General features: G+C 38.1%; 56 protein-coding genes, 1 pseudogene and 2 riboswitches (2 of these 59 running past the window's edge). Of the genes and pseudogenes, 15 read left to right on the forward strand and 42 right to left on the reverse strand.

Annotated elements, in window-relative coordinates; genetic code table 11:
* The 20 genes from QWY88_RS02795 to QWY88_RS02890 form a co-directional block, all read right to left on the reverse strand.
* Positions 1-454, reverse strand: the start of a protein-coding gene (locus QWY88_RS02795) for an AAA family ATPase (protein ID WP_304543827.1). The gene continues 1,466 nt to the left of window position 1, outside the view; the window shows 454 of its 1,920 coding nt (coding positions 1-454); it begins with the start codon at positions 452-454; its stop codon lies beyond the left edge, outside the window.
* A 100-nt stretch (positions 455-554) separates the two neighbouring features.
* The gene (gene hsdR, locus QWY88_RS02800) at positions 555-2,915 is read right to left on the reverse strand and encodes an EcoAI/FtnUII family type I restriction enzme subunit R (RefSeq protein ID WP_304543829.1); all 2,361 of its coding nucleotides are present in this window, start codon (positions 2,913-2,915) and stop codon (positions 555-557) included.
* Positions 2,912-4,060, reverse strand: coding sequence for a restriction endonuclease subunit S (locus QWY88_RS02805; RefSeq protein WP_304543831.1), 1,149 nt, complete (start codon positions 4,058-4,060; stop codon positions 2,912-2,914). The genes hsdR and QWY88_RS02805 overlap by 4 nt, the downstream gene beginning before the upstream one ends.
* Positions 4,057-5,511, reverse strand: coding sequence for a class I SAM-dependent DNA methyltransferase (locus QWY88_RS02810; RefSeq protein ID WP_304543833.1), 1,455 nt, complete (start codon positions 5,509-5,511; stop codon positions 4,057-4,059). Before QWY88_RS02810 ends, QWY88_RS02805 begins: the two co-directional genes overlap by 4 nt.
* A gap of 116 nt (positions 5,512-5,627) precedes the next feature.
* Positions 5,628-6,407, reverse strand: coding sequence for a TrmH family RNA methyltransferase (locus tag QWY88_RS02815; protein ID WP_304543835.1), 780 nt, complete (start codon positions 6,405-6,407; stop codon positions 5,628-5,630).
* 23 nt (positions 6,408-6,430) lie between these two features.
* Positions 6,431-8,527 carry a helix-hairpin-helix domain-containing protein gene (locus tag QWY88_RS02820; RefSeq protein ID WP_304543837.1) on the reverse strand — a complete coding sequence of 699 codons (2,097 nt, stop codon included), beginning with the start codon at positions 8,525-8,527 and terminating at the stop codon, positions 6,431-6,433.
* A 46-nt stretch (positions 8,528-8,573) separates the two neighbouring features.
* A complete protein-coding gene (locus QWY88_RS02825) occupies positions 8,574-8,963 on the reverse strand; it encodes an allophanate hydrolase-related protein (protein ID WP_304543839.1) in 390 nt (129 codons plus the stop codon).
* On the reverse strand, positions 8,956-10,290 hold the full coding sequence (gene atzF, locus QWY88_RS02830) for an allophanate hydrolase (RefSeq protein WP_304543841.1): 1,335 nt from the start codon (positions 10,288-10,290) through the stop codon (positions 8,956-8,958). The genes QWY88_RS02825 and atzF overlap by 8 nt, the downstream gene beginning before the upstream one ends.
* Before the next feature lie 10 nt (positions 10,291-10,300).
* Entirely contained in the window at positions 10,301-11,188 is an 888-nt protein-coding gene (locus QWY88_RS02835) for a DMT family transporter (RefSeq protein WP_304543842.1), read from the reverse strand.
* Entirely contained in the window at positions 11,185-12,039 is an 855-nt protein-coding gene (locus QWY88_RS02840; RefSeq protein WP_304543844.1) for a sugar phosphate isomerase/epimerase family protein, read from the reverse strand. The genes QWY88_RS02835 and QWY88_RS02840 overlap by 4 nt, the downstream gene beginning before the upstream one ends.
* Positions 12,040-12,049: 10 nt before the next feature.
* Positions 12,050-15,649: an urea carboxylase gene (gene uca / locus QWY88_RS02845; protein WP_304543847.1), complete on the reverse strand. Its 3,600-nt coding sequence runs from the start codon at positions 15,647-15,649 to the stop codon at positions 12,050-12,052.
* 93 nt (positions 15,650-15,742) lie between these two features.
* Positions 15,743-16,525, reverse strand: a complete 783-nt coding sequence (locus tag QWY88_RS02850) for an N-acyl homoserine lactonase family protein (RefSeq protein ID WP_304543849.1) — start codon at positions 16,523-16,525, stop codon at positions 15,743-15,745.
* A 17-nt stretch (positions 16,526-16,542) separates the two neighbouring features.
* Positions 16,543-17,163: an urea amidolyase associated protein UAAP2 gene (locus QWY88_RS02855; protein ID WP_304543851.1), complete on the reverse strand. Its 621-nt coding sequence runs from the start codon at positions 17,161-17,163 to the stop codon at positions 16,543-16,545.
* Between the two features lie 10 nt (positions 17,164-17,173).
* On the reverse strand, positions 17,174-17,911 hold the full coding sequence (locus QWY88_RS02860) for an urea amidolyase associated protein UAAP1 (protein ID WP_304543853.1): 738 nt from the start codon (positions 17,909-17,911) through the stop codon (positions 17,174-17,176).
* A gap of 18 nt (positions 17,912-17,929) precedes the next feature.
* Complete coding sequence (locus tag QWY88_RS02865) at positions 17,930-18,682, reverse strand: ABC transporter ATP-binding protein (protein WP_304543855.1); 753 nt, start codon at positions 18,680-18,682, stop codon at positions 17,930-17,932.
* Positions 18,679-19,503 (reverse strand): ABC transporter permease, encoded by an 825-nt coding sequence (locus QWY88_RS02870; RefSeq protein ID WP_304543857.1) that lies wholly within the window; start codon positions 19,501-19,503, stop codon positions 18,679-18,681. The genes QWY88_RS02865 and QWY88_RS02870 overlap by 4 nt, the downstream gene beginning before the upstream one ends.
* A 9-nt stretch (positions 19,504-19,512) precedes the next feature.
* On the reverse strand, positions 19,513-20,580 hold the full coding sequence (locus QWY88_RS02875; protein WP_304543859.1) for a putative urea ABC transporter substrate-binding protein: 1,068 nt from the start codon (positions 20,578-20,580) through the stop codon (positions 19,513-19,515).
* 48 nt (positions 20,581-20,628) lie between these two features.
* Positions 20,629-20,732: riboswitch (guanidine-I (ykkC/yxkD leader) on the reverse strand.
* A 244-nt stretch (positions 20,733-20,976) separates the two neighbouring features.
* A complete protein-coding gene (locus QWY88_RS02880) occupies positions 20,977-22,215 on the reverse strand; it encodes an OprD family outer membrane porin (protein WP_304543861.1) in 1,239 nt (412 codons plus the stop codon).
* 49 nt (positions 22,216-22,264) lie between these two features.
* A riboswitch (guanidine-I (ykkC/yxkD leader) is annotated at positions 22,265-22,362 on the reverse strand.
* A 156-nt stretch (positions 22,363-22,518) separates the two neighbouring features.
* Positions 22,519-23,565: a fructosamine kinase family protein gene (locus tag QWY88_RS02885; protein ID WP_425474711.1), complete on the reverse strand. Its 1,047-nt coding sequence runs from the start codon at positions 23,563-23,565 to the stop codon at positions 22,519-22,521.
* Positions 23,566-23,568: 3 nt separating this feature from the next.
* A complete protein-coding gene (locus QWY88_RS02890) occupies positions 23,569-25,971 on the reverse strand; it encodes an AAA family ATPase (protein ID WP_304543864.1) in 2,403 nt (800 codons plus the stop codon).
* A gap of 33 nt (positions 25,972-26,004) precedes the next feature.
* Between QWY88_RS02890 and QWY88_RS02895 the strand changes: the two genes are divergently transcribed.
* From QWY88_RS02895 to lpdA, 3 genes are read left to right on the forward strand one after another with little or no spacing between them, the layout of a single operon-like run.
* A complete protein-coding gene (locus QWY88_RS02895; protein WP_304543866.1) occupies positions 26,005-26,796 on the forward strand; it encodes a lipoate--protein ligase family protein in 792 nt (263 codons plus the stop codon).
* A complete protein-coding gene (gene lipA / locus QWY88_RS02900; RefSeq protein WP_304543868.1) occupies positions 26,780-27,643 on the forward strand; it encodes a lipoyl synthase in 864 nt (287 codons plus the stop codon). Before QWY88_RS02895 ends, lipA begins: the two co-directional genes overlap by 17 nt.
* Positions 27,636-28,985, forward strand: a complete 1,350-nt coding sequence (gene lpdA / locus QWY88_RS02905; protein WP_304543870.1) for a dihydrolipoyl dehydrogenase — start codon at positions 27,636-27,638, stop codon at positions 28,983-28,985. The genes lipA and lpdA overlap by 8 nt, the downstream gene beginning before the upstream one ends.
* Here the strand turns inward: lpdA and QWY88_RS02910 are convergent.
* The 7 genes and pseudogenes from QWY88_RS02910 to QWY88_RS11650 all read right to left on the reverse strand — a co-directional run.
* Entirely contained in the window at positions 28,969-29,211 is a 243-nt protein-coding gene (locus QWY88_RS02910; protein ID WP_304543873.1) for an acyl carrier protein, read from the reverse strand. The two genes, lpdA and QWY88_RS02910, sit on opposite strands and share 17 nt — an antisense overlap.
* The gene (locus QWY88_RS02915) at positions 29,208-30,437 is read right to left on the reverse strand and encodes a dihydrolipoamide acetyltransferase family protein (protein ID WP_304543875.1); all 1,230 of its coding nucleotides are present in this window, start codon (positions 30,435-30,437) and stop codon (positions 29,208-29,210) included. Before QWY88_RS02915 ends, QWY88_RS02910 begins: the two co-directional genes overlap by 4 nt.
* Positions 30,434-31,414: an alpha-ketoacid dehydrogenase subunit beta gene (locus QWY88_RS02920; protein ID WP_304543877.1), complete on the reverse strand. Its 981-nt coding sequence runs from the start codon at positions 31,412-31,414 to the stop codon at positions 30,434-30,436. The genes QWY88_RS02915 and QWY88_RS02920 overlap by 4 nt, the downstream gene beginning before the upstream one ends.
* Entirely contained in the window at positions 31,407-32,381 is a 975-nt protein-coding gene (gene pdhA, locus QWY88_RS02925) for a pyruvate dehydrogenase (acetyl-transferring) E1 component subunit alpha (protein WP_304543879.1), read from the reverse strand. The genes QWY88_RS02920 and pdhA overlap by 8 nt, the downstream gene beginning before the upstream one ends.
* 90 nt (positions 32,382-32,471) lie before the next feature.
* Entirely contained in the window at positions 32,472-34,226 is a 1,755-nt protein-coding gene (gene acsA, locus QWY88_RS02930) for an acetate--CoA ligase (protein WP_304543881.1), read from the reverse strand.
* 126 nt (positions 34,227-34,352) lie between these two features.
* Positions 34,353-34,739: a CZB domain-containing protein gene (locus tag QWY88_RS11645; RefSeq protein ID WP_369811210.1), complete on the reverse strand. Its 387-nt coding sequence runs from the start codon at positions 34,737-34,739 to the stop codon at positions 34,353-34,355.
* 15 nt (positions 34,740-34,754) lie between these two features.
* Positions 34,755-35,015 (reverse strand): annotated as a pseudogene (locus QWY88_RS11650) (methyl-accepting chemotaxis protein); the annotation flags it as partial.
* A 545-nt stretch (positions 35,016-35,560) separates the two neighbouring features.
* On the opposite strand from QWY88_RS11650, the gene QWY88_RS02940 reads away from it, so the two are divergent.
* Positions 35,561-36,271, forward strand: a complete 711-nt coding sequence (locus QWY88_RS02940) for a DNA alkylation repair protein (protein WP_304543885.1) — start codon at positions 35,561-35,563, stop codon at positions 36,269-36,271.
* Between the two features lie 23 nt (positions 36,272-36,294).
* Here QWY88_RS02940 and QWY88_RS02945 read toward each other — a convergent pair whose 3' ends face one another.
* Positions 36,295-36,480 carry a hypothetical protein gene (locus tag QWY88_RS02945; protein ID WP_304543887.1) on the reverse strand — a complete coding sequence of 62 codons (186 nt, stop codon included), beginning with the start codon at positions 36,478-36,480 and terminating at the stop codon, positions 36,295-36,297.
* 82 nt (positions 36,481-36,562) lie between these two features.
* Here QWY88_RS02945 and flgA point away from each other — a divergent pair, with 82 nt between their 5' ends.
* The 7 genes from flgA to cysE all read left to right on the forward strand — a co-directional run bounded on the left by flgA (position 36,563) and on the right by cysE (position 42,854).
* On the forward strand, positions 36,563-37,456 hold the full coding sequence (flgA, locus tag QWY88_RS02950) for a flagellar basal body P-ring formation chaperone FlgA (RefSeq protein WP_304543889.1): 894 nt from the start codon (positions 36,563-36,565) through the stop codon (positions 37,454-37,456).
* Entirely contained in the window at positions 37,453-37,971 is a 519-nt protein-coding gene (locus tag QWY88_RS02955) for a UbiX family flavin prenyltransferase (protein ID WP_304543891.1), read from the forward strand. Before flgA ends, QWY88_RS02955 begins: the two co-directional genes overlap by 4 nt.
* Before the next feature lie 3 nt (positions 37,972-37,974).
* The gene (gene coaD, locus QWY88_RS02960) at positions 37,975-38,466 is read left to right on the forward strand and encodes a pantetheine-phosphate adenylyltransferase (RefSeq protein ID WP_304543893.1); all 492 of its coding nucleotides are present in this window, start codon (positions 37,975-37,977) and stop codon (positions 38,464-38,466) included.
* The gene (tmk, locus tag QWY88_RS02965) at positions 38,451-39,026 is read left to right on the forward strand and encodes a dTMP kinase (protein WP_304543896.1); all 576 of its coding nucleotides are present in this window, start codon (positions 38,451-38,453) and stop codon (positions 39,024-39,026) included. Before coaD ends, tmk begins: the two co-directional genes overlap by 16 nt.
* 73 nt (positions 39,027-39,099) lie before the next feature.
* Positions 39,100-40,314, forward strand: a complete 1,215-nt coding sequence (gene hisS / locus QWY88_RS02970; protein ID WP_304543898.1) for a histidine--tRNA ligase — start codon at positions 39,100-39,102, stop codon at positions 40,312-40,314.
* Positions 40,315-42,144 carry a biosynthetic arginine decarboxylase gene (speA, locus tag QWY88_RS02975; protein ID WP_304543900.1) on the forward strand — a complete coding sequence of 610 codons (1,830 nt, stop codon included), beginning with the start codon at positions 40,315-40,317 and terminating at the stop codon, positions 42,142-42,144.
* Between the two features lie 8 nt (positions 42,145-42,152).
* Positions 42,153-42,854: a serine O-acetyltransferase gene (gene cysE / locus QWY88_RS02980; RefSeq protein WP_304543901.1), complete on the forward strand. Its 702-nt coding sequence runs from the start codon at positions 42,153-42,155 to the stop codon at positions 42,852-42,854.
* A gap of 17 nt (positions 42,855-42,871) precedes the next feature.
* Here the strand turns inward: cysE and QWY88_RS02985 are convergent, their stop codons facing one another.
* The gene (locus QWY88_RS02985; protein ID WP_304543903.1) at positions 42,872-43,387 is read right to left on the reverse strand and encodes a ferritin-like domain-containing protein; all 516 of its coding nucleotides are present in this window, start codon (positions 43,385-43,387) and stop codon (positions 42,872-42,874) included.
* Positions 43,388-43,558: 171 nt separating this feature from the next.
* On the opposite strand from QWY88_RS02985, the gene QWY88_RS02990 reads away from it, so the two are divergent.
* Positions 43,559-44,722 carry a pyridoxal phosphate-dependent aminotransferase gene (locus tag QWY88_RS02990; protein ID WP_304543905.1) on the forward strand — a complete coding sequence of 388 codons (1,164 nt, stop codon included), beginning with the start codon at positions 43,559-43,561 and terminating at the stop codon, positions 44,720-44,722.
* 148 nt (positions 44,723-44,870) lie between these two features.
* Entirely contained in the window at positions 44,871-45,098 is a 228-nt protein-coding gene (locus QWY88_RS02995) for a hypothetical protein (RefSeq protein ID WP_304543907.1), read from the forward strand.
* Positions 45,099-45,145: 47 nt separating this feature from the next.
* Here the strand turns inward: QWY88_RS02995 and QWY88_RS03000 are convergent, their stop codons facing one another.
* The 13 genes from QWY88_RS03000 to QWY88_RS03060 all read right to left on the reverse strand — a co-directional run bounded on the left by QWY88_RS03000 (position 45,146) and on the right by QWY88_RS03060 (position 56,743).
* Complete coding sequence (locus tag QWY88_RS03000) at positions 45,146-45,349, reverse strand: hypothetical protein (protein WP_304543909.1); 204 nt, start codon at positions 45,347-45,349, stop codon at positions 45,146-45,148.
* Positions 45,350-45,397: 48 nt separating this feature from the next.
* A complete protein-coding gene (gene lpxD, locus QWY88_RS03005; protein WP_304543910.1) occupies positions 45,398-46,351 on the reverse strand; it encodes a UDP-3-O-(3-hydroxymyristoyl)glucosamine N-acyltransferase in 954 nt (317 codons plus the stop codon).
* A gap of 1 nt (position 46,352) precedes the next feature.
* The gene (gene ilvN / locus QWY88_RS03010) at positions 46,353-46,829 is read right to left on the reverse strand and encodes an acetolactate synthase small subunit (protein WP_304543912.1); all 477 of its coding nucleotides are present in this window, start codon (positions 46,827-46,829) and stop codon (positions 46,353-46,355) included.
* Positions 46,829-48,526: an acetolactate synthase large subunit gene (locus QWY88_RS03015; protein WP_304543914.1), complete on the reverse strand. Its 1,698-nt coding sequence runs from the start codon at positions 48,524-48,526 to the stop codon at positions 46,829-46,831. The genes ilvN and QWY88_RS03015 overlap by 1 nt, the downstream gene beginning before the upstream one ends.
* Before the next feature lie 137 nt (positions 48,527-48,663).
* On the reverse strand, positions 48,664-50,793 hold the full coding sequence (locus QWY88_RS03020) for a WD40 repeat domain-containing protein (RefSeq protein WP_304543916.1): 2,130 nt from the start codon (positions 50,791-50,793) through the stop codon (positions 48,664-48,666).
* A gap of 3 nt (positions 50,794-50,796) precedes the next feature.
* The gene (ilvA, locus tag QWY88_RS03025; RefSeq protein WP_304543918.1) at positions 50,797-51,996 is read right to left on the reverse strand and encodes a threonine ammonia-lyase; all 1,200 of its coding nucleotides are present in this window, start codon (positions 51,994-51,996) and stop codon (positions 50,797-50,799) included.
* Between the two features lie 8 nt (positions 51,997-52,004).
* Positions 52,005-52,436 carry a CoA-binding protein gene (locus QWY88_RS03030; protein ID WP_304543920.1) on the reverse strand — a complete coding sequence of 144 codons (432 nt, stop codon included), beginning with the start codon at positions 52,434-52,436 and terminating at the stop codon, positions 52,005-52,007.
* Positions 52,437-52,506: 70 nt separating this feature from the next.
* Positions 52,507-52,848 carry a hydrogenase maturation nickel metallochaperone HypA gene (hypA, locus tag QWY88_RS03035; RefSeq protein ID WP_304543922.1) on the reverse strand — a complete coding sequence of 114 codons (342 nt, stop codon included), beginning with the start codon at positions 52,846-52,848 and terminating at the stop codon, positions 52,507-52,509.
* 19 nt (positions 52,849-52,867) lie between these two features.
* Positions 52,868-53,866: a hydrogenase expression/formation protein HypE gene (hypE, locus tag QWY88_RS03040; protein ID WP_304543924.1), complete on the reverse strand. Its 999-nt coding sequence runs from the start codon at positions 53,864-53,866 to the stop codon at positions 52,868-52,870.
* Positions 53,863-54,987: a hydrogenase formation protein HypD gene (hypD, locus tag QWY88_RS03045; protein WP_304543926.1), complete on the reverse strand. Its 1,125-nt coding sequence runs from the start codon at positions 54,985-54,987 to the stop codon at positions 53,863-53,865. Before hypD ends, hypE begins: the two co-directional genes overlap by 4 nt.
* Complete coding sequence (locus QWY88_RS03050) at positions 54,987-55,277, reverse strand: HypC/HybG/HupF family hydrogenase formation chaperone (protein WP_304543929.1); 291 nt, start codon at positions 55,275-55,277, stop codon at positions 54,987-54,989. Before QWY88_RS03050 ends, hypD begins: the two co-directional genes overlap by 1 nt.
* A gap of 1 nt (position 55,278) precedes the next feature.
* Positions 55,279-56,079 carry a hydrogenase nickel incorporation protein HypB gene (hypB, locus tag QWY88_RS03055; protein ID WP_304543931.1) on the reverse strand — a complete coding sequence of 267 codons (801 nt, stop codon included), beginning with the start codon at positions 56,077-56,079 and terminating at the stop codon, positions 55,279-55,281.
* A 22-nt stretch (positions 56,080-56,101) separates the two neighbouring features.
* Complete coding sequence (locus QWY88_RS03060; protein ID WP_304543932.1) at positions 56,102-56,743, reverse strand: hypothetical protein; 642 nt, start codon at positions 56,741-56,743, stop codon at positions 56,102-56,104.
* 140 nt (positions 56,744-56,883) lie between these two features.
* Between QWY88_RS03060 and QWY88_RS03065 the strand changes: the two genes are divergently transcribed.
* Together QWY88_RS03065 and QWY88_RS03070 are read left to right on the forward strand one after the other, a co-directional pair.
* Positions 56,884-57,423, forward strand: coding sequence for a HyaD/HybD family hydrogenase maturation endopeptidase (locus QWY88_RS03065; protein WP_304543934.1), 540 nt, complete (start codon positions 56,884-56,886; stop codon positions 57,421-57,423).
* 101 nt (positions 57,424-57,524) lie between these two features.
* Positions 57,525-57,671 carry the 5' end (the start) of a hypothetical protein gene (locus QWY88_RS03070; protein WP_304543936.1) on the forward strand. It continues 816 nt past the right edge of the window, so 147 of the gene's 963 nt are visible here — the first part of the coding sequence; it begins with the start codon at positions 57,525-57,527; its stop codon lies beyond the right edge, outside the window.

The raw sequence follows: 57,671 nt of genomic DNA on the forward strand, positions 1-57,671 counted from the left end.
TATTAATTGCACGTTTTGTAATACCTTCCAAGTATCCATTACTTTTATAATTGAAATGTAAAAAGGCAGGTTCGAGTGTGGGTAGTAATATATCTGGTTCAAAATCTAATACTTTTTTTGGATGTTTTCTGGCTATTCCTTGCATTTCTGTTATTTTCTTACGAAAATTAATTTGTACCTTACCTGCGTAGTTACAACAAGTATCACAAATTATATAGCTACACCTCCAATCTGAATACATCCATAAGTTTATACCACTCTTATCATGTAAAAAAGCGGGTATAACCTTATCTGTTTTACTACCACAGTAAAAACAAAATGTTTCATGTATATCATATCTATGCAGCATTTTATGAGTATAAACAACCATATCATGATATAGTAAGTCAAAAGAAAATTCTTTTGTAACTTCAAATTGATAAGGGTCATATCCCATAGGAACAGATATTGGCATAACTTTCAAGTGCCCTTTATTATATTTAAATATATTAATAGGAAACAATAATCATCCTTTATTTAATTGTCTTATAATTCATTATGATTTTTCTTTTCATTTATGCAATTTCCATTTCGTATAAATACTTTTGAAACCCTATAAATGTTTCTCTTATTTCAGGTATTTCCCCTAATACTTGTTTTGCATCATCTATTGCGTGATATTTGGTAACTAATAAAGTTGCAAGTCTTTTATCGTCTAACTCTTTTACCCCATTATCCACATACTGTTCAAGTACAAAATCTAAAAAATCTTGTTTAGCTTTATCGTAATGTGTAATTTTCAATTTTGCTTTAGTAGCACGATCTAATCTTGGTATTAAATCTTTATGATAAGCTATATAGGAGAGCACATCGTAAAGATCACTATCTTCACCATGGACAATAGCTTTTAAGTCTTCAAGTTGCTCTACAGAATATCCAGCATCACTAAGCTCTTCTAAAAGCCTTTTTCTTGTATCCGGTATACTCCATATACGTCTTAATTCATCTTCATCTTCAAAAAAATTTGGCATATCATCAAAAAGTCTTTTAACAAATTCTCCAGCAGATATTGGTTTGCCTTCAGGTGAATAAAACATAGTTTTAACCATTGAGTCAAGATTTCTATAGTTTCCGTCTGATAGTTTTATTTTTATTATCTGTTTTGGAGGCTTTTCACACACACATGGAATATTACCGCACACTTTACAAGGTTGTTCTTCCGGAGGAGGACATATACAAGGTCTTTCTCCACACACTTTACAAGGCTCTTTTGGCGGTTTTGGTTTAGGTGTTTCAGGATCTATCGGTTCACCATCCCATTTAGGATCGTGAAAGTGCTTATAAGCATCATAAAAATCATAAATTGTAAAATAATCTTTACCATCAAAAAGACGTGTACCACGCCCTATTATTTGTTTAAACTCAACCATAGATTTTACACTGCGTAAGAGCACTATATTTTTTATTTCCGGAGCATCTACACCGGTACTTAGTTTTCTTGAAGTCGTAAGAATAGTCGGGTATCTTTTTTCATTATCTTGAAAATCACGTAAGTGTTTTTCCCCACGTGCTCCATCATCTGCACCTACCCTATGACAATAATCTATATGTTTTTCTTTTACACTCTGATTTATAAGGTTTCTTATAGCCGCTGCATGAGCCTGAGTCTCACAGAACACAAGAGTTTTTTGAGTTTGGTCTATCATATCCATAAAAAGTTTTACACGATATTTTTCTATATCCATTATCTCAATAATTCTATTTTGTTCCTCTTTAGTGTATTCTCTGCCCTCTTCTATTTCACCTTCCAAAATCTCATCTTCATCTGTATAAATATAAGTATCACCTGTAGTTGAGATATCTTTTACTTTAAAAGGGGTAAGGAATCCATCGTTTATCCCCTCTTTTAGTGAGTACTCATAGACAGGTTTTCCAAAGTAAGCATAAGTATCACCGTTTACATCCCTTTTTGGTGTCGCAGTAAGTCCTAGTTGATATGCAGGACTAAAATACTCTAAAATAGCTCTCCATTCACTCTCATCATTCGCACCGCCTCTGTGACACTCATCTATAATAATAAAATCAAAGTAGTCCTTAGGGTACTCGCCAAAGTTTGGAGTGTCATTGATTCCTGTCATAAAAGTTTGAAATATAGTAAAAAATATAGAACCGTTTTTTGGTACTTTGTTTTTCTTTCTTATCTCACTTGGGTTTATTCTTACAAGTGCATCCTCTTCAAATGCACCAAATGAGTTAAAAGCCTGATCGGCTAATATATTTCTATCTGCTAAAAAAAGGATACGCGGTGTTCTTTTAAAATCTTTTTGTAAATTCCAGCGTGAGTGAAATAGTTTCCAAGCTATTTGAAAAGCGATGGCAGTCTTACCTGTACCAGTTGCAAGAGTTAAAAGAATGTGTTTTTGCTCATTTGCAACGGCTTCAAGCACTCTATTGATGGCATTTGTCTGATAGTATCTTAGTTGCCACTTCCCACCGCTACTTTCTAAAGGTATTGCAAATAATCTATCTAAAACACTATCCTCTTTTGGATAGGTCATTTGCCATAACTCATTTGGCGTTGGAAAGTTTTTTACATCACCCTCTGTTGCTTCATCCATATCTATACCATAGATAGCCAGTCCATTTGTGGAATAGGCATAGCGAATCTGTAAACGATCTGCATACTCTTTTGCCTGAGCTACACCCTCGCTGTAGTGAAGATCTCTTTTTTTAGCTTCTATAACTGCTAAGCGTCTGTTTTTATAGACAAGCACATAATCAGCACGTATAGGGTTTGTTCTTTCTCCGTTATATCCTTTTAATCTTCCTTGACTTATTGGGTACTCTACTTGAATCCTTGAATCTTCCACAACTCCCCATCCAGCTTCACGCAGTTTAGGGTCTATAAGTTCTAGTCTTGTTTGTGCTTCATTCATACAAGTTCTCCGCTAAAAGCTTTTTGAAGTACGGACTTTTTAAGCTCTTCTAGGTTTTGAAGTTTTTGTTGGTAATACTTTTCTAATTGTTTTGTTTGTTCTTTTAAAGAATCTAATTCATGTACAATTTGTTTTTGTATTGTTGCATTCGTAGGATACACCAGAACTACATCTTTAATTGATGAATTTGAAACAACTGGCTGAGCAGCTTGCCTAGCGTACTGTCTTAAATTTTTATAATTTAAAAGATAAACTAAAAATGGCTTATAAAAATCAACATACATTTCCGAAACTTGAAAAGCATTATCTGTTAACCATATCTTTTCCTTTATCAATCTAACATTCCCACAATTAGCACCTACTCTACCAATTATAATATGTTCACCTTCTAAATTAAAGTTATTATGGTTTCCTGTGACACCATTTCCACCATAGACATGATAACTACCACTTTGAATCATATTCTTTGATGTTAGTCCATCACCACTTTTAAGCTTAAGACAATTTTTAAATTTCTTTTCTTCCCAGTCTTCACCTTTTTGTGAAAATATCTCATTTAATCTGCTTTGAAAAAGCTCTTTAGAGTTTTCTATATTTTTTTCAATATTCTCTTTAGCTTTATCTATAGATTCAAAAACCTTATCTAGAATCTCTACAATTTGTTTTTGTTGTTCTTCTTTTGGAGCATAAATTGGCAGTTCTCTAACATTTGCAATTTTAACCCTTGGTCTTGTTGCCCCCTTTTGTTGGGAATTAATTAAATCTTGTGTAATTGGAGAATTTAAGTGGTAACACAAATATTTTGTATTAATTTTTTCTGCTCTTATTCTAACAGTATCCGCAACAATAAGTCCATCATTAATGTTTTCTACAATTGCTGATGCACCAAGTGGATTACCAAGTTTTGTCATAACTATATCACCTTGTTTATATGAATGCCTTTTTAATTCTTCATATTTTTCAGATGTTACATAACTTAAATTTTTTGGTATTATCAAAAATGGTTTGATGTTTTGTATTTTTATAACAGGAATACCTTCTTCGACAAAGTGTTCTCTCTTAAGATTAGAACCAAAAGGACCATCCACAATATCCTTTTTAAAATCATCACATAAATCTTTTAATAGTGCTATGTCTTTACTCATACCAATTCTTTAATAGAAGCTAATAGTTTATTTGTTTCACTGTCCAAATTTTTAATCTCTTCAAGTATCTGTTTTGGTGTTCTTAGTTCTACTTCATCAACTACATTTGGATTCTTTACACTCAAATCATAAGTCGTTTCATCTATATCGTGAATATTTACACTCCAAGAGTTATCACTCTCAGCCTTTGTTTTTTGAAGCTCTATAAACTCTTTCATATCAGAATCATTCAAAGGGTTAGTTTTACCCATATTACGACCAGGGTTTAGTTGGTAGTACCATATATTTTTAGTGGCTTCGCCTTTAGTAAAAAACAACACTACTGTTTTAACGCCCGCTCCCGTAAACGTACCGCTTGGCATATCGAGTATGGTGTGAAGATTACAAGATTCAAGTATATGCTTGCGAAGTGCTACTGAAGCGTTATCAGAGTTGCTTAAAATGGTATTTTTTATAACCACAGCACCACGACCACCTGCTTTTAGTGACTTGATAAAGTGTTGCATAAATAAAAAAGCAGTCTCGCCGGTTTTTATGTCAAAGTTTTGTTGAACCTCTTTGCGCTCTTTTCCGCCAAAAGGTGGGTTTGCAAGTATTACGTGGTATCTGTCTTTTTCCTGTATGTCTCTTATAGATTCAGCCAAAGTGTTTGTATGCTTGATGTTTGGTGCTTCTATGCCGTGAAGGATCATGTTCATAATACCTATGACATATGCAAGGTTTTTCTTCTCTTTACCGTAAAATGTTTTTTCTTGTAAAATCTTTAGATTGTCTACGTTTTTATTCATACGATCATACATATAGTCATACGCTTCACACAAGAACCCTGCACTACCTACCGCACCATCATAGACCTTCTCGCCTATTTGAGGGTCTATCACGTTTATCATGGCACGAATCAAAGGTCTTGGAGTGTAGTACTGTCCGCCATTTCTTCCTGCATTTCCCATGTTTTTGATCTTGGTCTCATACAGATGGCTTAACTCATGTTTATCTTTGCTTGATTTAAAAGGAAGTTCATCCGCGTATTCAAGTATCTCTCTTAGGTTGTATCCGCTTTGAATCTTATTTTTAAGTTCTGAAAATATCTCACCTATTTTATACTCTATAGTTAAAGGATTATCTGTTTTTTGTTTAAACTTTGAGAGGTATGGGAAAAGCTTCAAATCAACAAATTCAACCAAGTCTTTACCTGTTAGAGCTTTATTGTGATCTAGCTCACCATTTTTATCTTTTGGCATAGCCCAAACATTCCAACGATACTCTTCATCTAGTATGTATGTGTACTCTTCGCCTGAGAGCTCTTTAATATCTTTTTTTTCTCTTTCTAAATCATCAAGATAGCGTAAAAACATTATCCAAGAAGTTTGTCCTATGTAGTCTAGCTCACTATCGGCACCTGAATCTTTCCATAAAAGATCATCTATATTTTTAAAAGTTTGTTCGAACATATTTTTCCTATTTTTATTGTTCTTATTCTATCATTTCTAATACAATAAATACTTGAATTTTTTATCAAATGACTCATCACCTAGTAATATTATTTCGCTACATAAATAAAAAACATTTAAGAGTGTATAAGTTTATACATCATAATAGATGCTGCGACACTCACATTAAAACTTTTAATCCCCTCGACCATTTCTATCTTTACGGTTTTATCGCAAAGATCAAGTATCTCTTTAGAGATCCCTTTTCCCTCGTGTCCCATAATTAAGACCCATTTTTCGGGTACTTCGAGTTTTGCCAACTCTATAGACTCATTGGTAACTTCAGCTGCTAAAATAGTATAACCAGCTTGTTTGAGAACTTCAATGGTTTCAATGATATTTTCATAGATATGTATCTGCAACTTAGAAACATACCCCATAGACACACGGAGAGATCGTCGTGAATAAGGGTGAGGTCCTTGTTTGGGAAGGAGATAAGAGTTTACCCCTAAAGCAGCAGCAGATCGGGCGATGGAACCGACATTTTGTGTAGATGAGATTTCATCTAGCATTATTATTTTATCGCCTAATGCCTCTAAGGGTGTAGGCTCGGGACGAATGCCGTGCATCATCGCATTATGGTGTACAGTATGACCTACAATACTTTCAAGTTCTTTTTTAGTAGCGACATATAACTTTTCTATATCTTTTTTTCGTATTAGATCCTCAAACTCTTCATAGTACTCTTTTGTCGATAAAATACTTTTAATCTTTAGATCGGATTCGAGCAGTAGATTTATCACTTTTGGTGAATCGGCAATAAAGCTATTATCTTGGGTAAATGCATTGTCTCGTAACTGTTTATAGAGCTGTAATTCAGGAATATTTACATCCTCAATCTCAATTAAATTCAACATCTTTTTTCCACCTATCATTTTTTCTAGACTAGACTCAGTCCAATCTTCCCTTTTTCGTTATCGACACTTACTACTTCAATTTTTGGCAGATATTGATTGAGTGAGAGCACTTCAAGCGGATGTTTGATCCTTTTTTCACTCATCTTTGAGATATGTATCATCCCGTCGTTTTTAAGTCCTATATCTACAAATGCTCCAAAATCGGCAATGTTTCGCACTACACCTGAGACAAAACTGCCTACTTTTAACATTTTAATGTCACGCAGCCCCTCTTTAAACGGGATAGCCGGTAACTCTTCCCTTGGATCAAATCCAGGTTTTAACAACTCTTTGATGATATCTTTTAGAGTATCTTCCCCAACACCAAGTTCTTTAGATAGCATTGTTACATCTGCAGTTTTAAGATCAATCCCCTCTAATCTTTTGGCAACACCGTAACTCTCAGGGTGGATCCCACTGTTGTCAAAAACAGTTTTTCCATCTTTTATGCGGATAAACCCTGCGGCTTGCTCATAAGCTTTTTTCCCTAAGCCTTTTACATTTAAAAGCTGTTCTTTAGAGGTAAAGTTGCCATTCTCATCTCTGTAACTAATGATGTTCTGAGCTAATTTTGGAGTTATGCCCGCTATATGTGAGAGTAAAGAGAGTGAAGCAGAGTTAATGTCAACACCCACGCGGTTAACCAGATCCTCTGTAACATCACCCAGTTTTTTCTCTAGAAGCTTTTGATTTACGTCGTGTTGATACTGCCCTATTCCCAAAGATTTCGGATCAATCTTTACAAGTGCCGCCATAGGATCACGCAGACGTTGTGCAATGGAGATCGCGCCGCGAATCGTTACATCAAGATCAGGATACTCCTGCGCTGCGATCTTTGAAGCAGAGTAAACCGAAGCACCAGCTTCTGAAACAACTGTATAGATAAGCTTTACACCCTCTTGTGCGTTGAGTTTTGCGAAGAACTCCTGAGTCTCTCTTGAAGCTGTACCGTTACCGATAGCTACACCGTCTATAGTGTACTTTTTATGAAGTTCCAGTACTTTATGTTTTGAGGCTTCATAGTCGTTTTGCGGTTCGGTTGGGTATATAACAGCTGACTCAAGATAGTTTCCGTTTTCATCAATGACTGCTAGTTTACACCCTGTACGATATGCAGGATCAACCCCTAAAAGAACTTTTTTACTTACAGGAGGTGTCATAAGAAGCTGACCGAGATTTTTGCCAAACACCCCGATTGCTGCGAGATCGGCTTTCTCTTTTAGTTCGCTGTGTACCTCTCGCTCAATAGATGGTAATAAAAGTCTTTTGAGTCCATCTGTATAGGCCTTTTCTAAGTACTCTTTAGAGCTTGAGGCATATTTTGGAATTTTGTAGTGTCTAATGTTCTCTTCTATTCTTTCTATATCTATACCGATTTTTGCTGAGAGCTCTTTTTCGTTAACTCCTCTCATTATCGCCAAATATCTGTGTGATGGGATATATGCAATTTTTTCGCTGCTGCCTACAAAGTTTTTATATACACCGTTTTCATCAAGAGTTTTTGTTTTTTTAACCTCTAAAACTCCGTGACGAAGCATTGTATTTCTTATGTATTCCCTCTCTTTAGGGTTTTCAGCGTAGCGTTCTGCCAAAATATCTTGCGCACCTTGCAAAGCTTCATCAACATTTTTTACTTTTGCATTTATGAATTTTTTGGCTTCAACTTTTAAGGCTTCTGTTGTGAGTTTAGCTTTTTGAAGTGTATTTGCCAGAGGTGTGAGTCCGTTTGCGATCGCGGTTGCCGCACGGGAATTTTTCTTCTCTTTGTAAGGGCGGTAGATATCTTCTAGTTCCCGTAAACTTTGTGCATCTTCTATACTTTTTTGTAACTCATCGCTCAGCACTGCTCTCTCAGATATAAGACGTGAGATCTCAGCTTTTCTCTCCAGAAGATTTTTAACTCCGTTGTATATTGTTTCAAACTCACGAAGCACTTCATCATCAGCTCCCCCAGTCATCTCTTTACGATAACGTGCGATAAAAGGGATAGTAGAGCCTTCCTCAAGAAGTTTTAAAATATTTGATACATATTCTTTTTGTAGATTTGTTTTTTTACTAAGTAGATTAATAAGATTTTGCATAAAGGGTACTTTTTTTCGCAATTATACTTAGTTACAATTAAATTTCCTACTTAGAGATGTATTTTATCCATCCACCAAATTGTGTTATCTCTTCAGCTTCTAAAATAGCATTATTTTCACACAAGAAACCGTAAACACTGCTTCCATCTTCCAAAAATACCGTCCCTATACAAAGCGGTGATGCGATCTGGATCATAAATGCCCCGAAGTTCTCCAGTGGCATCTCCCATACTTCAAGCTCTAAAGATGCATCGCTTGTCTCATCACGAACCATTCCCGGACGTGGCGGTACTTTCTCAGGTACGTTAAAAAGTCTGTACCCTTTAGCTGTAGTTGTCTTTTTCTCAAGTTTAGCATCTAGTTCAGTTAGTTGATGATTAAGCGGTAGCCCGCTCATATGTGCGCCGCAAACTGCTATTTTAATTGTTTTAGACATCACTCTCCCTTTGCATATAGTTTTCTCCCATTTGTAACAGTTTTCTGTCTTCAAAAGCTTCTGCGAACATCGTAATACCAAACGGCATTCCATTATCTCTAAAACCTGCAGGGACTGCATACGCTGAGAAGTCAAGCAGATTCATAAAGTTAGTGTAGTACCCGAGGTTTGTATTGAGCTGAATCGGATCGGCATTTACTTCCTCGATCGTATAGATAGTACCCGTCGTCGGAGTAAGTGCAAAATCAACATCATTCATCACCATATCCGCCTGGCGTCTAAAAGCTTTGAGTTTATATTCGGCATTAAAATAATCCTCTGCCGTTTTCGTTTTTCCCGATTCTATGATCGTCCTAGTTACTTCTATAAAGCTCTCAGGCTTGTTTTCGATCATATCCTTTACCGCTACGTAGCGCTCTGCCACCCATGGACCGTAGTAAAGCAGATTTGCCGCTTCAAGCATAGGTGAAAAATCACTCTCAACCGCAGTTCCACCCATCTCTTCAAATTTTTTAACTGCTGCATAAAACAGCTCCTCAGCTTGAGTGTCACCGAAGAACTTTAACTGCTCTGCTTTTGGAATAGCAAAACAAAAACTAGATGGGATGCTTTTTTGGATCTCTGGCATTTTACGGCTATAAGGATCGCTCTCGTCAAAAGATGCCGCCACGTCAAAAACCTTTTGTGCATCTTCGGTAGTGTTAGCAAAGATCGAGATACAGTCAAGGCTTCTACAAGCAGGTACTAAACCTGATGTACTGAGAACTCCTTTAGAAGGTTTGAGTCCAACAAGATTATTAAAAGCTGCAGGAACGCGACCCGAACCTGCAGTATCTGTTCCGAGTGAAAATGCTGCCATTTCTAAAGCGACACTCACTGCACTTCCCGAACTTGAACCGCCCGAGATATACTTAGGGTCTATACTGTTTTGACAAGCCCCGATGGGTGAGCGTGTCCCCACAAGTCCCGTAGCAAACTGATCTAGTGCTGTTTTTCCCACAGGGATAGCACCCGCTTCAATAAGCGCTTCCACGACAAAAGCAGACTTCTCAGGTACATAACTATAATCTAAACAACCCGCCGTTGTTGGCACACCTTCTAAGTCGATGTTGTCTTTGATAGAAAAAGGGATGCCGTAAAGAGGCAAAGATGACGGCTCACATGATTCAAGTCTTTTCAAATAAGGTTCAAGCTCATCCTCGCTCAAGATATGCATCCAGATTGGATTGGTGCTGTGCTTTTCTATACGTTCTTTTATTTGTACCATCAAATCTCTAGGCGTAAGTGTTTTATCTATATATGATTTTTTTAAATTTGTAATATTCATCTTTTTTCCTTTAATCGATCGTTGTTAACGGTTTATCGTCATCTTTAGTACGAAATGCTTCTATAAAGGCCGCTGTCATAATAAGTGCACCGCCCATCCATTCAACAGCCGACATAGTCTCACCTGCAATCAACGTTGCAGAGATAACGGCAGTTATAAGTTCTAAAATAATTATAATTGACGAGCGCCCCGCTTCCATATGGGTAACTCCCCACTGTGAGCCGATATTTGCCACAAGAAGCCAAAACAGAGCGTATCCAACAAGCAGCAGCCAAGCATTCTCACTTACTCCGCTTGGTAATTGTTCAACTCCTGCGAGTAAAAAAATTCCCGCCATGGCAAAACAACCAAAAAACATACTCCCTATCTTTGAACTGACAGGGACAGCTTGGGCTGCACGGAACATTAAATTGTTTAGTGCAAAGAATAAGCCCGATATTAATGCTATTAGATCAATCCATGAAGGTGAAGTGTTAAATACTTCAAAACCTCCAAGAATTAAAAAAGCACCACTGATTGCCAAAAATGCACCTAAATAACGCCAACGGTCTATTTCCTCTTTTAAAAAGAGACGACCCCCTGCAACTCCCCATACAGGAAGTAAATAAAAAAGCACCATAACACGGATCACTTCACCGTTTATAAGCGCATAGGTAAAGGCAAGATTTGCCCCACCGCCGAAAAAGGCGATAAGCAACATCATCTTTTTATGCTCTCTCCACACTTTAAACTGTTTCACCAACAGCGGAGTCAAAACAAAAGCCAACATACCGTAAGCTAAAAATATCAGCCCGATCCCGTCAATCCCCATCTCATTGATACTCTTTAGAGGAAGCCAAGTGAGTCCCCAGAGTACGGAAGCTCCAAGCAAAACTAAAACAGGTAAATGTGCTTTCATAATGCACCTTCTCTTTTAAAATAATCGTAAAAATGACTTTTCTCTGTTTCTGCCATCCAACAGTTTATCTCCCATAGGTCAGCAACAGGGACGTTGGTAAAAGGGAGTGTATGCAGATATCCATCAGGTCCAAACTCAGGTGTCATGGTTGAGTTTTGCATCCCTTTTTCTTTTTGTACACTCCAGATAAGTTCCCAAATCCTTTGATGAGAAAGTAAAGCTGCCTCATACTCAGGTGCCCTTGGATGAGGTACTTGCGGTCCCTGATCGTAACCGACACGTGCATGAATATGATACACATTAGAAGCAATTGCTTTTATAGTATCTAATTCCGTATCCATTAAACGCTCACATACGACACACCAGTGACTCATATCGAGTGTTAGTTTTATATATGGAAGTTCTTGTACTATACGTCTTGTAGTCCAAGGGGTAAATAAGCAACGGCTTCGATGTGTTTCAAAACATATCTTTACACCGTAACTTTGTGCAACTTCCATTGCTCTTTGAAAAAACTCTATACTTTCCTCTTCACTCCATGCATCACACCCGCCGATACATGTTACAAAACTTGCAGAGAGTTTCAAAGAGTTCTTGATTCCGACTTCAACATCATTTATATGCTCTTGCACTGTATGATGGCGTGCGGGGACATAATCTCCTCCTGTTACAATTTCGCCGATAAAATCAAGTTCATACTTATCTAGGCACTCCCTCCAATAAAGCTGCTCTTCCAACTCTTTGGGAGCCTGCCCTTCAATCCCTTCAAAACCTGCTTCTTTGGCCTGAATACAAGCAATCTCAAAATCGCCTTCAAAGCCCCACAGAGTTTTAAAATTTTTTAGTTGCATAATCTCTTTCCTAAAGCGGTTCAATCACAAAAAGCATTTTTCCTGCTTTGATATTTTCACCTTCATGGCAAAGAACCTGTGTAATTTTTCCGTGTTCAGGCGCTTCAATATCGACTTCCATCTTCATCGATTCTGCAATAGCGAGCACTTCACCCTCCTCTACCACATCACCGAGTTTACACATCACTTTCCACAAACTTCCCTGAATAGGAGATTCAACCGCTTCAGCATTTTCTGCGATCTCAATATGCTCCATAGTCTGCTTCTCAACATCTGCACTCTCAGTTGTAAAATTAGCCAGACCTGTACGTTCCCACATCTGACGCTCCTCTTCAAAAGCATCCTGCTGTGTCGTTTTAAATGTTTGGATCGAGTCATCGTTTTCTTCTAAGAACTCTTTGTACTTTTTAAGGCTGAACGTTGTCTCTTCAATTTTGAGGTTAAAACGTCCTCTTGGGAAATCTTCACGCATCTGATGCAACTCATCTGCACTTACTTCATAGAACTTGATCTGATCAAAGAAACGTAACAGCCAAGGTTTACCCCCTGTAAAATCTTGTGTCTGACGGTATCTATTCCACATCTGTACAGTACGCCCTACAAACTGATAACCGCCGGGACCTTCCATACCGTACACACACATATACGCTCCACCGATACCAACGGCATTTTCAGGTGTCCATGTACGGGCTGGATTGTATTTTGTCGTTACAAGACGGTGTCTTGGATCAAGCGGTGTTGCAACAGGTGCACCAAGATAAACATCCCCTAATCCCATAACTAAATAGTTCGCATCAAATACGATCTTTTTAACTTCATCTATGCTCTCTAAACCGTTAATACGTCTGATAAACTCAATGTTACTTGGACACCATGGTGCATCCGGACGTACAGTTCTCATATATTTATCAATCGCTATACGAGTAGACTCATCATCCCAAGATAACGGAAGATGGACAATACGAGCAGGCACTTCGATATCATCAATAGAAGGAAGTGTCAACTCGATCTCTTTTAGTCTCTCAATAAGTTCACTGCGATCACACACTCTCGGTTCAAAATGGATCTGTAAAGAGCGGATACCCGGTGTAATATCTGTAACGCCTTCGATATTTGCCTCTTTTAATGCCTCCATAAGTACATGTACGCGGAAACGTAAACTAATGTCTAGCTCCATCTCCCCATACTCAACTAATAGGTTACTGTCACCTGATTGACGTACAACGATAGCCGGAAGCTCTTTCTCCCCATCATCACTGTACAGGATTGGTGAACCAATCGGTTTTGGTGTAAGAAAACCTGTTTCATCATAAGTTTTCAGCTCTGCAATTGCATCATCCTGAGCTTTGATCATCTCAGCAGCAGTCTCATGTTCTACAGGAACAAATTTTACTCTGTCACCCGCACGAAGCTGACCCATTTTCCATAACTCTGCATTAATGATAGTTACAGGACATACAAAACCACCTAAACTAGGTCCGTCAGGTCCAAGAATTACAGGCATATCTCCCGTAAAATCTACAGCACCTATCGCATAAGCATTGTCATGAATGTTTGATGGGTGAAGTCCTGCTTCACCCCCTGAAGTTCTCGCCCACTCAGGTTTTGGTCCGATTAAACGGATACCCGTTCTGTTTGAGTTGTAATGGATCTCCCATTCCGTCTCAAAGAAAGTTTTGATGTCGTTGTCTGTAAAAAAGTCAGGAGCTCCGTGAGGTCCGTAAAGTACACCTATCTCCCAACTGTTTGTAAAGTTTTGATGTGGGATTACAGCCTTCTCTACTGCTTCCCCTTTTGTAAGACTACCGATATGAAGAACATCACCAGAAATCAGCGTACGTCCTGCATGACCGCCAAATTGTCCAAGTGTAAACGTTGAGCGGCTTCCAAGATACTCAGGTACGTCAAAACCACCGCGTACAGCCAAGTATGTTCTAAAACCTTGTACTTCTACTTTTTTCAGTTTTAATGTACTGCCTGCTTTAATGTTTACAGCTTCATTCATCTCGATTGCTTCACCATCTAGGTAAGCATCGATCTGCGCACCACATAAGGCAATAACGCTATCTGCATTAAAACGAAGAGTAGGACCTGCAATAGCGATCTCAAGTCCAGCTGCTGCTTCATCATTTCCGACAATTCTGTTTGCATAACGGAAACTAAAGTTATCAAACGGACCTGAAGGCGGTACACCGATATCCCAAAAACCTGTACGTCCAGGGAAATCCTGTACAGTTGTCTGCGTACCCGGACGAAGAACATCTATACTAGTTGTGCTAAACTCGAAACTGTTTAGATATTTTGTTGTCTGTTTTGCATTTTTAAACACTTCCGATTTTACGATTGCCCCTAGATAACGAAGGTTTGTTTCAATCCCGTCTACTTCAGTATTATCGATTGCATTAGCTATTTTTACAAGTGCTTCCGCGCGGTCTTGTGCTTTGATAATTAGTTTTGCGATCATAGGATCGTAAAACGCAGATACATTTAAACCTGTTTCGATAAATGTATCACATCTAATCCCCTCTGCAAACTTTACGTTTGTCAGTACTCCAGAACTCGGCTGGAAGTTTTTAAACGGATCTTCTGCATATACACGTACCTGAATAGAGTGTCCCTTAGGTGCATGTTTATACTCATATAATGCAGGATTCTCACCATATGCCTGAATAATCATCCACTCTACAAGGTCAACTCCCGTTACCTCTTCTGTAATACCGTGCTCAACCTGCAGACGTGTATTTACCTCAAGAAAATAAAACTCATCCGTTGTCGTATCGTAAACAAATTCAACCGTTCCCGCAGAAAGGTAATTAACAGATGATGTTAAATCTACGGCTGCTTTATAAAGTGATTCTCTTGTCTCATCAGATAAGCCTGGTGCAGGAGTCTCTTCGATCACTTTTTGATTACGACGCTGTACAGAACAGTCCCTGTCACCAAGAGCTGCTACAAAACCTTTTCCGTCTCCAAATACCTGAACTTCGATATGACGAGCTGAAGCTACATATTTTTCTAAGAACATCCCACCGTCAGAGAAATTGTTTTCACTCAGACGTTTCACCGATTCGTATGCACCGCATAACTCCTCTTCATCATAACATAGCTGCATACCGATACCGCCGCCGCCTGCAGTACTTTTTAACATTACAGGATACACGATACGCTTTGCTTCTTTTTTCGCTTCTTCAAGGTCTGCAAGGATAGAAGAACCTGGAAGAAGAGGAACGTTATTTTCTTCAGCAAGTGCACGGGCAGTATGCTTTAGACCGAACTTTTCCATATGCTCTGTACGCGGTCCGATAAAACTAATTCCTGCTGCTTCACACTCCTGTGCAAACGCTGCATTTTCACTTAAAAATCCATATCCGGGATGAATTGCTTCTGCACCGCTTGACTTAGCAATTTCAAGAATTTTATTAGTATCTAAATAGCTCTCGCTTGCAATACCCTGACCGATAAAATACGCCTCGTCAGCTAAACTTACATGGAGTGAATCTGCATCTGCCGCCGTATAAACAACAACCGACTTGATCCCCATTTTTGAAAGAGTGCGTATAACACGACAAGCTATCTCTCCACGATTTGCAATTAATACTTTTGTAAACATTATATGTCCTTAGAATTATATTTGCGGGCCGTCCCGATTATGTACATCTTACAAGCCGTCTTGTAAGAAGGAGAAAGTTGGTTTTCTCAGACCTTATGATAAAAACTTTGGAAAACAGTTTTTAGACTCAAAATATTTCATATCATGATTGGGCCAAATCTCTGCACCCGTTCGATATGAAAGATCTTTAAGTTTTCGGATGCTCTCTATCGCCATCGCCTCATTATCCTGCCAGCAGAGTCCTGGAGCTATCTCATATTCTAGATTCTCACTTAAATCTGCCGCATCGCCTGCAAGCAAAATAGGTTTTCCTTTTGGCAACTCTATAAGCATCGACATATGCCCTGCCGTATGTCCCGGTGTCTCTATCGCACGGACACCTTCAATAAGGTCATACTCTTTATCGTAAACTCTCCAGTTAATCGGACAGTCCAAATCTTCTGCAAAATATGCTTCATCAGCTAAAGCTCTCGCAGCTTCTAGTTCTTTTTTATGCACATGCACCTCTGCATGACACATCTCACAAACTCCACCTGCATGGTCAAAATGTAAATGTCCGCAAAATACTACATCTACATCCTCTTTAGCAAGACCAAGCTCAGAGAGTCTGTTTGGCAGACGCTGTTCTTCAGTCATCTGTGGCGGTCCAAACGGAAACCCTTCATGTTCATAAAACTTTTTGCGTTTTTGCTCGTCTACGATCTTATTGTAATCGCATCCTATGTCGTAAAGAATACGCCCATTTGATGTCTCTATCAGATATGCCAATATCGGTGCATCAATGATTACACCTTGACCGTGTCCGCGAGTAGAGAGTGTTTTCTCGTAACGATGAGTACCTGTGAGTATCGGCCAAAACTTTTTTACTTGTGTCATAGCTTATTCTTTAAAACCTAGTCGTCCCAAACAATCATCTGAATAGGTGTCGGATTATAGGCATTACATGGATTGTTTAACTGAGGACAGTTTGAAACCAGTACCAATGTATCCATCTCCGCTTTCATCTCTACATAATCACCCGGTTTTGAAATACCGTCAACAATTGCCAAGTGACCGTTTTCTTCAACAGGCACGTTCATAAAGAAGTTGATGTTGTTTGTAAGATCACGCGGATCCATCTCCAACTCACCTATCTCGTAAAGATAGTTGTCTCTACAACTGTGCATATACTTTTTGTCATGACCGAAACGTACCGTATTACTCTCAGCACTACAATGACCGCCTAAAGTATCGTGATTTCCACACGTGTCTTCAGTGATCTCCATCATAACGTTATCGTCACTTGAGATAAGTTTAGTCCCTGTTGTAACAAAGATACTCCCTTGTTCTCTTACCGTATCGGTAGCAGAGTAACGCTCTTCATGATCGTTTGCATTATAAAAAAGCGTATCTACAGCCTGACACCCTTCAAGATCGACAATACGAAGCGTCTGACCTTTTTTCACAACATAAGACCAAGGCACACCTGCCGCTATTTTTTCATTATAAATTGCTTTTGAAATATCTTTTGCCATCTTCTTCTCCTTATGCAAAATATCTTGCGTTATTTTCAAAACCGCGTTTAGCTTGCGGTGTATAATGCATACAAAAATCATCTGCCGTCATAGGTTCTGCATTATAGATTGTAAGCTGCACAGGACTTGGATTGTACTCGCCTGATTCCATTACGTGCGGAGTGTTTGAAAGTACTAAAAGAACGTTCATCTCTGCACGAAGCTCTATGTAGCTTCCCGGTTTTGGATGCTTTTGTGAAAGAACAAGCTTGCTTCCCTCTTTTACATCCACTTTTCTAAAAAAATTCATACAAGGGATAACGTCACGTTTACCCATACCGTATTTTCCGAGCTCTACAAGAAAGTTTTCTCTGTCACTTTTATAGTAACGGTTACGGATCTCTCCAAATGTTCCATTTCCAAAGTTCTTTTCAACGATACGAGGATTACTCATCCCTGCGATCGCATCCATAAGTCCCCCTGTAGTATCTTCGGTAATTGAAAACAGAATATGTCCCAGTTCCGAATAAAGCACTTTCCCTTTTTCGAAAAAAGCGTTGTACTGAATCTTTACAGTATCGGCAGAGTTAAAACGCTCAGCCGTATTGTCTGCATTGTAAAAAAGTGCAGAAAGAGAGCCTAACCCATCTTCCGTACTTATACGTATTTTTTGACCACGTTTAATGATCTTTGACCATTTTCCTCCGCCTGGAAGAACTTCATCCAAAACAATAGTTTCCGATTTTAAATTTTTATGTTCAGTTATCATAGTTGTTAATTTCCTTTTCTATATTGATTTATCTTCTTTTAGAGTCTCTTGCTCACTACCTAAAGGTATATCGTAGGTGATGCAGGCACCATATGCGTTAGGTGCTTGTTCATCGTAACGAACCTTGTCAAAAACCAACAAACGGCTTCCAAGATAAAAACTTTCATGTAAGTCATGCGTTACCATAACTACAGTCAAGTTATTTTTTCTCCAAAGATCGAGAATAAGTGTGTGCATATCTGCACGAATTCCCGGGTCAAGTGCTCCAAAAGGCTCATCCAGCAGCAGTATCTTCGGCTTTACGACCAAAGACTGTGCAATTGAAAGACGTTGCTGCATACCCCCTGAGAGTTCACTCGGATATTTATAAGCTGCATCTCCAAGACCTACAGCTTCGAGCATCTCCATTGCTATTTTTTTTGCTTCTTTACGTTTTTTTCCAAAAAGTCTTCCAAACAGTTTGGATTCTTTTAACTCTAATGAAAGCAGTACGTTTCCAAGCACACTTAAATGCTCAAAAACAGAATAGCGTTGAAACACGATTCCTCTTTCTATACTCGGCTCATCCGGAAAAGGCTTGCCGTCAAGTAAAAAAGTTCCTTTGGTCGGTGTCTCCTCTCCTAAAAGCATCTTTAAAAAAGTTGTCTTACCACAACCAGAAGGTCCTACAAGGGTACAAAACTCACCCTCTTTTATATTTAAATTAATCTTCTCAAGAACAACGTTGTCACCATACTCTTTCCAAAGATTTTTGATGGTAATTAAACTCATGAGTTATCCTTTCCAGCTTTGTACCAAGGGAAAAGCTTATAAGTAAACTTCTTTAAAAGATAATCAAATAAAAATGCTAGAAAAGTTATCCATGCAACATACGGCAAAATAACATCCATTGACATATAACGGCGTACCAAAAAGATACGATATCCAAGCCCCTCAGTTGCAGAAATCGCTTCTGCAGAGATAAGGAAAATCCATGCCGTACCCAGTGTTAAACGTACAGAGTCAAGCAGTCTTGGAAAGATCTGCGGTAATATCACACGGATAACAATGCTCCAAGATGAACCGCCTAAAGTCTGAGCTTTAATAAGCTGTTCAGCCGGTATTTCAGATACGCGCTGTTGTAAATCACGTACAATAAGCGGTGTCACACCGATTACGATTAAAGCAACTTTCGATATCTCATCCATACCAAAGATAATGAACAAAATCGGTAGTATCGCCATTGGCGGCACCATCGAAAAAGCTGCTACAAACGGTGAGAACCCTGCTCTTATAAAAGGAATAAATCCTAAAGGAATACCGATAAGAATTGCCAAGACAGCACTTATGAGGATTCCGAGTCCAAGACGTTGCAGCGAAGCAGAAGTATCTTCTAAAAATAGAATCTCACCTGTACGCTTGCTCGGTGTAAAAGCCATTCTATCAATAGCTTCTGAAAAGCTTGCCATTGAAGGCAAAAGCTTATCATTTGGGTTCTCTGCTAAACGCAGATCCGATGCCACGATGTAGAACAGTCCCGCAATTAAAAACGGCAATAATCCTAAAAGTAGTGCCGTTGCTTTTGACGGCTTAAGGTTCATAAATCGTTTCATAAGAATTCCTTACAGTTTCCCTTCAGCAGCCATTTTTACATATGTATCTATAAAACGTAATTTAATGTTGCTTGGATCACCGAACGTTTTACCGTTTGGAAATTCAACACCTATAAACTCTGCATTTGGTGCACCTTCTCCAAGAAGACCATGATCATATGAGAATTCACTCACTTTTTTCATTGTTTTTGGTAATGCATCACTATCTGCAAACTCTACAGCTTCACTCGCATCGTAGAACATTTTTGTAGAGTTTAATTGACTTTTATATCCTGCTAAATCTGTACCTGATGCTTCAGCCATGAAAGTTAAAGCTTTAGTATCGCCTTTTTTCATTAATGCCATCACTTCAAACCATGCACCTGTTAAAGCTTTAGCAAGTTTTGGATTATCATTTAGTGTCTCAGTGTTTACTACTAACATATCAATAATTTCACCCGGAATTTTGCTTGAATCAAATACAAGGTTTGCATCTTTCATTGACATAATTTCACTTAATTGAGGATTCCATGTAACTAATGATGTTACATCTGAAGATGAATAAGCTGCAACCATATCTGCATCAGACGTATTTACAACTTTAACATCACGCTCACTCATACCAACACTCTCTAAACCACGTGCTAAAAGATAATGAGAAACAGAAAGTTCAACAAGGTTTACATTTTGACCTTTGATCTCAGCTAAACTCTTTTTACCTTTTAAGATGATTCCGTCATTTCCGTTTGAGAAGTCACCCATAATTACTGCTGTAGAATCAACTCCACCTGCAGCAGGAATAGTTAAAGCATCCATATTTGTCATAAGACAACCGTCAAATTTTCCGTTAGTGTATTGATTGATCGATTCAATATAATCGTTTACTTGAACAAGATCAATTTCTATACCGTATTTTTTAGCCCATTTGTCAACTATGCCTTTTTGCTGAGCATAATCCCATGGCATCCAACCAACATAAATAGTCCAAGAAACTGTAAACTTGTTTTTTACTTCTGCCATAAGCGATGATGTACCTAAACCCATTACAAGTGTTGCGGCAACTAATAGTTTTGATGTAGATTTAAAGAAAGGCTTCATTAGAGACTCCTGAATAAATTTTAAATTAAACACGGCAAGAGGTGTTAAACCTCCCGGGCTTTTATCCCTCCGTGTAACTTCTATTATTCGAGAAGCCGATAACTCTCGGACCAGTCACAAAATAATTTGCCGGAACCCTAGTCATCTGTTATTTACATTAAGGTTTTACAACCTCATGTCATGTTTTCTAGAGATAATTGTACCAGAAACAAATCATCTGCATAACAACATTATGATTAATTTTTAATCAGTCTGTAAAAACTATTAAAATTTTGTTTTTGATGATTTTTGAAATAAGGAAAGCCCTCTCTTAATATAGAGGGCTTATAAATTGAAATTTGTTTAAAAAAGGAGTAGCTTTCTCATATCAAAGAAAGCATATAAATTGAAATTTGATTAGAAATTGTAAGTTAAATAAACTTGGAATGTCGTATAGTCTTCCATGTCGCCAGTAGAAGTTCCACCTTTATATCCGAATCTATCATGCACAAGAGCTACAGTCGAATCTACAGGACCAAAAGATTTACTAGCAGTAAATGCTATCTCGTCTACACTGTTATTATCTCCGGCTACACTACCTGTAGGTTTGATATCACAACTATAATATCCTAAGAAAAGATCGATATCTGAAACAGTTGTTTCTGCTGAAAGTGCTATAGTGTCTGCACCCGCTTGACTAACAGTTCCAAACCACCACCACATCTCAGTATAAAGTGACGAACCTGCACCTGCACCTTGATCACGTGTTGCATAGTTAGCTACACCAAAAGTTCCCTCATCATCTACAGATGAATATGCAACTTTTACAGTACCTACATCTTTCATTGAATAACCTAACATTAAACCGTATGCAGAATCAGTTGCATCACCGTCTGTATCAGAATTAACATTTACATACTGTGCACCCGCAAGTACACCGTCCATATCTAGGTCAGCTTGTAACCAATAAGCCTTAGCTACTTTTCTTATATCATAGTACCATGCCTGTGCAGTTAATGGAGCATAAGAGTTATTTGTAACACCAACTACATAAGCATTATCTTCACCGAAAGTATTGAACTTTCCATTTACTGAAGTAACGTTACCAATGTTATCAGCCTGATTAACATCATCACCATAACCGTTTGATGTACCTATCCAAGCACCCATTAAAGTAGTATTAGGGATATCTTCATTCGTTACTACTGCTGCTTCAAAAGTATTTGTAGTGATATTCCATGTTGAAGTAAATACAAGTGGAGTATTCAGTTCTTGACGTCCAACTTTTGCTGTAGTTTTTCCATATGTAGCAGCGATCCATGCTTCAGAAAAGAATCCTACTGGGTCTACTTGCGAACCTGTTGTCGGGTGAGCACCAGACCATACATTGTTTAATCCACCAAGTGTAGTAACACCTTGAAATGCTGCACCTGCAGTCACTCCTTTTGTTAGATCTACAGTTGCACCAACGTTTATACCTAAATCAGCATAACTAGATTCGTTGTTAAACATCTTTTGATTAGCAGAATCTTTATAAGTTATTGCATCGGAACCGTAAAAAAGACTTGCGCTTCCACTTACATCTAGATTGTCAATTGCGTATAGATTTGCACTTAAGAGTGCTGCTGCAGCTAAACTTATTTTACCTAATTTCATACTGTATCCTCGACTTATTAAAATTTTAAAACACGGCAAGAGATTTGAAGTCTCCCGGGCTTTTATCCCTCCGTGTAACCTTTTAATAAGGTCGATAACTCTCGGTCCAGTCGCAAAAAATTTGCCGGAACCCTAGTAATCTATTAGTTTATAAGGATATAAGGCATTATATCCTTATATCTCAAGTCATGTTCTATGCCAAGTATTATATATGATATTGGAAACCTATAAGGCAATAATATGATTAATATTTAATCAATTTTACTTTTTCGATACTATTCAAGCTATATATAAGTAGTAGTTTTAAATTTTTCCAATCACCTCCCCACCATCCTCACATCCTCTTAGGTATCCAGAGCCAAAGAGATTGTAGTGATTTAGATAGTGGTATAGGTTATAGATAATTTTCTTTGTATTATATGCTTTGCTCTTTGGATAGGCTTTCTCATAGCTTTCATAAAAAGCTGAAGAAAATCCTCCAAACATCTCACTCATAGCGATGTCCACTTCCCTGTCACCGAAATAAGTAGCAGGATCAATCAGCCATACAGTATCTTTACCATAAAGTACGTTTCCACTCCATAGATCTCCGTGAACAAGGCTTGGATGTTTTGTATGAAAATTTAGAANAAAACCATCCTCACATCCTCTTAGGTATCCAGAGCCAAAGAGATTGTAGTGATTTAGATAGTGGTATAGGTTATAGATAATTTTCTTTGTATTATATGCTTTGCTCTTTGGATAGGCTTTCTCATAGCTTTCATAAAAAGCTGAAGAAAATCCTCCAAACATCTCACTCATAGCGATGTCCACTTCCCTGTCACCGAAATAAGTAGCAGGATCAATCAGCCATACAGTATCTTTACCATAAAGTACGTTTCCACTCCATAGATCTCCGTGAACAAGGCTTGGATGTTTTGTATGAAAATTTAGAAAATCTTGCAGTTCGTTTTTATTGCTTTGTAGCAGTTCTGAAAAACTCTTTTGAAGCTCGTAGTTTTTAATAAGTGAGATTTGGTACTCAAGCCTGTACTCCACAAAAAAACTTCCCCAATCTTTTGAAACTGTATTTTTTTGGGGGTTAAGGCCAATGTAATTATCTTTCTCATAACCGTAATATTCATAACTCTTCTGATGCAGCAGTGCAAGACCTTTGCCAAGAGCTGTAAAGTGTTCTTTAGTTGGCTGCACCTCCTTTATATACTCTATGTGGAGTTCATTCTCATTCACCAAGTTAAAATCAGGTACTGAGATATAGGAGTTCTCTTGCAGTGCATTTTGCAGAAGTGTTAACCCCTCTGCCTCTTCTTTTGACGACTGATTATGTTTGATAAACATTTTTTGCATCATGCTCTATTTTGTTTTCATAGCTCTGTTAATGATTTTTTTGAGTTCCTCACCGTCGATCACCTCTTTTTTAATGAGTTTTTTTGCAACCGCTTCAATGGCAGGCCATAAGCGTTTTACCTCTCTTTGGGTTTTATGTTTCGCTTCTTCGATCCAGGCTATCATACGCTCTTCTATCCGTCTTGAGAAAAGTTTTCTATCATAGACTGATTCAACACCGCTTACATTGAGGTAGCCGATCTCATCATCCATCCCAAAAAGAGCAACGGCAGCATACACCTGCATGCTGGCAACTTCTAGATCATTAATAGCTCCGGTTTCCATCCCCTCTTCACCAAACTTTTCCATTTTCGCTATACGCCCAGCTAAAAGCACACATACATCATTAAAAAGTTCTTCTTTTGAGGTTGCATCGACATAGTCGTCATTATGGTAAGAGACAAATCCCAAGGTCTCGCTTCTTGGTGCAACCGTCACCTGCTCTATTTTTATATCCGGCAGTAAGAAGTAAGAGAGCACTGCGTGCCCCGCTTCATGGTACGCTGTTTTTGCCATAGACTTCTCAATATCTCGTATCTGTTTGTTCTCTAATTTAGTTCCATATTTTATAATATTAATTTGCTCTAAAAGGATCTCTTCCGTGAGTTCTTTAAGCCCTTTTCGCGCAGCCTGCAAGGCAGCTTCTTGCCCTATACGCTGGAGTTCGTTTCCGCTAAGACCGGATATGTAGCGAACAACTTTCTCTACATCTATCTTTTTGTCATGCGGTTTTTTGAGCACCTCTTCAATGAAAAAGCGTCTTGCTTCCATATCGAGTTTCGGTACCTCTATGCGTATGTCTAAACGTCCCGCTTTGCTAAGCTCTTCAGGGATATTTTCAACATTGCTAAGCGTTGCTATCGTAAAAACTGGTGATTCAAAACTACCGTTTAAAATATCCAGTTCCTCTGCAACAGGAGTGGTACTCATCAGCGAAATCACTCCGCCCATTACTCCCGGTGTATCTATATCTTCTAAAAGCACGATCGCAGGAGCTGCGGCAAAAGCCTGTGCATATGCTTTATGTATCTTAGCTGCATCAAAAAGTTCCGCACCGCTTACAACAATGTACGGCATATCACTCTCATTAGCAAAAGCACGGGCTAAAAGCTTTTTCCCCATACCGTGAGGGCCGTATAAGAACATCCCCTTTGGAGGTGTCATATCGAACTGCTTTAAGCGCTGAGGCTCTTTTAAAAGAGCAAGCACTTCTAGCAGCTCATCTTTCACCCTTTGTTGTCCTGCAACATCAGTAAACTTGATGTCCGAAACATGTAAAGCATCGGGAGTTAAGATAGAGAGCTTCTCTTTTGCATAAAAAGCGTTTTTGATCTTACACGTTACACTTTTACCCTCTTTTGTGATCTCCCAATCCAAAGTGATACGCATATGCTGCTGAGAGATCTTCTTAATGAAAAGGTGCTGCTCTTTCAGCACATTGTTTACAAACTCCATAGCCTCATCTAAGACATCGAAATGGATCTGTTCTAGATCAGGGGTAATTTTGAGTGCTTCATATACCTGTGTAAAGATAAGCTCCGGCACTTTTTGTATGATATGTCTTGCATTTATATAGGGTGAGAGTGAGAGTGTCAACAAAGATGCAAACTTGTCAAAGTTTGAATACTCGATCTCAAGCTTGGAATCTTTTGCAAAATGTTGCGACATCTCATGTATTGTCCTTGCAGCAATTTTGATTAACGCTGAAAGAGAAAGACGGTTAAAGGGGATCACTGTATGTTCATTTAAAAGTGAAAGCAGTTTTTTATCAAATGCCTCCTCTTTTACACCACCGACCATTACAAACTCTTGGGCAAGCTTTTCCATAAGATAGGTATGTGCTTGAAGCGGATCTGATTGTAAAAGCTCTTTAAAATCCTGTCTCTGTACAATAGACCCAAGTTTTGTCGTACTCATAATTACAATCACTTTGGAAAAGTCCACTTCATTCTTTTCGTTGCCGCCAAAGAGCGAGTATAAAGCCAGCTGTGTTTGAAAATCCCCTTTTTCAATATCTTCAAAAAAGAGTATAGATTTTGGATTTTCTCTGACGAACTCTGTCACTTCAGCAGAGATAGAGGGCAGAGAAAACTGTTCCATCCCCATAGAGACATTGCCGCTGTATTGTTCCATATTGAATGTTTTTATCTGTTGGAGTTCTTTGTCTGAATGTAAGAGGGTTTGTGCAAGATAGTGCTTCCCGCTGTTTGCAAGTCCTATAAAGGTAAAAAGTGCCCTTACCTTTTGTTTCGATTTTAGCAAACTGGATTGCAGCAGACTTTTTGTAAGTGCTTGTACAGCTTCTTGTTGATCAAAAATTTTTTCGTTTAATTGCTCTTCGATTGAATTATCATAACTTGAATTTTCCATTTTTCACCTTAATGCATTATAATACTCGGTAATATGAAAACCATTATACAAAAAATTCGTTTATTAGATACCACTGCAGCAAATGCTTCATACAATATGGCCGTAGATGAGGCACTACTACAAAGCTCCATAGAGAGTAATACTCCTGTTTTAAGAATATACGAGTGGAAAAATGCATTGAGTTTTGGACGTTTTAACAATATAAACGATACTCTGAATCTTAAAATGGTGGAGGCTAAAAATATCTCTTATGCACGGCGCCTAACGGGTGGCGGGGTGCTAGTTCACGGAGGGGATATATCTTATTCGTTAATAATACCGCAAAGCGTAGTAAGCGCTCTTGGTGTCAAGGAGAGTTACAGATACCTTTGCAGTTTTTTGCTTAACTTTTATAAAAAATTAGGCTTGGATGCCAAGTTTGCCCAAGATGCAAATCTAAGTATCTCAAAGTCCAACATTTGCACCGCTTCCAATGAGCCTTACGATATCACTATAGATGGAAAAAAGATTGGCGGTAACGCGCAAAGATACAGTAAAAACACTCTTTTTCAACACGGCTCAATTCCACTCACTATAGATACGAAACTTTTTGAAAAGCTCTTTTTAGAAGATCCGAAACTAGGAGATATAAATACATTGGAAAAGCTTGATATATTTTCAAGTAAAGATGAATTAAAAAAACTAATGATACACTCGTTTATAGAAAGTTTTAATTCGGAACTTATACCGGATCGATTTAGTGAGCAAGAACTACACCTAATAAATGAGTTGCAAAAGAGAAAATATGACACTTATAGTTGGAATATAGATGCAGTACACGTTTAAAAGAAAGCCGGAGTGGCTGAGAAAAAAGATCAATTTTAGTATCAATAAAGAGTTGGAATCGCTTCTAGAGGAACATAACATAAGTACAGTATGTCAAGAAGCGATGTGCCCCAATATTAGTGAGTGTTTCTCAAAAAAGCAGGCCACTTTTTTCATTATGGGTACGGAGTGCACGCGACGATGCAGTTTTTGTGCAGTCGATAAGGGGCATCCAAAACCTCTAGATAGCAACGAGCCTCAAAACATTGCTCAAGCAGTAAAGATTATGGGCTTAAAACACGTAGTGATTACAAGCCCCACCCGTGATGATCTCTCCGACGGGGGAGCACTGCACTTTTGTAAAACCGTACAGGCAATTAAAGAACTGGACAACTCCATCGTCGTTGAGATACTGATCCCCGATCTACAAGGTGACAGTGAAGCTCTTAAAAAAGTTGCAAACTGCGGTGCAGACATAATTGCTCATAACATTGAAACGATCTCCAGACTCTACCACATTCGAAAAGGTGCTTCATATAACCGCTCACTGGATGTACTAAAAATGTTAAAAGAGTACAATCCAAAAATAGCTACAAAAAGCGGGATCATGGTTGGCCTCGGTGAAAAACGCGAGGAGATTTTAGAGTTGATGCAACACCTCTTAGATGTAGGATGTCAATACTTCAGCATCGGACAGTATCTCCAACCAAGCCAAAAACATGAAAATATAGTAGAATATGTAGAACCAAACGAGTTTGAAGCACTTAAGATCATTGGGCTTGATATGGGGTTTAGATATATACAAAGCTCTCCGTATACAAGAAGTAGTTATATGGCACATCAATATCTGGAGCAGCAAAATGGATAGATATGAAGTAGTAATAATCGGAGCAGGCCCGGGAGGCTATCAGGCAGCATTAGAGCTTGGAAAAGCAGGTAAAAAAGTATTACTGATCGACAAAGAAAAAAAGAAGATCGGCGGAACCTGCTTAAATGTCGGATGTATCCCTACGAAAAACTATCTTCATAATGCCGAATTTATATCTAAAATAGAGCATTTTATAGACTCCGGTGTAGATCTTCAATACGGAGGACTCGATCTAGGACGCTTGCAAACAAAGACCACTGCACTTATAGATGAGATTAGAGGCGGTGTGGTATGGATGCTTGACCAAGCAAGTGTTGCACTGCTTTACGGGGAAGCAACATTTGTCGATCATCAAACCATCCAAGTTGATGACAAAACAATAGAGTTTGAAAAATGTATTATAGCTACTGGTTCAAAACCAAGAGAGTTAAAACTTTTACCGTTTGACTCCAAACAGATCATCTCAAGCAACGATATCTTTACCCTCGAAGCACTTCCAAAGTCTATTACGATAGTTGGAAGCGGTGCCATAGGGTGTGAAGCGGCATCTTTTTTCAATGCATTTGGTGTAAAAGTAACACTTCTAAGCAGAGGTGAGATGATACTCTCTAAAGAGGATATAGATGTTGCCAAGGCTCTTAAACGTGTATTTAAAAGAGAAGGGATTAATCTAATAGACTCTGCTGTAATAGAGAGTGTAATAAAAAAAGATGATGGCGTTGAACTTATTGTTCGAGCGCAAGAGAATGAACAGGTACTAAAGAGTGATCTTGTTTTAAGCGTGAGCGGGCGAATACCCAATACTGCCGAGTTAAATTTAGAAGATGCAGAGGTTCAACTTGATTCCAAAGGTTTTATAGAGATAAATGAAGCATTTCAAACGACAAATAGTAATATCTACGCCGTGGGTGATTGCATAAACACACCCGGACTTGCACATACAGCTTACAAAGAGGGGAAAATCACCGCTTACAACATTATAAATTCTGATTCAAAACCAAATATACACATATCACCATCTACTGTCTATACAAATCCGCAAGTGGCAAGCTGCGGTTTAAAAGAGAGCGATGCATACAATGAAGCGGTTGATATAGAGGTAAAAAAAGTATATTTCAAAGCAAATGCAAAAGCAAAAATCTTAGGCGACGATTCCGGCTTTGCAAAAGTTATACTCTCCAAAACAGACGGTACCATTTTAGGTGCGGCTATTATTGGTGTAGAAGCTACGGAGATCATCCATGAGCTTGTATTTGCCGTAGAGAAAAAACTCACCATAGATGAGCTAAGAGATGTAATTCATGCCCATCCAAGCGTGTCGGAGATTATAAGTTATCTATAAAATAGTTCGCCATATCTTCAACTGAACCCACTTTTGCATAATCAGCTTCAGGAACTTCAACACCTGTCTTTTCATGCATAGCAGTTAAGATCTTTAAAAAATCAAAAGAATCTATCTCTAGCGAGCGTTGTATATTTTCATTAAACTCTATCTCATCCTCTTCAACATCGGGTGCAATCTCAAGTATCTCTTTTACGATCATATTTTGTAACTCTTCTTTATTCATAATAACTCCTTTGGATTTTGTAAAACATTATTTAATTTATCTAAAAACTTTGCACCGACTCTGCCGTCTGTTGCGCGGTGATCCCCAGCTAGTGTCGCCTGCATCACTTTTCTTACACAAAGTGCATCCCCTTCGGCCCAAGGAGCATCTTTTATGATACCAAATCCAATCACTGCAACTTGCGGCGGGTATATTACGCCAAATACGCTGTCAACTCCCAAATCTCCTAAGTTTGTAATCGTAATTGTCTGAGCCATCAATTCACTCGAACGCAGTTTACCTGCACGAGTCCTTGTTATTAAATTACTCAGCGAATCCATAGTATCATTCAAGTTCATAATATCTGCATTTAAAAGTGCCGGTGTTATCAAACCGCCTTTTCTTAGAGCTATAGCAATTCCGGGATGGATCGCTTTACTTATGTGCAGTTCCTCTTCATGCCAAAAACCGTTTAACTCGGGCACCTCTTGTAAAGCCAATGCCACTGCACGTATCAACATAGCAATAGGGAGTATTCTCTCTTTGATACTTCTTTGCTTATTCAACTCTTCCAAATACTCTAAAGCAGGAGTCATATTTATAGAAGTTGAAAGATAGTAGTGTGGTATCTCGGCATTTGATTTGCTCATAGCTGCTGCTATAGCTTGACGCATACCCTCTTTAGTATCTTTGGTTTCACTCTTTTTCTTCTCTTGAGGTTTTTCCTCTTTAACAACCACTTTTACCTCTTGTGGATTTAAAGCCTCTAACTGAGCAAGCTGAATAACACCATCTATTGGCGTTATCGTTGAAATGTCTATACCTAACTCCTCAGCTCTTTTTCTAGCTGCGGGTGAGATTTTCAGTTCTCTGCTTTGAACCTTTACAACAGGTTCCTCTTGAGGTTCTAACTTCACTTCCTTTTTAGGCTCTAGCTCCTCTTGTTGTATCACCTCTTTTGGCGGTTCAACCTCTACTTTTTCTTCTACTTTTACCTCTACACTCTCATTTGCATCTGAAGCTATTATCGCTAATGGGGTGCCAACCTTACATTCGGTCTCCTCCTCCACCAAAAGCTTTTCAACTATGCCGTCTTCAAAAACCTCTATCTCTATAACACCTTTAGAGGTTTCAACTTCGGCTATCACATCTCCTTTGCTAACTTTGTCACCCTCTTTTACATGCCACTCCATTAAAATGGCGGACTCCATATCGGCACCGAGACTCGGCATTACAAATTCACTCATGATACACCTACCATTTTTTTAACAGTTTCAACTATTTTGTCCGCCTGTGGCAACGCCGCATCCTCTAAATGTTTGGCATAAGGAAGCGGTACCTCTGCCGTACATACTCTAGCCATAGGAGCATCAAGTTCATAAAAAGCCTGCTCGTTAATGCGAGCCATAATCTCGGCAGATAAACTTCCGCTCTTCCAACCCTCATCTACTATAACGACTCTGTGTGTCTTAGCGATTGAAGCCATAATAGTCTCATCATCCAATGGACGAAGTGAACGCAAATCTATCACCTCTGCATTAATTCCCTCTTCTGCCAAAGTTTGGGCAGCTTCAAGTGACTTAAAGAGGCTTATTCCATATGTAAGGATAGTTACATCTTTGCCTTCTTTTTCTATTTTTGCTTTACCTATAGGAAGCGGTTTTGCACTTGTATCAAGCTCACCCTTATCATTATAAAGGAGTGCATTTTCAAATACAAGTACAGGGTTGGGGTCTTTGAGTGCTAAACCGACCATATCGTATGCATCTTGAACGGTAGCCGGAGTTAAGATCTTTAAACCGGGAATATGTGCGAACCAGCCTTCAAGCGAGTGTGAATGCTGAGCTCCAAGCTGTTTGCCCCCACCTGTTGCCATACGTATAACTAAAGGAACATTGAACTGTCCACCCGACATATGTAAAAGTGTTGCAGCATTATTCATTATCTGATCAAGTGCTAAAAGGCTGAAGTTCACTGTCATAATCTCTACAATCGGGCGCATGCCGTTTAATGCTGCACCGATTCCCGCACCCGTAAATGTAGATTCACTAAGCGGAGTATCTATAATCCTTTGCTCACCAAACTTCTCTAGAAGCCCCATGCTTACAGCATAACATCCACCGTAATGTCCGACATCTTCACCCATTAAAAATACTCGCTCATCACTACTCATAGCATCATCTATAGCAGCTCTTACAGCCTCGCGATACGTTGTCTCAGCCATTACTCACCTCCGAGTATACAAACTTCTCTAAATCCTCTATCGGTTCCAATTCTGAGTTTTCTGCAAACTCTACAGCTTCATCTATAACGTTTTGTATATCTGCCTCTATCGCTTTAAGATCAAGGTCAGACCATAATCCTGCATCTTTTAATCTTTCTTCAAAAACAACCAAAGGACCTTTTTCTTTCCACTCTTTTACTTCCGCTTTCTCACGGTAAAGTTCTGCATCAAACATAGAATGGGCACGAAAACGGTAGGTTAAACACTCCAAAAAAACAGGTTTGGAAGTCTCTTTTATATCTTCTACCGCACGCGTAGCAGCTTTAGCGACCTTTACAACATCCATCCCGTCAATCTGTTTTGCATGGATGTTGTAAGACTCGGCTTTTTTATAGATATCTGTTTGAGATTCCGTATATCGCAAAGCAGTCCCCATAGCATATTGGTTATTCTCACATACAAAGAGTATAGGCAACTCCCATAAAGCGGCAAGGTTAAGCGATTCATGGAACTCACCCTCTGCAACTGCACCGTCACCAAAGATAGCTACGGTAACTCTTTTTCTATTTTGCATCTTATCAGCCAGTGCCATTCCGACAGCTAAAGGAAGACCGCCACCAACTATGGCACTCCCACCGTAAAATCTGCTTTTAGCATCAAAAAGGTGCATAGAACCACCGCGTCCACGTGAACATCCATCCACTTTTCCATAAAGTTCAGCCATCACACTCTTAGCGCTTATTCCACGCACCAATGCATGACCGTGTTCTCTGTATGTTGCCAGAATTGCATCATCTTCACTAAGGGCATCTGCAAGGCCGACAGCGACCGCTTCTTCTCCAATATAAAGATGTAAAAAACCTCGTATCTTTTGTGCTGAGTAAAGCTCTACACACTTCTCTTCAAAACGGCGGATCAGCAACATTTTTGAGTAAAACTCTTTTGCTTTTTCTATAGTTAGGTTCATATAAATTCCTTTTAGTAACACAGTGCAAACTTGTCTCTTCTCCGGCTATATTTTAGCAGCGCTAAAATATGCTCGTCAAAGAAGTTTCTACTACTCTACTTCCAAAGTGGAAGTGTCGCCCTCCGGTAATCCCATCTCTCTGGCTTTAAGCAAGCGTCTCATAATTTTACCGCTTCTTGTTTTTGGCAGATTCTCTTGAAACTCTATCTCTTTAGGGGCTACTGCAGCTCCCAGCTTTTTACGTCCGAAACCTATAAGTTCCCGTTTAAGGTCCTCACTAGGCTCATAACCCGATTTTAGAGATACAAACGCTTTTACAAGCTGACCTATCATCTCATCGGGCTTACCTATAACTCCCGCTTCGGCAACGGCTTCATGCTCCATTAAAGCACTCTCAACCTCAAAAGGTCCCACCATATGCCCCGATGTTTTTATGATATCATCAGCACGTCCGACAAACCAGAAGTAGCCGTCTTCATCTTTGTAGGCTAAATCACCGGAGATATACCAACCGTCTTTAAAACATTTATCGTATTTTTCCTGATTATGCAGATACATTCTAAACATAGAAGGCCAGCCCGCTTTTAATGCCAAGTCCCCCTCAACATTCGGCTCTGTAACTTCTGTAACACTTCCGTCGTCGTTTTGACGCAAAATTGTGGCAGTAATGCCGGGCAACGGTCTTCCCATGGAACCGGGACGGATAGTCTGAGATGCATAGTTTGAAATCATAATGCCACCTGTTTCACTCTGCCACCAGTTATCGTGTATGGGTAAATTGAGTTTTTCATTCCCCCACACTACTGCTTCAGGGTTTAAAGGCTCACCTACACTCAAAATCAAACGAAGGTGAGATAAGTTGTACTCTTTTAAAGGCTCATTATCAATTCTCATAAGTCTTCTGATTGCCGTGGGTGCCGTGTACCATATACTCACCTTTTCATCTTGCAGTATCTTATACCATCTTGTGGCATCAAACTCCGCCTCATCTACAATATTTGTAACCCCGTGTATCCACGGAGTAATAATTCCGTAAGAGGTTCCTGTAACCCAGCCCGGATCGGCTGTACACCAGTAAATATCATCTTCATGTAGATCAAGTGCATATTTTCCGCTCATGTAGTGGGTATATACAGCTTTGTGAACATGAACAACACCCTTTGGCATTCCGGTAGTACCGCTTGTAAAATGGAGAACTGACATATCTTCTTCATCCGTATCAGCAATTACAAACTCCTCAGATGCGCTCTCCATCAATTTGTTATATGACAATACCTTCTCGTTCTCATGCTCGTTTGCATCGAAAAGGATTATATATTGAAGTTCTGGAAGTTTGTCTAGAATAGGGATGAGTTTCTTTTTGTAGAGTTTTTGTGTAGTTAAAATTAGTTTGGCATCACCGCTGCTTAAACGCTGGAGTATCGGTTCAGGGCCAAACTGGGAAAAGAGTGGACACATGACGTTTTGATTTTTCAGTATCCCTATGGCTGAGATATAGAGTTCGCTTTTTCGGGTTGAGAGTGTAAATACCCGCTCCCCTTTTGCTATACCTAAAGTTTTTAAAACATTTGCAAACTTTGCGCTGGATCTTTTTATCTCGAGATAGGAGAAAGTTTTCCTCTCCCCCTCTTCAGAAAGCCATATCAGTGCAGTTTTATCTTTGTTTTTACCTTCGGCATGTCGGTCTATAGCTTCATAGGCTATATTCAATCCGCCGCCGGGAAAATAATCAAACTCTTTTGCGAGCTCGCTCCAGTCAAACTTTGCATATTCTTGTTCATAATCAAGAAGATTGGGCTTGAGAGGCAACGAATCTATATCTTTTGTAATCCACGTACTATCCATATCAGATCCCTTATTTTACAAGTATCTCTAAATAACAGTTTTATGTATGATAGCACATAATATAAAAAATTGATAATAATTTTTTTTAATATAATGCAGGAGTTTTTAAAGAGCCTGCACAAAGGTTTATTGATGAGTACTTACAAATGCACTGTAAAGCTCTTCAAAACCTTTTTCACTAGAATGTTCAACAGATTTCATTGTCTCTACCGCTTTATCATAGTTTTTCTCTTTCCATAAACCTATAGCTTCTTTGATCGAGTTATGAACATTTGCATGATGCGTCGATACGCTGCTGATCACATTTGGTGCATTTTTGATCTGTTCTTTGTTTTCATCAAACCATTTACCAAATACACAACTATGTTCATCACCTATAGTTGGGGTATCTCCGTTAATAAAGGCATTGTACCCTAGAAGTTTCAGCAGGATATGGTCAAGTTTACCGTTTCCGATACCAATCTCATGAGTGATGTTAGAAGTTATTTCAGAAATTCTTTGTGAATTACGGATAACAAAATCGAGCTCTTCAAAAAATGCCGAGAGTGTTTCCGTCATCTGATTTGTATTTTCTCTGAATAGTTCAGAGATATCTTGGATATCAGATGTATTTTGTTTGAGCTGGCTAATGCTTATCTCAACCTCTTGCGTCGCTTTTTGTGTACGCTCGGCAAGTTTTCTAACTTCATCTGCAACTACGGCAAAACCGCGTCCATGTTCACCCGCACGTGCAGCTTCAATAGCAGCGTTTAATGCAAGTAGATTTGTTTGATCAGAGATATCTTTGATCAGATTGATTATCTCGCCGATAGATGTCACACTGTTGTTAAGCGATGATGCTCCGTTGTCTAAGTTTACAGCCTCTTGCGCAATTTGGTCAATAGACTCATTGATCGAGTTCCCCTCTTTTTGCACAGTCTCTATTCTATGGCTTGTTCTTCCGTTTAGTTCACCCGCTTCATCAAGTGCATCTACAGACGATTGTAAAATATTTCTAACAAAGCCGACACCGCTTTTATATGAAAGTAAAAGCATTTGAATAATATCGTTACGAGCATCACCCTCTTTTGAAACTGTTAGAGTACTTGCAGTCTGCTCTTTTTGTGCAAGTAAAGCTTTAAGTTCGCTCACCTCTTCTTTAAGTCTGTCATTCTCGCTTTGCAGCTGTTGTACTTTTATTTTTTCTTGATCACAATTACTAAAAAATCCCACGTAAGATCTCCATATATTTTATTACTTGGGTATATGATATATAAATAACCATTAATCCACTCTTTAGTCAATAATCCCTAAAATATGAGAAGTTATAACTATTTCAAATTTTAGGTGCTCAAATGTTTGAACAAATATCTTCAGAACTTCAACACTATATCGATAAAACATATCAAAAGAGTTATAAAGGTTTTTTCAAAACTAAAAAAGGTGAATATAGTGCTGAGGATATTTTCTTGGGCATTAGAGTCCCAGAACTTCGCAAATCTGTGAGAAAGTACTTTCAAACACTTTCATTTGAAGATATAAAAAAATTTTTGTATTCCCCCTATCATGAGTACAGACTTTTTGCTCTTTTGGTTTTAGTTGCCAAGTATCAACACAAAAACAGTTCAGTCAAAACACAACAACAGATCTATAACTTTTATGTCGAAAATATTGGGCAAGTTAACAATTGGGATTTGGTTGATGTTACAACTTCACACATCATCGGGGATTATCTTTTTGATAAAGACAAATCACCTCTTTACAATTTTGCAAATTCAGATAATCTCTGGCAAAAAAGAGTTGCTATCGTCAGTACCTTTTATTTTATCAAACGGGGTGCTTATGAAGATACATTGAAAATTGCAGATATACTTTTAGACGATACTCACGATCTCATCCATAAAGCAGTCGGCTGGGCTATTAGAAATGTTGGAAATGAAGATATGCAGGTTATGATAAAGTATCTACAACCGCGCTACAAAACTATGCCGAGAACGACACTTCGTTACGCAATTGAGAAATTAGATAAAGAGATACAACAAAAATATCTCAAAGGATTAATATAAAATAGTATATAGTACTTTATATACTACTGAGAAATTACATTGTCGAAATAAAACGCAATATTGATTAATACTCCGCCAACTAAAGAAACAATAGCCAATTCATTGGTAGTTAAATCGACTAACGATAAGTTTTCTAACGCCATTAGGCATAAAAACATGACGAACGAAAAACCAAACCATAAAGCAACAATACCAAAAAACTTTCTCATATATTTCTCCTTCTCTTTTCACTATATTATCACAATCATTTATAAAAGATGCTAGAATATTATAAATCTTTTTAAAAATAGGATGTTTCACTCAATAACTATGTATATTAAAACCATTTTTCTATTACTTTTTGCACTACAACTCTCCGCATTGGAACTGCAAAGAAACTACTTTATCAAAGAGGACGATATAAAGCTCTCACATATCATAACCAGTGTAGAGGGGTCTGAGGACCGTATACTTTTTTCACTCTTAAATGACAGACACATCAAAAGAGTAACTGCCAAAAAACTTATAAGCACTTTGAAAAAACTCGGCTATAAAGATATCCACTCAAAATATCCGTATATACAGTTTAATAAAATAAGCCCTATAGATACGACAAAAATCGAAGAGTATGTAACAGAGCACTATAAAAATAAGTATAACGGTATTCTTATCAAAGAGGTGCAGGTATATCCTCGTACATTTATGGAGCAAATGCCTAAAAACTATACGTTAGTAGAGATGCGTTCACGGGAACATCTTTCAAATGATGGTGTCGTAGCAATTAAAACGGATCAAAATAAAAAAATATTTTTCAATTACAGAATCAAAGCGTATGTAAATATCTTTGTATTAAAAAATGATCTTCAAAGAGATGGGGAGTTATCTACACTAAACACGATAAAAAATAGTATAATTCTAGACAAATTTAGGGCGATGCCGGTTCAAACTATTGAAAACGGTACCTTAGAGCTCAAACATACAATGAAAAAAGGGCAACTCTTAACTCTGCGTGATGTTGAGCCCCTTGCTTTGATCAAACGGGATTCTTCTGTTAATGTCACCTTGCAAAATGGTTCCATTGTGATCTCATTTAGTGCCCGAGCACTTCAAGACGGCAGAAAAGGTGATCTTATCTTTGTTGAGAATGACAAAGGGAAAAAGATCAAAGTAGTTGTTGTAGGAAAAAACAAGGCAAAAGTGAAATGAAAATAGTAGTCGCAACAAGCGGAGCAAGCGGAGTAAATCTCGGATTAAAAACTCTAGAGTTACTTCCCGATGAAATTGAAAAACATTTTATTATGAGTGAAAACTCAAAAACCGTACTCCAAAAAGAGCAAAACATTACCTACCATGACAATGCAGATATCTCCGCAAGTGTTGCTTCGGGCTCTTTTGGGGTAGATGCCATGATCATAGCGCCTTGCAGTATGAACACATTGGCAAAAATTGCATGCGGGATCAGTGACAACCTCATTACACGATGTGCAGCAGTTATGATTAAAGAGCAAAAAAAGCTCATTTTAGCACCTCGCGAAATACCTTTTTCGGCAATAGCACTAGAAAATATGCATAAACTTGCATCTTTGGGGATTATAATAGCACCGCCTGTAATGGCATACTACTCAGAACAGCAAACTTTAGATGATATGGAGAACTTCGTGATCGGAAAATGGTTCGATCTCCTAGGCATTGAAAATAACTTATACAAACGATGGGAATAATATATGAATAAAATTGCACTATATCCTGGAACATTTGATCCGATTACAAATGGACACTATGATATTATCGAACGTGCTAAGAACTTATTTGATGAAGTAGTCATTGCAGTTGCAGTTTCAGTTGATAAAAAACCGATGTTTACGTTAGAAGAGCGTATAGAGATGGCAGAAGCTGCTACAAAACACTTAGAGGGTGTACGCGTTGTAGGTTTTGACAATCTTACAGTTGAGCTTGCAAACGAGCATAATGCAAAAGTGCTTATTAGAGGGCTGAGAGCCGTAAGTGACTTTGAGTATGAACTGCAATTAGGTTATTTGAACAACTCTCTTGATGATACAATCGAGACGGTGTACTTAATGCCTAAACTCAAACATGCATTTGTAAGTTCTTCAATTGTGCGAAACCTTTTAAAATTCAACGGAAAAACAGAACATCTTTTACCGCCTGAGGTTCAAAAGATTATTGGGGGTATGAACTCATGTACATTGCCATAGAGGGGATCGACACTGCAGGAAAAAGCACACAGATAGCGGCTCTTGCAAATAACTTTCCCGATGCCGTAATCACAAAAGAACCCGGTGCTACAGAATTGGGTAAAGAGATAAGAGAACTTGTTTTATCGGCTCGCGCAAAAAGCAAAAAAGCGGAATTTCTACTCTTTTTAGCCGATCGTGCGGAGCATTTAAAAGAGGTGATCGAGCCAAATATAGACACAAAGATGATCATCTCCGATCGCAGTGCAATCAGCGGTGTGGCATATGCATTGATTCACGGTGAGATAGCAGAAAACGAACTTGTATCTCTAAACAATTTTGCAACAAACAACACTTACCCCCAAAAAGTTTTTTTACTCAAACTCACAAAAGAGGAGCTTGAGTTCAGACTCTCTCAAAAAGAGCTTGACGGTATAGAACTTCGCGGCAGTGAATACCTTCTTGGAATCCAAGATGCGATCATAAAAGCGGCGGAACTTTTAAACATCGATCTCATTACGATCGATGCGACACAAAGCATAGAGAGTATTACGGAAGAAATATTAACTAATATCAATTAGTATAAAATATTTTATAAAGATAAAAATGGTATCCTTTCATACTTTTTTATAACACCAATTAGCAAGGCAAAAAATGATTAAATCTCTTCGTGGAATGAATGATATTTTAAATGATGACGAGTATAAAAGATACACTTACTTTTTAAAAACGGCAACTCAAGTTGCTACTCGTTACGGATTTCATTTTATTGAAACACCGATATTAGAAGAAACAGCACTTTTTAAACGTTCTGTTGGTGAGTCTAGTGACATTGTCGGTAAAGAGATGTATCAGTTTACGGATAAAGGTGAAAACGATGTTTGTATGCGTCCAGAAGGAACTGCAGGTGTTGTTCGTGCTTTTATTCAAAATAAACTTGATCGTGCCGGCGGGATTCACAGATATTTTTACCATGGACCAATGTTTCGTTATGAAAGACCGCAAAAAGGTCGTTTAAGACAATTCCACCAGTTTGGATGTGAAAGCTTCGGTGTGGACTCTGTTTATGAAGATGCTACGATCATTATGATGGTAAGTGATATTTTAAAAGAACTCGGTATCGGGTACCGCTTACAACTAAACTCTTTAGGTGATCACAACTGTATGCCTGAATACCGTCAAAATCTGATAGGCTTTATTGAAAGTGTTGAAGATGAGATTTGTGAAGATTGTGTAAGAAGAAAATCGACAAACCCTATTCGTGTACTTGACTGTAAGAACGATAAATGTAAATCTCTTTATGTCAAAGCTCCAAGACTGATCGATTCTTTATGTGAAACTTGTGAAAGTGACTTTGAACAACTCAAAAAGATCTTAGATAAAAGCGGCATCGAATACGAGATCGATACAAACCTTGTTCGCGGATTAGATTACTACTCTAAAACAGCATTTGAGTTTGTAAGCGACAATATCGGATCTCAGAGTGCAATTGCAGGTGGTGGTAGATACGACAGACTTGTAGAGTTCTTAGACGGGCGCCCTACTCCTGCAGTTGGTTTTGCAATGGGGATCGAAAGACTTTTAGAGCTCATCGAGATGCCAGAAGAAAAACGCAGCGGTTACTACATCGGTGCTATGGATGATGAAGCTGTTGAACTTGTACTTAACATTACACATAAGAAAAGAGCTACAAAACAAGTTACTTGTGAATATAAAACTAAAAACCTGAAAAACCACCTCAAAGGTGCAGACAAAGTAAATGCAAGATTTTGTTGTGTAATCGGTACTGATGAGATGCAAAACGGTACTATATGGGTGAAAGATTTAGAAACTAAAACGGAAGAGACAATTAAACTAGAGGACTTCTAATTGAAAAATTTCGGTATTGACATCTGGTCAAATAAAAACTTTTTAATCGAAAACGGTGAGATCAAACTCAACTACAAATCTATGCCTTCATTGTATGAAATCATAAATGATATTCGTGAAAAAAATGTTAAGGGACCTACATTACTCAGGTTCCCACATCTTATTAAAAAGCAAATTACAACTCTTTATAATTACTTTGAAAAAGCGATTAAGGACAATAACTATCAAGGAAAGTTTCAAGCAGTTTTTCCTCTCAAAGTAAATCAGTTTCCGGCTGTTGTAGAAGCTATTACTCTTAAAGGCGAAGAGTACAACTACGGCCTTGAAGCGGGAAGTAAGGCTGAACTCATCCTAGCAATGGCAAAAACTCCAAAAGAAGCCAATATCACTGTGAACGGTTTCAAAGATGAGGAGATGATCACACTAGGTTTTATGGCTGCACAAAGCGGTCACAAAATCACTATTACGATAGAAGGACTGAATGAACTTGAAACGATCATAGAAGTTGCTAAAAAATCAACACTTAAAGTTCCAAATATCGGTATTCGTATACGTCTTCACAGTGCCGGCAGCGGCATCTGGGCAAAAAGTGGCGGTATGGATGCAAAATTTGGTCTTACTTCTACTGAAATTTTGGAAGCTGTCAAACTTTTAAAAGAAGCCGATCTACTTGATAGTTTAAGTATGATCCACTTTCATATCGGTTCACAAATGGCAGATATCGCTCCATTGAAAAAAGCATTACGTGAAGCTGGACATATATATGCCGAACTGAAAATGATGGGTGCTAACGGTTTAAAAAACATCAATATTGGTGGTGGACTTGCTGTTGAATATGATCAACATGAAACTTCATGCACACGCAACTATTCTATAGATGAATTCTCAAGTTCTGTTGTATTTCTTATTGGTGAAATCATGAACTCTAAAGGGGTTGAACACCCTGATATTTTCACAGAATCCGGACGTTTCATTGTAGCTTCCCATGCAGTTTTAATTACCCCTGTACTTGAACTTTTTTCTCAAGATTATCAAGAAAAATCTTTAGAATTCAAAGAGTTAAATCCACCTCTTGTTGAAGAGCTTATAGAGCTGAATCGTCTTTTAACTAATGCGAACTGTATAGAGTATCTTCACGATGCACTTGATCATATGGAATCTCTTTTTACACTTTTTGATCTCGGTTATATCGACTTACAAGACAGATCAAATGCAGAGATTTTAGTGCATAACATTATCAAAAAAGCGCTTTATCTGAAATCTTCTAATCCTACAAACGAGTTAGAGCAGCTACAAAACCAGCTTCAGGAACGCTACCTTATCAATGCATCTATCTTCCAATCTTTACCGGATTATTGGGGTCTGGGGCAATATTTTCCTGTAATGCCGATCCATCATCTCAATACTCCGCCGCTTCGTGCTGCATCACTTTGGGACATTACATGTGACAGTGACGGTGAGATAGAGTTTAATCCTGAGCGTCCACTCTACCTTCATGATATTAATATAGATGAAGATGATTATTTTTTAGCATTTTTCAATGTCGGGGCATATCAAGAGACTTTAGGGATGCAACATAATCTCTTTACAAAACCTAATGAATACACAGTAGAGATTGATGATAACGGATATAAAATTATTAATGAGATAGAATCAAAAAATATCCTTGATATCCTCGATGATATCGGTTATGACAAAGAAGAAATTTTAAAGAAACTTAAAACTGATCTAGAAAGTAGTAGTTTTATTACAGAAAAAGAAAAAAGTGATACACTATCGAAGCTAGAGATATATTTAAATCAAAACGGCTATTTAAGAACTACAAACTAAGGTATTTTATGGGTATTTTCGCGCTAATTAAAGAAGACTTTTCCAATGCTTACAAGAACGATCCGGCATTAAGTTCTAAACTCGAGTTCTTATTTAATTATCCGGGTGTTTGGGCTATTGCTTGGTATAGAGTTGCACACAAACTTTACATATCAAACTTTAAAGGGTTAGCTAGAATTTTAATGGGGCTTGCTCAGATAATGACAAACATTGACATCCACCCGGGTGCACAGATTGGTAGACGTGTATTTATCGATCACGGTACTGGCGTAGTTATCGGTCAAACAACTATCATTGAAGATGATGTACTGATCTACCAAGGGGTAACACTTGGCGGTGTATCACTGACTCACGGTAAACGCCACCCTACTATTAGAAAAGGTGTTGTTATAGGTGCCGGTGCTAAAGTTCTTGGAAATATAGAGATCGGTCAAGATGCAAAGATAGGTGCTAACTCAGTTGTTGTTAAAGCTGTTCCTTCTTGTTCAACTGCTATCGGTATCCCTGCACACGTGATAGAAAAAGGAAGATGTAAAGATCCGTTTATGCACAATATGCTTCCGGATATCAATAAAGAGATGTTTGAGTACCTGCTTAAACGTGTTGCAATACTTGAACATATTCTCGTTGAAGATAATAAAGAGCTACTCGATCAAGACCTAGAGCTTGAACATATCTACGACTCTTTTATTAAATCGATGAAAAGTTAATGAGAAAAACTCATTAACTAATTCATATTTGATTTAATACTCTCAATAAAATCAGCTATATCATCATGAAGTGCTTGCAAGTCCTCTTCATGTTCCACTTCATCGGCTAAAATCTCATTGACCATATTGTAAGTGATAATATCTTTGTCTTTTACAATCTCTGCAATACTTGAATAGGTACTTATCGCACACTGCTCCCCTTTGATCGAATCATCTAAAATAGACACAACATCAAAGTTACTTGGTTCTTCATAGCCGCAGTTTGTTTGAGTAAACCACTCTTTTGGATTTAATATGGGAGTGCCCCCTAGCTGCAAGATTCTATCTGCAACCATGTTGGCATGTCGGAGTTCATCAGTAGCATGTTGTGTCAACTCAGCAATTGCTGCATCTTTCATAATCCCCTTGACAACTTTTGCTTCTATAAAGTACTGATAATATGCAAGCCATTCATCTGCATAGGCTTTGTTTAAAAGTCTTATAACTTCATCAATTTCTACACCCTTGATTATCGAATTTCCACGTACAGCCATCTGATCTCCTTCTAATTTTCATTGTTTGTATCCATAAACTATATAACACTCCCCCTTAAAGGAAAATAATTATTATCTACCAATTATTTTAGTAAAAATTGTTCGAAAAAAGAGTCTCACTTAAGCAATATATTTGTATAATTGCTGATTATTTTCACCTAAAGGGTTGTAATGCTAACAAATCGCATAAATACACTATCTGAATCTATTACTATAGCTATTTCAACATTAGCTCAGGAACTAAAAGCTGAAGGAAAAGACATCCTTAGTTTTTCTGCTGGTGAGCCAGACTTTGATACACCACAAGTTATTAAAGATGCTGCTATTAAAGCTATTAATGATGGTTTTACAAAATATACTGCTGTTGATGGTATTCCAGCGCTTAAAAATGCTGTAATTGATAAACTTAAAAGAGAAAACGGAATCACTTACGCGCCGAATCAAGTAATTGTAAACAATGGTGCGAAACATTCACTTTTCAATCTTTTTTCTGCAACTATTCAAGAGGGTGATGAAGTTATTATCCCTGCTCCGTATTGGGTAACTTATCCAGAGCTAGTAAAATACTGCGGCGGTACTGTAGTAGAGATTGAAACTCAAGATTCTACAGGTTTTAAGATAACTCCGGAGCAATTAAAAGCTGCGATCACTGATAAAACAAAAATGTTAATTTTAACTACTCCGTCAAATCCGACAGGTGCAGTATATTCAAAAGCTGAACTTGAAGCACTTGCAGAAGTATTAAAAGGGACAGACGTTTTAGTAGCATCGGATGAGATGTACGAGAAGCTTGTATATGATGGAGAGTTTACATCAGCTGCAAGTATCAGTGATGATATGTATAAACGTACAATTACTATCAACGGTTTATCAAAATCGGTTGCAATGACTGGATGGCGTTTTGGTTACATGGCTGCAGCAGATGCAGAGCTTATCAAAGCAACTAAAAAGCTACAGTCTCAAAGTACGTCAAATATCTGTTCAATCACTCAAATGGCAGCTATTACAGGTCTTGACGGTTCTGCAGATGCTGATATTGAGATGATGAGAAAAGAGTTTGCGGCACGTCGTGATGAAGCTGTAAAACTTTTCAATGAAGTTGATGGACTAAGTGTTTTAAAACCTGACGGTGCATTTTATCTATTTGTAAATATCAAAGAGGTAAGTAATGATTCACTTACATTTGCAAAAGATCTTTTAGCAAAGAAAAATGTTGCTGTTGTACCGGGTGTAGGTTTTGGTAGTGAGGGTTATTTCAGATTCTCATTTGCAACAGATATCAACTCAATCAGAGAAGGTATTGCAAGAATTGAAGAGTTTGTAAAAGAACTGTAACCATTCTGTAAATAAGGGGTAATCACCCCTTATCTATTTTTATTTCCCCTATTTTCACAAAAAATCCCATTTTTATATCCCTGTAAGTTGATTAAATGTACACTCATGTATATTACTTTTAGTAATAAAATTACAAAAAGGTTACATTATGGCTAAAGCGAAGAAAAAAGAGGAAGAAAAAGAAGCTCTTAAAAAAGCGAAGAAAAAAGCTGCTAAAAAAGCAAAAAAGAAAGCAGAGAAAAAAGAGAAAGAGAAAAAGGCCAAAAAGAAAAAAGTTGCTGCTAAGAAAAAAGTAAAAGCAGAAAAAAAAGATAAGAAAAAAAATCGTGACAAAAAAAAGTCTAAAAAGAAAAAAGAGAAAAAATCTAAAAAGTAGTTTTTTCAGATAAAAGAGGGAACTAACTCCCCTCTTCTAAATCCCACCTACTTTACAGCTTTTAAAGCTTCTATTACTGCATCTACATTTTCTAATGGAATATGTACTTTCCATTCCGGATTATCAGCGTTTCCATCTAAAGAGATACCGATACTCGCAACTGTAGCACTGTTAGGACCGTAAGGCTCTTCAATTTTTGTTACTGATATAACACCCTTATTTGTTCCACTTAAAGCAATAGTTTGAGACATAACAAACCTCCTAAATTGATTATAGGATTAGTTTATCTAATAATCTATTTACTTTTTCAAAAGTCTGGAAAGTGTCCCTTGTAGTTTTAACCACATTTTGTGATCCATTAATGGAAAGCCTGCAAAAACTTTTCCGTTTTCCGTAATAGTTTTCGTAACACCGCTTCTAGCTGCAAAGGTATTAAAATCACCAGTACTAAGATGTCCGGCAACTCCACTTTGTGCACCAAATACATTGTTTCTTCCTATAATAGAAGAACCTGCCATACCTGTTTGTGCAGCAAATACACTTCCTTCACCGATAACACAGTTATGTGCCACTTGGATCAGGTTATCGAGTCTTGCACCTTTTTTGATGTGAGTAGAACCAAATACTGCTCTGTCGATAGAAACATTTGAACCAATCTCTACATCATCTTCGATTACAACATTACCGTTATGGTAGATCTTTTTATGTTGACCTAATCTGTTTGAAGCAAAACCAAATCCATCACTTCCGATTACAGTCCCTGCATGGATGATACAATCAGATCCTATCTTACAATCTCTGTAAACAACTACATTTGGATAAAGGATAGTATTCTCACCAATCTCAGAGCCAGAACCTACATATACTCCGGCCATGATTGTACAGTTTTTACCAATCTTTGCACCGTTTGCAATCTCTGCTTTGGCTGAGATATCACACCCTTCACCGATAACTGCACTTGGAGCATCTTTGTCTTCAAGAGCTGCAGAGAAGTATTTTGAAAGAACTGCCATCTGCCAGTATGTATCTTCAACTACTAAAGCTACGCTACCCTCAGGTACATAATCTTTTGTTTTTCCATCAACAATAATAGCAGCAGCTTTTGTGCTTGCCATATCTTTTACATATTTTGCATTTGATATGAATGAAAGTTGCTCACTAGAAGCATCTTTTAGTGTATTCATAGAGTTGATTTCACAATCAACTCCAGAGAAATCAGCACCGATAATAGAAGCTATTTCACTAAGTTTCATACTATCTCTCTAGTGCTACTGCACCACTTCTTACGATCTCTTTTGGATTGTATCTCTTCATAGAGTTTAAGAAGTTATCAATTCTTTTAGGCTCATCAGCAACCATTACAATTACCGTACTCTCACCTGCGTTTACAATCTTTCCGTTATACGCTTCGCAGATAGTATTGATATCACTTAGATTTTCAGTGATATCAAACTTTACAAGAGCCATCTCTTTTTCAACCATATCTTCATGCTCATATACACGTAGAACAGGGATAAGCTTATGAAGCTGCTTTGTGATCTGCTCCATAATTTTCACAGAACCTAAAGTTGCAATCGTTAAACGAGAATACTTAGTATCAGGAATAGGTGCAACAGTTAATGATGTAATGTTATACCCGCGACCAGAGAAAAGGTCAGTAATACGAGATAATACACTCGCTTCATTAACTACGATAACTGAGATTACTCTCCTTGCATTATCAGTCGTCATTACTTATCCTCCTTTTTCTCTAATAACATCATGTTAAATAAACTTCCACCGGCAGGAACCATCGGAAGTACGTTTTCAAATCTCTCAACAACAACATCAATGAATGCAACTACATTTTTCTCAACTGCATCTTTAAGTGCCGCATCAAATTCCTCTTTTGTAGTTACTCTATATCCTACACCGCCAAAAGCCTCTGCTAACTTAACAAAGTCAGGTTGCATAGAAAGGTCAGTTTCAGAGTGACGCTTGTCATAGAAAAGCGTTTGCCACTGACGTACCATCCCTAAGAAGTTGTTATTTAAAATAATATTGATAACCGGAAGTTTCTTCTCAACTGCCGTCATCAACTCTTGAACATTCATAAGAATTGAACCGTCACCCGTAAAGTTTACACTTACTTTTTCAGGCGATGCAGATTTTACACCCATAGCTGCCGGAAAACCGAATCCCATTGTTCCAAGTCCACCAGAACTTATAAACTGGCGAGGTCTTGTAAATGGATAGAATTGAGCCGACCACATTTGGTGCTGTCCAACATCTGTAGAGATATTTGCATCATCACCTAGGATCTCTCCAACTCTTTGAATAACCCATTGCGGTTTAATTCTTTCAGAATCCTCATGGAATGTTAAAGGATGAAGCGCATTAAAATTCTCAATAGTTTCTCTCCAAGACTCATATCTTGAACCATCAATACTATCAGCCTGAGCTAACATCTCATTAACAACATTTTTAACATCACCAACGATCGGATAGTCTGCATTTACAAGCTTAGAGATACTAGCAGGGTCAATATCTACATGGATAACTCCTGCATTTTTAGCAAATTCGCTTAGTTTTCCTGTTACACGATCGTCAAATCTAGCACCAAGAGCGATAATAAGGTCAGTTTCACTCATAGCCATATTTGAAGCGTAAGAACCGTGCATACCCAGCATACCGATTAGATACTTATCATCATGTGATAAAGTTCCACGAGCCATAAAAGTCTCAACTGCAGGAATTTGTGTTTTATGTATAAGGTCTCTTACTTCATACGCTGCATTTGAGTTGATAATACCACCACCAAGGTAGAAAAGAGGACGTTTTGCTTCAGCAATCGCTTCCATCGCTTTTTTAATTTGACGAGGATTCCCCTTAACGTTTGGCTTGTATGTCTCTAAATCTAGTTCAATATCATAGTTAAACTCTTCGATCTGAGCCGTAACATCTTTTGGAATATCAACATGAACCGGACCAGGACGACCAGAAGCTGCGATATAAAACGCTTCTTTAAGTACACGTGGTAAATCTTTTGCATCTGTAACTAAATAGTTGTGTTTAGTACAAGAACGGCTGATCCCAACTGCATCGATCTCTTGAAACGCATCTGTTCCGATTAAACTCATAGGAACCTGTCCAGAGATAACAACTAAAGGGATTGAATCCATATACGCATCAGCTAAACCTGTAACTGCATTCGTAAAACCAGGTCCACTTGTAATCATAGCGACGCCGACTTTTCCACTAGCTTTTGAATATCCTTCTGCAGCATGTACTGCTGCTTGTTCATGACGAGTAAGAATGTGCTGAAAACCATCTTGTTTATATATCTCGTCATAGACATTCATTATCGCTCCACCAGGGTAGCCAAAAACTGTGTCTACACCTTCGGCGATTAGTGCTTCGATTACCATCTGTGCGCCACTAATTTGCATGAAAAGTCTCCTAATTTTTTTATATTTATGTAAAAGTTTTGGATTATACTTAAATGAAGCTATATTTTAAGTTAAAAATTCAGACTTCTTGTAAAACTATATGAAAGATATGAGAGAAGATAAAAAGATAAGCTACTTTACTCTAAAATAGATCTCATTATCATAGAAGGTCTCCAACGTGATTGAGAACCTTTTGGAAGTAGTTCAAGGTTGAGTTTTGTTTCCGGATAATACTCTTTAAAAGTCTCGAAAAAGTTATTTATCTGGTCTGTTTCACCAAATAAAGAAAGGTAGTTTTTGACACCTTTTTCAATGCTGCTTTGCACAACTCTATTATTAACGGAATTTTCTAGCTGAGAGATGTAACACCAAGAAAAAATCGTCGCTAGCGACATATGTTTAGAGTTGATGTTCAGATACTTTTCAAGCACCTTTTTAACACCTATTACGTCTCCTGTAACTGCATAGGTATTAGCTATACTTACATCTTCATTCCATTGATCTTGAAGCCATTTTCCTTCAGGAGTTTCTTGAATATCTTCAAGCTGAGCCATTGCATCGTAAGCCTCTGCCATGTTATTAGATTTTATAGCTAAATAAAATTTTTGTTTTACTTCAATATCTTTAAGTATCTCTATCGATTCCTCTTTAAAGTCATCAAAATCTTTTAAAACACTCAAAAGTTTTCCAGCAGTATGCAAGTCATCTTGTGCCAGTGCATCATGCGCCTTCATATAAAGGTTGTCCGAAAAACTCATCAGTGTCGTATATTCAGGCAACTCTGTTAAAAAAGGATTCTGTTTAATCAGCTGCATTGCCATTTTAAAATCTTTTTTAGAGATAGACTCTCTAAATCTTAAATAGATAGCTGATTTTGTAAAAAGTTCCTGGATAAACTTTGTCTTTTCACTAATCCCACGATACGGCATCAACATATCTTTTGCACTCTGTAAAGTTTTTGGATTGAGCATCATCTTTTGTGCTTTTGCAAATGAAGTTTTCCATTTTGTCTCAAGAGCTCTATAGATTTTTGTATCTTTATATACAGGAAAAGAGTTAGCCAAAGAGTATGCAAGAGCTAACTTATTGTTTCTCGCATTATCTACAAACTTTGGATACTGTGCATAATCTAGAAAAAGCTTTTGGATTATCTTATTTTTTGAAGGGATATCTTTAAACTGATTCAATAACAGTTGTGCCCTGCTTCTATCTCCGTTTTCAAGTGCGATTTTTGCTTTTTCTAATGTTTTTTCCCATAGGTTTGACACTAATTCGTAGATACTTGTGTATCTCAAAATCGGGTTTTTTTCTATCTCCTCTTGAATCGCTTCAAACTGCTTGTTTTTCAAGAGTATTTTAACTTGTTCAAGTCCCTCAAAAATATCATAATAGATTAAAAAACCATCTTCCGTACCAATGATAAGCTCATTTTTTTCTCCGTCAAACTCCATCGCCGTAATAGGTGATGTCATTTTAATAAACCTAGTAGAGATAGCCTCGTAAGTGTTGAGATCATACACAAGTACATACCCTAAATGTGTCCCTAAAAATAGGAACCTTTCATCATCACTGATAACCATCTCACGCACATCGTCATGGATACCTTGCAATCTTGTAATCACTTTTGATGTGTGGATATTCCATATAATAGCTTTTGAATCTTTATCTATACTAACAAGCTTGTTTTTATTAAAGAACTTGACCTTCATTACCGGAGCAGCATGAGCTCTAAGTCGTTCTTTTGGAGTCATTGTAACAAGGTTATAAACAGATATTTTTCTGTCATAACTAGCCGTTGCTACCCAATTGGCATTTTTTGAAAATGCAATATCGTTAATAGTATCTATATGGGAAGGAAGCGTAAACATTAGCTTGCCGCTTTTTACATCGATGGCAAAGATTTTTCCGTCATCTCCGCCTGAGAGCATAAATCTGTTTAAAGGATCAATTGCTACACATGATGCCTCACCGTGATGTCTGTCAACTTTAGCTACAAGTTTCTTTGTTTTTGCATTGTAAAGTCTGGACTCCTTGGCATCGGCAGACAGAGATGCAAGATAGTACTGGTCCTGACTAAAGTCAACAACATTTGTCCTATAATCTTTATGCTCAATACCCGCTTTAAATCCATCCATAAGAGAGAGTGAATCGTTATTAAAAAATCTGATGGTAGTTTCATTATCTATTACTAAAAGTGTGTTGCCTTCTTTATACAGTTTTAATAACACAATAGGTTTGACAACACTTTTACTTTTGATAACTTTCATAATCTACCTGATATACCCTTCTGATTTTAAAGCTGCATAGATCTCATCTTGATGCTCTTTACCTTTTGTTTCTACATGTACAGTTACATTCGCATCACCGTAATCGAGTGATACCGACGTTCTGTCATATGCAATATGAACAATGTTTGCATTGAGATCTCTTAGTATCTCAGTAAAACGCATCAATGAACCCGGTTTATCAATCAGCGTTACCGTAAGATTCATCTTACGATGTGACTTTATAAGACCTTTTTCAATGATCACAGAAAGCAGTGTAACATCCATGTTACCGCCGCTTAGAACCACTGCTACATTTTTATCTTTTATATCTTTTACTTTATCGTGTAAAAGTGCTGCAACACCGACTGCTCCAGCCCCTTCAACAACAAGTTTTTGTTTCTCTAAAAGGTATAAAATTGCACTTGCAATCTCTTCATCATCAACACTGAGTACTTCATCTACATATTGCAGGGCATAATCAAGTGTGATCTTTGATGTATCACGAACAGCTATACCATCGGCAATTGTACGAACTTTTGTAGTATCTACGGCAGTTTTCAACTCATACGAGTTTTTAAATGCAGGTGCACCGCTTGCACTGACACCTATAACTTTCGTCTCAGGAGAAAGCGCTTTAACAGCAGTTGCAATACCTGCAATAAGTCCACCGCCACCAATAGGTACGATCACTGCATCTAACTTGTCACACATATCTAGGATCTCTAAACCGACTGTTCCCTGCCCTGCGATAACTGCTTCATCTTCAAAAGGGTGTACAAACGTAAGATCATTCTTTTGCGCATACTCTTTTGCATACCCGTACGCTTCATCATAGTTACTACCGTGAAGTACAACTTCGGCACCGTAGTGTTTCACACCGTTTACTTTTGTCAGCGGTGTTGATTCAGGCATAACGATTACCGCTTTAATCCCAAAACGACTAGCTGAAAGTGCTACACCCTGCGCATGATTTCCTGCACTAGCAGCGATAACACCTTTTGCACGTTCATTGTCAGAAAGAGAAGCTATCTTATTGTAAGCGCCGCGAATTTTAAAAGCACCCGTAATTTGAAGATTTTCTTTTTTTAGAAAGATATTTGCGTTTGTAAGTTCACTTAAATATGGAGCAGAAGCCAGAGGTGTCTTTACTACAACTCCCTCTATACGCTTCTGAGCTTGTTTTATAGTTTCTAAATTTACCAAAGATGTGCCTAGCTGCAAAGATTTCTATGATCAACCATTGCACATTGATTTTGTACAACTTTGATACCGGCATTTTTCGCTTTTTCAGCCGCTGCATTGTTTACTATACCTTTTTGTGCCCAAAACACATCGATATCACCACGCTCGATACATGCATCTGCAATCGGGTCTAACGCATCAGGTTTTCTAAAAATGTTTACCATATCAACTTTAAAAGGGATCTCTTTTAAACTTCTATATACCGTCTCACCAAGGATCTCATCCTCTTTTGGATACACAGGTACTATTTTGTACCCTTGTGCTTGCATATATGCCGCTACTCTGTAAGAATCTTTTTCAGGATTTGGAGACAAACCTAAAACTGCAATAGTTTTTACACTATCAAAAATCTCTTTAACTTCATCCATATTAGAATTTACTGTCGGAAATTCGCACTCCATTTTTATCCTTTGATTATGTTTTTAATGTGATTATATCGAAAAATCTCCAAGTTTTATAGGAACTGTTGCATTATTCCATTGTTAAACTCATCAAATACATCTCTTCACCGTCTATCACTTCTACATTTATAGATTCGCACTCAGGGCAACAATAATGATTTTTTTCTAAGCTGTTTTCTTCACCGCATTCATGACACCGCACTACAACAGGTTGTATCTGTATGATAAATTCAGCCTCTTCGCATATAGTTTTCTCTTTAAAACTATTAAATGCAGTTTCAAACAGATGGATTTCAATACCGCTCATCACCCCTATTTTTGTAACTATTTTTGTTACTTTTGAGGCCTTATTCTCTTTTGCAAGATCTTCAACTTGATCCAACAATGCCTGTACTACGCTATATTCATGCAAACTATTTTCCTTTAAACATCTAACATATCCTAGGCAGCAACTCACCTGTGGGCATCTCAAGAAATCTTTTTGTACCGTGTCCACTTTTGAGTATCACTTTAGCGGGATACTCCTGTGTTATCTGTGCTATCTCAACAGAGTTTGCAGAGTTTTCAAATCTTCGAAGAACATTGATCGCTTTAGCTGCATCAGCTTTTGGTATCGCTAAGATGAAAGTCCCCTCATTTGCCAGATTCATAGCCTCAAAACCGAGCATTTCACAAAGACCGTACACCTCTTGCGATACAGGGATCTTCTCCTCTTGCACCTCTATACAAATATTTGACTGTTTTGCCCACTCATTTAGCACGGCACTTACACCTCCGCGCGTTGCATCACGCATCGCAGTTATGTTTATTCCCTCTTTTATAAGCGCTTCAACTTGAACATAAAGAGATGCACAATCGCTTTGCAGATTACTTGAGAGTTCTATCCCCTCACGTGCTGCAAAAATTGTCGCACCGTGACACCCTATATCGCGAGAGAGTAAAATGACGTCATCTTCAGATATTTTATTTGCACTCACCCCTTTTTGCTCGATCTCACCGATCCCCGTCGTGTTTATAAAGATTTTATCGACACTCCCTTTGGGAACCACTTTGGTATCGCCGCTTACAATTACGGCATTGTTTATTGCCAACTCTTTTTTCATAGAATCTACAATCTTCTCAAGCTCTTCAAGAGAAAAACCCTCCTCTATGATCACCGAACAGGTAAGGTATTTCGGTTTTGCACCCATCATTGCCAGATCGTTACAAGTTCCGCAAATTGCCAGTTTCCCTATATCTCCACCGGGGAAAAAGATCGGAGAAACCGTAAAACTGTCTGTTGAAAACGCTAACTCCCCGTTATGGATCACCGCTGCATCTTCACTTTTTTCTAAGATCTCATTGGCAAAGGCTTTGTAAAACACTTTCGAGATCAGCTCGTTATTCTCTTCACCGCCGTTTCCCATAGCTAAAGTAATTTGTTTGTTCATAAAAGATTCCCGTATTTATAATAGGCTGCACAAGCACCCTCGCTACTTACCATACAGCTTCCCATAGGTGTACTCGGTTTGCATGCAGTTCCAAAGATAGAACACTGCGGCGGAGTAGCCTTACCTTTAAGTATATCTCCGCAAATGCAAAGTTTATGATCGTCAATCAGCTCGCTTTTTAGAAGTTCTTCGTAGAGTACCTCTGCGTTATAAGCACTATACTCATCCCGAAGTTTGAGTCCGCCGTTTGGAATATCTCCCAAACCTCTAAATCTAAAATGTGGCGCTTTTTCAAAATAGTTCTCATTTAAGGTTTGTGCTTTTAAGTTCCCCTCTGTATTTACGGCACGTTTGTACTGCACTTCAAGCTCACATCTTTTCTGGGCAAACTGTCGTACAATCATAGAGATCGATTCCATTACATCAACAGGCTCAAACCCTCCAACAACTACGGGCTTTTTATACTCACTTGGGAACTTATCATAGATCTGACTTCCGCTGATGACACTCACATGACTCGGTCCTAAAAATGCGTCGATCTTACACTCATCATCAGCTAAAAGCAGCTCCATCGCTTCGGGAACCGTTACATGGTTTATATGAAACAAGATATTTGAGATATTTTGTTTCACGACAACATCTAAAAGTGCCGCGCTCATCGGTGTCGTAGTCTCAAAACCGATCGCAAAGAAGATTATTTTTTTCTCGGGATTCTCTTTGGCAATTTTCAGGGTATCGAGCGGCGAATATACAAAACGCACATCAGCACCTTGTGCGCGTGCATCTTGCAAAGAACCCTTAGAACCCGGGACTTTTATCATATCACCCAAGGTTACAAGGATCACATCCTCTTGCATCGCTAAGATGTAGGCATGGTCTATCCGCTCTTTTGGCATGATACAAACAGGGCATCCCGGCCCGTGTAGAAAGTTGATATTCTCAGGCAGTAGTTGTTGCAAACCATACTTCATGATCGTATGTGTATGACCGCCGCACACCTCCATAATGTTTATGGGAGAAGAGAGCTTTTTCGCCTCTTCTTCGATCAGCTTTGCATACCCTTGAATCACTTCCGGGTCTCTAAAACCGGTATAGAGGTCTTTGAGCTGTAGTTCACCCATTATTTGCCTCTATTTGGACAATTATCATCCTCTTCGACCAAGTTTTGCCGCTCTTGCTCATCCATCTTCTCAACTAATTCGCTGTATACTTTTAAAGACTCCAAAGCATCTGCTTCATCTAGCTTGTTCATAATAAAACCGATGTGTAAAAGTACATAATCCCCTATTTTTACATCATCCTCTTCCATCAGATCCAAACCTGCTTCACGAGTAATACCCATAGTATCTACCGTTGCTACGTTTCTCTCTTTATCTATCTTTACAACTTTGCTTGGAATTGAAAGGCACATCCTAAGCTCTCATCTTGCGTTTAAATTCGATCCACTCTATAACTCTTTGGATCGAGGCAGGCTCTTTTACGCTTACCTCTAAGATGTCAACACCCGGTTTGATTTTTCGTGCCTCTTTTTTTTCATGTTCGAGGTCATAATCAAAGTGCTCTATTAAGTCCATCTTCGTTATTAAGATCAGATCAGCCTGTCGAAACATTACGGGGTATTTTTCTATCTTGTCACTTCCCTCGGGAACTGAAACCAGAACAATGTTTAAATGGGTTCCGACATCATACGAAGCGGGACACACAAGATTGCCCACATTTTCTACAAAACACAGATCAATCTCATCAAGCGGCATCGCATGCAATCCCTTGTGAACCATAAAGGCATCCAAATGGCACGCTGAGCCTGTTTGTATCTGATAGGCAGGGATTCCTTTTGCTTTAATTCTATCAGCATCACGCGAAGTCTCCAAATCCCCCTCGATAACACCAAATTTAAACTCTGCCAAATCTGCCATAGCTTCAAGCAGTGCAGTTTTTCCGCTTCCCGGTGAGCTCATAAGGTTAATACTCAGTACATTGTGGTTATCAAAGTGGCTGCGGTTATGCGCTGCTTCATGGTTGTTTTTATCTAAAATCTTTGTAATGACACTTATAGTTTTCGCATCGTTTAACTGCGGGTTATGGTGCAGTGTTTCATGCGCAGCCTGATGCTCGTGTGAGTGATCATGAGTATGTTCATGATGATGGTGATGATGCTCGTGCCCATCTCCTAAAGTTGTTCCTGTTATACTACATCCGCAATCTGCACACATATATTTTAATCCCTTTAATTATTTATGCCAAAAGCATGTTTGATCCGACTGCTACGGAAACGATTCCCGCAGCTGCAAACACTCTTCTTACATTTCTCTGATTTGTTAAAAACTCTTTATTGATATATAAAATCACTACCCCGAAGCTTAGAAAAACAACACTTACACCAAATACAAAAGCAAGTACCATAGAAAAATCTACCACCTGATTTTCCAAAACGCCCAGAGTGACAAGCATTCCGCGAACTCCGCCTATCCCCATAAGTGCGCCCATAGTCCATGCCGATGTCGATGCATAGGAACTGTTATGGGAATGCTCTTTTCCAAAATAGATGTGCATATGCTCTTTGTCATCATGGATGTGTTTGTTGAGATGTATTTTGTTTGATGCAACCATATACAAAAGATATACACCCATAGCGATAATTACGCTTGAAGCTATTATATCTCCGTACATAGTAACATTTTCGGGTAAATTATAGCTCTGTAAAATTTTTGCAAATAGAAAAAGTGTGATCCCGTGACCAAAAGCAAACATGATCGTAATCATCATCGTTTTTTTGATGGACTTTCCTATGGAAAAATCGGCTATAGCAGTTAAATGATCAGCTCCAAATGCATGTAAGATTCCATACCAGAGCATGAGAAAATAAGCCGTTTCCATATATGAGTCCTTATACCGCGTGCGTATATATTCAATTTTAAAAGATTTTATATTACATTACGTAAAACAAACATAAAAAAGCCAATTTCTTAGGTATAAGTAGTTAAACTTTTAGCAAAACAGTATTTTAAAGGGAAGATGTGAAAGAGTTAGTAGTTTTAGGTGTCGGAAATATCTTACAGCATGATGACGCTATAGCAGTATATGCCTCACAGTATATAAGCGACAACTACACTTTTTCACCCGACATAGATATTATAAACGGCGGAGTTGAGGGGATAAACCTTCTCAACTTTTTTATGGAGTACAAATACATCCTCATTCTTGATGCTATAGATATAGAAGATGAAGCGGGAGCTATTTACCATATCCCCTCAGAGGAGCTTACAGGTTTTGGAGTGAATTCCGGAAGTGCGCACGACATTGGAGTACTTCAATGCTTTGAGCTTTTGGAACTGATGGGGAAAAAGGCACCAAAGTCTAGTGTTCTTGGGATCGTACCACATAAAATAGATACCCATATAGGTCTAAGCGAAACACTCCACGAAAAATTTGAGATCTACATACAAACACTTCTAAACATTCTTAGCGATCTCAATATAACGGCTACAAAAAATGATGCTGAAGTATTTCTTGATGATGTGATCGAGAAGTTTAATAACCCTAGAGGGCTGTATTAGAGTTTTTTTATTTCTGCCAAAATACAAGTTATTTTTGTTTTTTTAAGTTAATATACATATAATATATCTAATTAAATTGTTTACCTAACAAAAGGATTTAAATGAGTAGAATTTTTGAAGACAATGAAATAGAAGGTAAAACTGGAACAGAACTCCAACAAGCTACACAGCAAATCAAACAAAGATTTGATCAAAAGAGAGGTTATTATCATAACTTACGCAATCAACAAACTTTTTTTGAAAACTGG

Source organism: Sulfurimonas sp. hsl 1-7, assembly GCF_030577135.1.
GTDB lineage: Bacteria > Campylobacterota > Campylobacteria > Campylobacterales > Sulfurimonadaceae > Sulfurimonas > Sulfurimonas microaerophilus.

Coding starts and splice junctions, on each gene's coding strand:
- hsdR (WP_304543829.1), bottom strand. CDS start 2,915: ATGAATGAAGCACAAACAAGACTAGAACTTATAGACCCTAAACTGCGT.
- QWY88_RS02805 (WP_304543831.1), bottom strand. CDS start 4,060: ATGAGTAAAGACATAGCACTATTAAAAGATTTATGTGATGATTTTAAA.
- QWY88_RS02810 (WP_304543833.1), bottom strand. CDS start 5,511: ATGTTCGAACAAACTTTTAAAAATATAGATGATCTTTTATGGAAAGAT.
- QWY88_RS02815 (WP_304543835.1), bottom strand. CDS start 6,407: ATGTTGAATTTAATTGAGATTGAGGATGTAAATATTCCTGAATTACAG.
- QWY88_RS02820 (WP_304543837.1), bottom strand. CDS start 8,527: ATGCAAAATCTTATTAATCTACTTAGTAAAAAAACAAATCTACAAAAA.
- QWY88_RS02825 (WP_304543839.1), bottom strand. CDS start 8,963: ATGTCTAAAACAATTAAAATAGCAGTTTGCGGCGCACATATGAGCGGG.
- atzF (WP_304543841.1), bottom strand. CDS start 10,290: ATGAATATTACAAATTTAAAAAAATCATATATAGATAAAACACTTACG.
- QWY88_RS02835 (WP_304543842.1), bottom strand. CDS start 11,188: ATGAAAGCACATTTACCTGTTTTAGTTTTGCTTGGAGCTTCCGTACTC.
- QWY88_RS02840 (WP_304543844.1), bottom strand. CDS start 12,039: ATGCAACTAAAAAATTTTAAAACTCTGTGGGGCTTTGAAGGCGATTTT.
- uca (WP_304543847.1), bottom strand. CDS start 15,649: ATGTTTACAAAAGTATTAATTGCAAATCGTGGAGAGATAGCTTGTCGT.
- QWY88_RS02850 (WP_304543849.1), bottom strand. CDS start 16,525: ATGACACAAGTAAAAAAGTTTTGGCCGATACTCACAGGTACTCATCGT.
- QWY88_RS02855 (WP_304543851.1), bottom strand. CDS start 17,163: ATGGCAAAAGATATTTCAAAAGCAATTTATAATGAAAAAATAGCGGCA.
- QWY88_RS02860 (WP_304543853.1), bottom strand. CDS start 17,911: ATGATAACTGAACATAAAAATTTAAAATCGGAAACTATTGTTTTGGAT.
- QWY88_RS02865 (WP_304543855.1), bottom strand. CDS start 18,682: ATGAGTTTAATTACCATCAAAAATCTTTGGAAAGAGTATGGTGACAAC.
- QWY88_RS02870 (WP_304543857.1), bottom strand. CDS start 19,503: ATGAAACGATTTATGAACCTTAAGCCGTCAAAAGCAACGGCACTACTT.
- QWY88_RS02875 (WP_304543859.1), bottom strand. CDS start 20,580: ATGAAGCCTTTCTTTAAATCTACATCAAAACTATTAGTTGCCGCAACA.
- QWY88_RS02880 (WP_304543861.1), bottom strand. CDS start 22,215: ATGAAATTAGGTAAAATAAGTTTAGCTGCAGCAGCACTCTTAAGTGCA.
- QWY88_RS02890 (WP_304543864.1), bottom strand. CDS start 25,971: ATGGAAAATTCAAGTTATGATAATTCAATCGAAGAGCAATTAAACGAA.
- QWY88_RS02895 (WP_304543866.1), top strand. CDS start 26,005: ATGAAAACCATTATACAAAAAATTCGTTTATTAGATACCACTGCAGCA.
- lipA (WP_304543868.1), top strand. CDS start 26,780: ATGCAGTACACGTTTAAAAGAAAGCCGGAGTGGCTGAGAAAAAAGATC.
- lpdA (WP_304543870.1), top strand. CDS start 27,636: ATGGATAGATATGAAGTAGTAATAATCGGAGCAGGCCCGGGAGGCTAT.
- QWY88_RS02910 (WP_304543873.1), bottom strand. CDS start 29,211: ATGAATAAAGAAGAGTTACAAAATATGATCGTAAAAGAGATACTTGAG.
- QWY88_RS02915 (WP_304543875.1), bottom strand. CDS start 30,437: ATGAGTGAATTTGTAATGCCGAGTCTCGGTGCCGATATGGAGTCCGCC.
- QWY88_RS02920 (WP_304543877.1), bottom strand. CDS start 31,414: ATGGCTGAGACAACGTATCGCGAGGCTGTAAGAGCTGCTATAGATGAT.
- pdhA (WP_304543879.1), bottom strand. CDS start 32,381: ATGAACCTAACTATAGAAAAAGCAAAAGAGTTTTACTCAAAAATGTTG.
- acsA (WP_304543881.1), bottom strand. CDS start 34,226: ATGGATAGTACGTGGATTACAAAAGATATAGATTCGTTGCCTCTCAAG.
- QWY88_RS02940 (WP_304543885.1), top strand. CDS start 35,561: ATGTTTGAACAAATATCTTCAGAACTTCAACACTATATCGATAAAACA.
- QWY88_RS02945 (WP_304543887.1), bottom strand. CDS start 36,480: ATGAGAAAGTTTTTTGGTATTGTTGCTTTATGGTTTGGTTTTTCGTTC.
- flgA (WP_304543889.1), top strand. CDS start 36,563: ATGTTTCACTCAATAACTATGTATATTAAAACCATTTTTCTATTACTT.
- QWY88_RS02955 (WP_304543891.1), top strand. CDS start 37,453: ATGAAAATAGTAGTCGCAACAAGCGGAGCAAGCGGAGTAAATCTCGGA.
- coaD (WP_304543893.1), top strand. CDS start 37,975: ATGAATAAAATTGCACTATATCCTGGAACATTTGATCCGATTACAAAT.
- tmk (WP_304543896.1), top strand. CDS start 38,451: ATGTACATTGCCATAGAGGGGATCGACACTGCAGGAAAAAGCACACAG.
- hisS (WP_304543898.1), top strand. CDS start 39,100: ATGATTAAATCTCTTCGTGGAATGAATGATATTTTAAATGATGACGAG.
- cysE (WP_304543901.1), top strand. CDS start 42,153: ATGGGTATTTTCGCGCTAATTAAAGAAGACTTTTCCAATGCTTACAAG.
- QWY88_RS02985 (WP_304543903.1), bottom strand. CDS start 43,387: ATGGCTGTACGTGGAAATTCGATAATCAAGGGTGTAGAAATTGATGAA.
- QWY88_RS02990 (WP_304543905.1), top strand. CDS start 43,559: ATGCTAACAAATCGCATAAATACACTATCTGAATCTATTACTATAGCT.
- QWY88_RS02995 (WP_304543907.1), top strand. CDS start 44,871: ATGGCTAAAGCGAAGAAAAAAGAGGAAGAAAAAGAAGCTCTTAAAAAA.
- QWY88_RS03000 (WP_304543909.1), bottom strand. CDS start 45,349: ATGTCTCAAACTATTGCTTTAAGTGGAACAAATAAGGGTGTTATATCA.
- lpxD (WP_304543910.1), bottom strand. CDS start 46,351: ATGAAACTTAGTGAAATAGCTTCTATTATCGGTGCTGATTTCTCTGGA.
- ilvN (WP_304543912.1), bottom strand. CDS start 46,829: ATGACGACTGATAATGCAAGGAGAGTAATCTCAGTTATCGTAGTTAAT.
- QWY88_RS03015 (WP_304543914.1), bottom strand. CDS start 48,526: ATGCAAATTAGTGGCGCACAGATGGTAATCGAAGCACTAATCGCCGAA.
- QWY88_RS03020 (WP_304543916.1), bottom strand. CDS start 50,793: ATGAAAGTTATCAAAAGTAAAAGTGTTGTCAAACCTATTGTGTTATTA.
- QWY88_RS03030 (WP_304543920.1), bottom strand. CDS start 52,436: ATGGAGTGCGAATTTCCGACAGTAAATTCTAATATGGATGAAGTTAAA.
- hypE (WP_304543924.1), bottom strand. CDS start 53,866: ATGAACAAACAAATTACTTTAGCTATGGGAAACGGCGGTGAAGAGAAT.
- hypD (WP_304543926.1), bottom strand. CDS start 54,987: ATGGGTGAACTACAGCTCAAAGACCTCTATACCGGTTTTAGAGACCCG.
- QWY88_RS03050 (WP_304543929.1), bottom strand. CDS start 55,277: ATGTGCCTTTCAATTCCAAGCAAAGTTGTAAAGATAGATAAAGAGAGA.
- hypB (WP_304543931.1), bottom strand. CDS start 56,079: ATGTGTGCAGATTGCGGATGTAGTATAACAGGAACAACTTTAGGAGAT.
- QWY88_RS03060 (WP_304543932.1), bottom strand. CDS start 56,743: ATGGAAACGGCTTATTTTCTCATGCTCTGGTATGGAATCTTACATGCA.